The organism is Enterobacter sichuanensis, assembly GCF_002939185.1.
GTDB classification, from domain to species: domain Bacteria; phylum Pseudomonadota; class Gammaproteobacteria; order Enterobacterales; family Enterobacteriaceae; genus Enterobacter; species Enterobacter sichuanensis.
Genome location: NZ_POVL01000030.1, coordinates 1 through 57671, shown reverse-complemented (window position 1 = coordinate 57671; position 57671 = coordinate 1). Strand labels below are relative to the sequence as shown.

Below are 57671 nucleotides of genomic sequence, written 5' to 3'. Positions count from 1 at the left end.
AGCCAGCGGCGCGGCGTAACGCCGTTGGTAACGTTGCAGAAGCGCGTCGGGAAAATCTTCGCGAAGTCCGCAAACAGCGACTGCACCATCAGGTTTGAGTGCAGCTCAGATACCCCGTTCACCTTGTGGCTGATCACCACCGCCAGCCAGGCCATGCGCACGCGGCGGCCGTTGGATTCATCAATGATGGATGCCCGGCTCAGCAGGCCAGTATCGTTCGGGTACTGCTCCTGCAGGGTCTTGAGGAAGTAGTCGTTAATCTCAAAGATAATCTGCAGATGGCGCGGCAGGATCTTGCCCAGCATATCCACCGGCCAGGTCTCCAGCGCTTCGCTCATCAGCGTGTGGTTGGTGTACGAGAACACCTGGCAGGTCACCTCAAAGGCGTCGTCCCAGCTGAACTTATGCTCGTCAATGAGCAGGCGCATCAGTTCCGGAATGGAGAGCACCGGGTGGGTGTCGTTGAGGTGAATCGCCGTTTTCTCCGCCAGATTGGCGTAGGTTCTGTGCAGCTGATGGTGGCGGCTGAGGATATCCTGAATCGTCGCGGAGACGAGGAAATATTCCTGACGCAGGCGCAGCTCGCGACCGGAATAGGTCGAGTCGTCCGGGTACAGCACGCGGGACACATTCTCGGAGTGGTTTTTATCCTCCACCGCCGCGAAGTAGTCACCCTGGTTAAATTTACCGAGGTTGATTTCGCTACTGGCCTGCGCGCTCCACAGGCGCAGCGTGTTGGTGGCATCGGTGTCGTAGCCGGGGATAATCTGGTCGTAGGCCACGGCCAGGATCTCTTCGGTTTCCACCCAGCGGGATTTTTTCCCTTCCTGCTGAATACGCCCGCCAAAACGCACCTTATAACGCGTATTGTGGCGTTTGAACTCCCACGGGTTACCGTACTCCAGCCAGTAGTCCGGTGACTCTTTCTGGCGCCCGTCGACGATATTCTGTTTGAACATGCCGTAGTCGTAGCGAATACCGTAGCCGCGGCCCGGCAGCGCCAGCGTCGCCAGCGAGTCGAGGAAGCAGGCGGCAAGACGCCCCAGACCGCCGTTACCGAGGCCCGGGTCGTTCTCTTCGTCGATCAGTTCTTCTAGATCTAACCCCATCTCTTCCAGTGCGGTTTTGACGTCGTCATAAATACCGAGCGACAACAGCGCATTGGACAGCGTGCGGCCAATCAAAAATTCCATCGACAGGTAGTAAACCTGTCGCGTTTCCTGCGAGAGCTGGGCGCGGTTTGAGCGCAGCCAGCGTTCCACTAAGCGGTCGCGCACCGCAAACAGGGTGGCGTTCAGCCACTCGTGCTTGTTGGCGATAACCGGATCTTTCCCGATGGTGAACATCAGCTTGTAGGCGATGGAGTGCTTTAACGCCTCAACGCTGAGCGTGGGTGAAGAGTAGCTAAAGGGAGCGTTCATATCAGTAACTTCGCCTCGTTACATCAAGCGTTGATAAAGATCGCGGTACGACTGCGCCGCGACATGCCAGCTAAAGTCCATGGACATCGCCTGACGTTGGACGTAACGCCACAGCGATGGACGGGACCACAAGACGAAAGCACGCCGAATCGCCCGTAGCAGCGACCAGGCATTACTGTCCTCAAAGACAAACCCGCTGGCGATACCGTCCGCCAGGTTTTCCAGAGAGCTATCGGATACCGTATCCGCCAGCCCGCCCGTGCGGCGTACCAGCGGCAGGGTGCCGTATTTCAGACCGTAGAGCTGCGTCAGGCCACAGGGTTCGAAACGGCTTGGCACCAGGATGACGTCTGCGCCGCCCATAATGCGGTGCGAAAACGCCTCGTGATAACCAATCTGCACGCCCACCTGCCCCGGATGTTCCGCGGCGGCGGCCAGGAAACCTTCCTGCAGCACCGGGTCGCCTGCCCCGAGCAGGGCCAGCTGTCCCCCCTGCTCCAGTAAACCGGGCAGCGCCTCCAGCACCAGATCCAGCCCTTTCTGGCTGGTCAGGCGGCTCACTACAGCGAACAGCGGCACTTTGTCGTTAACCTTCAGGCCCATCGCAATCTGCAGCTGGCGTTTGTTTTCCGCTTTGTCTTCCACCGAATCACGGCCATAGCGCGACGCCAGCAGGAGATCGGTTTCCGGGCTCCAGATCTGTTCGTCGACGCCGTTCAGAATGCCCGACAGGCGCCCTTCACGATGGCGCTGGCGCAACAGCCCCTCCAGACCGTAGCCAAACTCAGGCTGGGTAATTTCGCGGGCGTAGGTTGGGCTCACGGCGGTAATATGATCGGCGTAATAGAGCCCGGCTTTCAGGAACGAAATCTGCCCGTTAAATTCCAGCCCATGCATGTTATAGAACGATAATGGCAGATCGATTTCACTCATGTGATGGGCATAGTACATCCCCTGATAGGCCAGGTTATGCACGGTGAAGACCGATTTCGCCGGGTGGCCGCGCGCGGCCAGGTATGCCGGGGCCAGCCCGGCGTGCCAGTCGTGCGCATGCACGACATCCGGGCGCCAGAACGGATCCAGCCCCGTCGCCATTTCTGCACCGACCCAGCCAAGCAGCGCAAAGCGCAACACGTTGTCGGTATAGGCGAACAGGTTCGTATCGTGATACGGGCTGCCCGGTCGGTCGTATAAGTGTGGCGCGTCGATCAGGTAGATCCCTACACCGTTGTAATGCCCAAACAGCAGGGTAATGCGTCCGGCAAACGTGTCACGGCGGGTCACCACTTTCGCATCAGGTATACCGCGCCGGATATCCGGGAAGGCGGGCAGCAGGACTCGGGTATCCACGCCTCCGGCGATTTGCGCCGCCGGTAATGCACCAAGTACATCTGCCAGACCGCCCGTCTTTAATAACGGGAACATCTCAGAACATACGTGTAAAACCTGCATCATCGCTCCTGTTTGATTTGCAGCTTCCGCAACATTTCCCGTGTGACTAACACGATCCCCTCTTCCGAACGGTAGAAACGACGCGCGTCTTCTTCCGCATTCTCCCCAATGACCATCCCTTCAGGGATGACGCAGGCACGGTCGATTACGCAACGACGCAGACGACACGAACGCCCTACCCAGACATCCGGCAGCAAGACTGCCGAATCGATATTACAGAATGAATTTATCCGCACGCGGGGGAACAGTACCGACTGCACCACCACCGAGCCTGAAATGATGCACCCGCCGGACACCAGCGAGTTCAGCGTCATACCGTGGCTACCGGAGCGGTCCTGAACGAATTTGGCCGGCGGCAGCGATTCCATATGCGTACGAATCGGCCAGTTTTGATCGTACATATCCAGCTCAGGCGTGACGGAGGCTAAGTCGAGGTTCGCTTTCCAGTACGCTTCCAGCGTTCCCACATCGCGCCAGTAAGGTTCCGCATTCGGGTCTGACTGCACGCAGGACAACGGGAATGGATGTGCATACGCCATGCCAGCTTTGGTGATTTTCGGAATGATGTCTTTACCGAAGTCGTGGCTAGAATTTTCGTCTTTGTCGTCTTCTTCCAGCAGCTCATAAAGATAATCGGCATCAAAGACATAGATCCCCATGCTGGCGAGGGATTTGGTGTCATCTCCCGGCATGGTTGGCGGGTTCGCCGGTTTTTCAACGAAGTCGATGATTTTGTCATCCGCATCCACGTGCATCACGCCAAACGCCGTCGCTTCAGCAACGGGCACCGGCAGACACGCCACGGTGCAGCGCGCCCCTTTTTCGACGTGGTCGATGAGCATGTGGGAGTAATCTTGCTTGTAGATGTGGTCCCCGGCGAGGATCACGATGTATTCCGCGTTATAGCGGCGAATGATGTCGAGGTTCTGCGTCACTGCATCCGCCGTACCGCGGTACCAGTTTTCCCCGTGAACGCGCTGCTGAGCAGGAAGCAGATCGACAAACTCGTTCATCTCTTCGCTGAAGAATGACCAGCCGCGCTGGATATGCTGAACCAGCGTGTGCGACTGATACTGCGTAATGACGCCAATGCGGCGAATGCCAGAGTTCAGGCAGTTGGAGAGCGCAAAGTCGATAATGCGGAACTTACCACCAAAGTGCACAGCCGGTTTGGCGCGCTTGATGGTCAAATCTTTCAGACGGGTACCACGCCCACCCGCAAGGATCAGGGCAACCGTTTTTAATGGTAGCTGGCGTGCCAACATTAAGGGATCGTTCTTCTCTAATCTAACCATGACTAACTCCTTTTTTATCATCTTTGGAATACGCACACTCCGTGCGCAGGCCCGTGCCAGACAGCCATTACTACCGGATTATCCGCTCCGGCAAAGGGGGGAACGGCGCGCCATTCCCCGTCAGGTAAAACAATCTCTGCGACGTCATCCGTCGCGTTCAGCGTGACCAGCCAGCGATCCGACAACAGGATCTGCAGGCGGGGTACGCCGTGTTGCCACTCTTGCGCGCTTAACGGTTGCGCGTCTTTATTCAGCCAGCGAACGTTTCCGTCACCCTCTTCCCACCAGCGGTCGGCGGTCAGTGCGGGAATGTGCTGGCGAAGATGGATCAGCGCCGCGGTGAAGTGGATCAAACCGCTGTTCGCTTCTCCCCAGTCGAGCCAGGTTAAGGTGTTGTCCTGGCAATACGCATTGTTGTTACCGTGCTGACTGTGGCCATGCTCATCGCCTGCCAGCAACATCGGCGTGCCCTGCGACAATAAAAGCGTTGTCAGCAGCGCATGTACGCTGGCGCGTCGCCGCTCGATAACATCCAGACTTCCGCCTAATCCTTCTATACCATGATTAAAGCTATGGTTATTGTTAGTGCCATCGCGATTCTCTTCGCCGTTTGCCTCATTGTGTTTCTGATTGAAACAAACGCAGTCCCTGAGGGTAAAACCGTCATGCGCCGTTAACAGATTGATGGTGGCTGACGGGTGTTTACCGTCACGCTTAAAGAGATCGCTGGATGCGGCAAAGCGTCCGGCAAATTCCCCCAGCGACAGATTCCGCTCCAGCCAGAAGCGGCGCACGGCATCGCGATAATGATCGTTCCACTCGGCAAACAGCGGCGGGAAATTCCCGACCTGATAGCCGCCTTCACCGATGTCCCACGGCTCCGCGATGAGCTTCACCTGCGAGAGCACCGGACAATTTTTTATCGCCTCAAACAGCGGCGCCTGCTGGCTGAACGCCGGCCTGCGCCCCATGACGGGCGCGAGGTCGAAACGAAAACCGTCGACGTGGAACGTGTCTACCCAGTATTTCAGGCATTCATACGCAAAATGCGTGACCGCCGGATGGCTGAGATTGAGGGTGTTACCGCAGCCGGTCCAGTTCTCATAATCGCCATCCTGCCTGATCCAATAATAGCTACGGTTATCAATTCCGCGCATGGAGAGCGTCGGGCCATCGAGATCGCTTTCCGCACTGTGGTTCAGCACCACGTCCAGAATGACCTCAATACCCGCCGCATGGAGCGCCTTCACCGCGTCGCGAAACTCGTCCCGCGCCTTGTCAGGATGGACGGCATAACGCGGCTCAAGCGCGAACATCGCCAGCGGGTTGTAGCCCCAGTAGTTGCTCAGCCCCAGCCGCTGCAGGCGAGGCTCGCTGGCGAAATGGGCGACGGGCAGCAGTTCCAGGGCGGTAATGCCAAGGTGTTTCAGGTAGGCGACCATCGTCGGATGCCCAAGCGCCTTGTAGGTGCCGCGCATCTCTTTGGGGATCGACGGGTGCAGGTAGGTCAGCCCTTTGACGTGGGCTTCATAAATGACGGTATTGCCCCACGGCGTGTGCGGCGGGGCATCGTCTTCCCAGTCATAGAGATCGTTCACCACCACGCTTTTTGGCGCGACGGGCGCGCTGTCGCGGTGGTCGGGCTCGCCGTAGCCCACGTGGAACAGCGGGTCGTCTTTAAATTCACCGTCCACGCGGTGCGCACACGGGTCAATCAACAGCTTCGCAGGGTTAAACCAGTGTCCCTGCGCGGGTTCCCACGGACCGTGCACGCGAAAGCCATAGTGCAACCCTGGCCGCCCTCCGGCCAGGTAACCGTGCCAGGTATCCCCGGTGCGGGCAGGTAAATCGTAACGGTGCTCGTTACCTTCACCGTCAAACACGCACAGTTCTACTCGCTCAGCATGGGCGGAAAAGAGGGTGAAATTAACCCCCTTTCCGTCAAAACTCGCCCCGAGCGGTTCGGGTTTACCTGCCGTAAGCTGCGTCATTCGCCCTCCCGCACCAGCCAGATAGTGCTAAGCGGCGGCAGCGTCAGGCTCAGGGAGTTTGGCCGACCGTGGCTTTCGATGGCATCGCTCTGTACCAGCCCGCCGTTACCGGCGTTGCTGCCGTGATAATGCATTGAATCGGTGTTGAGAATTTCACGCCATTTACCCGCCTGATTAATCCCGAAGCGGTAATGGTGGCGCGGAACGGGCGTGAAGTTGCTGGCGACGATAATCTCGTTACCCGCCTTGTCACGACGCACAAAGACAAACACCGAGCGCGCATGGTCATCCACCACCAGCCACTCAAAGCCGTAAGGATCAAAGTCCAGCTCGTGCAGTGCCTTGTGGTGGCGATAGGTATGGTTCAGATCGCGCACCAGACGCTGCACCCCGTGATGCCAGTTGTCGCCCCCTTCCAGCAGATGCCAGTCGAGGCTGGCGTCGTGGTTCCACTCCCGCCCCTGGGCAAACTCGTTGCCCATAAACAGCAGCTTTTTACCGGGGAAGGCAAACAGCCAGCCGTAGTAGGCGCGCAGGTTGGCGAACTTCTGCCAGGCATCGCCAGGCATCCGGTCAAGAATCGATTTTTTGCCGTGAACCACTTCATCGTGTGACAGCGGCAACACGAAGTTTTCGGTGTAGTTGTAGAGCATCCCGAAGGTCATCTTGTCGTGATGATAACGACGATAAACCGGATCGAGTTTCATGTAGTCGAGCGTGTCGTGCATCCAGCCGAGGTTCCACTTGTACCAGAAGCCCAGACCGCCCATTGACGGTGGACGGGAGACGCCGGCAAAGTCAGTCGACTCTTCCGCCATCGTCACCGCGCCCTCAACCTGCTCGCCGATAATGCGGTTGGTGTTACGCAGGAACTCAATCGCTTCCAGGTTTTCGCGGCCGCCAAATTCGTTCGGGATCCACTCGCCCTCTTTGCGGCTGTAGTCGCGGTAGATCATCGACGCCACCGCATCCACGCGCAGGGCGTCAATGCCGAAGCGCTCGATCCAGTACAGCGCGTTCCCGACAAGGTAGTTGCTGACTTCACGACGCCCGTAGTTATAGATCAGCGTATTCCAGTCCTGGTGATAGCCTTCACGCGGATCGCTGTGCTCGTACAGCTTTGTGCCGTCAAACTCGGCCAGCGCGAAATCGTCCGCCGGGAAATGGCCCGGCACCCAGTCGAGGATGACGTTCAGCCCGGCGGCGTGCGCGGCATCGATGAAATAGCGGAAGTCATCACGCGTGCCGAAGCGGCGGGTCGGCGCGTACAGCCCGGTGGGCTGATAGCCCCAGCTGCCGTCGAACGGGTGTTCGTTTACCGGCAGCAGCTCAAGGTGGGTAAAGCCCATCCATTTGGCGTACGGCACCAGCTGGTCCGCCAGCTCGCGGTAGCTCAGCCAGAAGTTGTTATCCGTGTGGCGACGCCAGGAGCCGAGATGCACCTCATAGACGGAGATCGGCGCATCGAATCGGTTGGCCTGTTTGCGCTCCTCGGTCTGCACAACTTTCTCCGGCAGGCCGCAGATCAGCGAGGCGGTGTCCGGGCGCATCTGCGCTTCAAAGGCGTAAGGGTCGGATTTAATGCGCAGCTTGCCGTTGGCATCGATCATCTCGAACTTATAGAGCTGCCCGTTGTGCGCCCCGGGGATAAACAGCTCCCAGATGCCGGTTTCCCGGCGCAGGCGCATCGGGTGACGTCGCCCGTCCCAGTAGTTGAACTGCCCCACCACGGAGACCCGCTGGGCATTGGGCGCCCACACGGCAAACCGCGTGCCGGTGATCCCATCCATCGTATCCGCATGGGCACCCAGCGTTTCATAAGGACGCAGATGGGTCCCTTCGGACAGCAGCCAGGCGTCCATCTCTTTTAAGAGCGGGCCAAAGCTATAGGGGTCGTCAATCAGGTTTTGCTGGCCGTGCCAAATGACGGCGAGCTGGTAACGAAAGGGGTTTTTACGACGAGGCATGACGCCTGAGAAGAAGCCACGCGAATCGAGGCATTCCAGATTACCCACCTTGCGGCCGGTTTTGGGTTCAATCACCCAGACTTCCGTCGCATCCGGTAACAACGCACGGACTTCGAGCCCGGCCTCAGTACGGTGCATCCCTAGCACAGAAAAGGGGTCGGCAAAATGACCCGCAATAAGCGCATTAATCACGTCTCTCGAAATACGATCGGACATGGTATTCATCCTGTTTTTTTATGTCGTCCTTTTTAGCGCCCGGGACGACTTTAATGTGACCTGAACGAGCATCCTGTCAGCCCGTCCTAACCTCAGGTAAGAAATGACTCTTCCTTAAAGCATAGCCAACGCTCTACATGACTCCTGATAAAAAATAAGACATCTGCGTTTTACTCCCTGTAGTACGCAAAAAAAGGGGGTGAAAATCACCCCCGGTAGTTAACAAATTATTACGCCAGCTGGCGCAGCATGCGGCGCAGCGGCTCGGCGGCCCCCCACAGCAGCTGGTCACCCACGGTGAACGCGGAGAGATACTCCGGCCCCATGTTCAGCTTACGCAGACGGCCAACCGGCGTGGTTAGCGTGCCGGTTACGGCTGCTGGGGTCAGTTCACGCATGGTGATATCGCGATCGTTTGGCACCACTTTCGCCCACGGGTTGTGCGCGGCCAGCAGCTCTTCCACGGTCGGAATAGACACATCTTTTTTCAGTTTAATGGTGAAGGCCTGGCTGTGGCAGCGCAGCGCGCCGATACGCACGCACAGACCGTCAACCGGAATGGTGTTCGCGGTATTGAGGATTTTGTTGGTCTCGGCCTGGCCCTTCCACTCTTCGCGGGTCTGGCCGTTATCCAGCTGTTTGTCAATCCACGGGATCAGGCCACCGGCCAGCGGTACGCCAAAGTTATCCACCGGCAGCTCGCCGCTGCGGGTCAGCTGGGTGACTTTACGCTCGATATCAAGGATCGCAGACGCCGGGTTGGCCAGCTCGGTCGCGACGCTGTTATGCAACTGGCCCATCTGGGTCAGAAGCTCACGCATATGACGCGCGCCGCCGCCGGACGCCGCCTGGTAGGTCGCCACGGAGACCCACTCTACCAGGTCCTGCGCGAACAGGCCGCCGAGGGACATCAGCATCAGGCTGACGGTACAGTTGCCGCCGACAAAGGTTTTCACGCCCTTGTTCAGACCCTCGGTGATCACGCCCTGGTTAACCGGGTCGAGGATGATAATGGCATCGTCTTTCATGCGAAGCGACGAGGCTGCGTCGATCCAGTAGCCCTGCCAGCCGCTTTCACGCAGCTTCGGATAAATTTCGTTGGTATAATCGCCGCCCTGGCACGTCACAATAATGTCGAGTGCCTTCAGCGCTTCCAGATCGTAAGCATCCTGCAACGTACCGGTGGAACCACCAAAGGACGGCGCAGCCTGGCCAAGCTGGGAAGTGGAGAAGAAGACCGGGCGGATGGCGTCGAAATCGCGCTCTTCAACCATGCGTTGCATGAGTACAGAGCCGACCATACCGCGCCAGCCGATAAAACCAACGTTTTTCATAGCATTTTTTTCCTGCAAGGGGTGTGTGCTGATTGTGCAAGCCAGTATTGAACTGGGATATGCTTCACATTACAAAATGCTGCCAAAGTCGCAAGCGAAATTAATCGATGATTGCCCGGCTATCAGAAAAAGAGCTAATCATCATAATAACCATAGAGAGTTTCAGGGATAATTTACATGAGTGAAATCATTTCCGCCGCGGTTTTATTGATCCTGATAATGGATCCGCTGGGAAACCTGCCGATCTTCATGTCGGTGCTAAAGCATACCGAGCCGAAGCGCCGCCGCGCGATCATGATCCGCGAGCTGCTCATCGCCCTGCTGGTGATGTTTATCTTCCTGTTTGCCGGTGAAAAGATCCTCGCGTTCCTGAACCTGCGCGCCGAAACCGTTTCGATTTCCGGCGGGATTATTCTGTTCCTGATTGCCATTAAGATGATTTTCCCGAGCGCGGAAGGCAGCAGCAGCGGCCTGCCCGCCGGTGAAGAGCCGTTTATTGTGCCGCTGGCGATCCCCCTCGTTGCCGGACCGACCATTCTGGCCACGCTGATGCTGCTGTCGCATCAGTATCCCAATCAGATGAGCCATCTGGTGATTGCTTTACTGATCGCCTGGGGCGGGACATTTATTATCCTGCTGCAGTCGTCGCTGTTCCTGCGCCTGCTGGGCGAGAAAGGGGTGAACGCGCTGGAGCGTCTGATGGGGTTGATTCTGGTGATGATGGCAACGCAGATGTTCCTGGACGGGATCCGGACGTGGATGAAAGGATGACGTTCTCCCTCTCCCTGTGGGAGAGGGCCGGGGTGAGGGCATCAGGCCGCAGAGGGCAGCCCACTTAACCCTTACGAATCAAATACCGATACGGCAGCGCGTCAGTCTGCTGTGCCACCAGCTCATGCTCCATAAAGGTACAAAACCCGGGGATATCGCGGGTCGTTGCCGGATCGTCGGCGATGATCAGCAGCGTTTCTCCGGTCTGCATGTTGCGCACGGTTTTACGTACCATCATTACCGGTTCCGGGCAGCGAAGGCCCTGGGCGTCAAGGGTGTGGTCTGGGCTGGAAAACAGGTCGGTCATGATCTTCTCGGTCAGGTAAAAACGGCTGTAGTTTACGCCCCGTGGCAGTCAATGCAAACCAGGTTAACGATTGCGTAAAAACTAACCATTGCAATGTCCTGCCAAAGCAGTATCATTCTGCGGTTTTTATTGGGTTCCCTCACCCCAACGTATAAAAAGGTCACAATATGACGCAGTTTTCTGAATCACAGCGCGTAAAAGCGTTGTTCTGGCTTTCACTTTTCCATTTGCTGGTGATCACCTCCAGCAACTATCTGGTGCAGCTCCCGATCGCCATTTTTGGTTTTCATACAACCTGGGGCGCGTTCAGTTTTCCGTTTATCTTCCTCGCCACGGATTTAACCGTACGTATCTTTGGCGCACCGCTGGCCCGACGCATTATTTTTGCCGTCATGCTTCCGGCGCTGTTCATCTCGTACGTGATTTCTTCCCTGTTCTATATGGGAAGCTGGCAGGGCTTTGAGGCGTTGACCCACTTCAACCTGTTTGTCGCCCGTATCGCCACCGCAAGCTTTATGGCTTATGCGCTGGGGCAGATCCTCGACGTGCATGTGTTTAATCGCCTGCGTCAGAATCATCGCTGGTGGATGGCCCCCACAGCCTCGACGCTGTTCGGCAACGTCAGCGATACGCTGGCGTTCTTCTTCATCGCCTTCTGGCACAGTCCGGATGCGTTTATGGCCGAACACTGGATGGAGATCGCCCTGGTGGACTACTGCTTCAAGGTGCTCATCAGCATTGTCTTCTTCCTGCCCATGTACGGCGTCCTGTTGAATATGCTGCTGAAAAGGCTGGCAGATAAATCTGAAATCACAGCATTACAGGCTGGTTAAAGGTTCGCTTTATCAGTTGTGATAAGATGAGCGAATGAGCCGTTATGGCCGTTTATCGAAAGGAAGAAGTCAATGCGCAATCTGGTTAAATATGTCGGGATTGGCCTGCTGGTTGTGGGTCTTGCAGCCTGTGATAACAGCGACACGAAAACGCCTGCTCAGGGTGCATCCGCTGAGAGCAACGCAACCGGTCAGCCGGTGAATCTGATGGATGGCAAACTCAGTTTCTCTCTGCCAGCCGATATGACTGACCAGAGCGGCAAGCTGGGTACGCAGGCGAACAATATGCACGTTTACTCCGACGCAACCGGTCAGAAAGCGGTCATTGTGATTGTTGGCGACGACACCAGCGAAGACCTGGCCGTCCTGTCCAAACGCCTGGAAGATCAGCAGCGCAGCCGCGATCCGCAGCTGCAGGTGGTCACCAACAAGTCCATCGAACTGAAAGGCCACACGCTGCAGCAGCTGGACAGCATCATCTCTGCAAAAGGCCAGACCGCTTACTCTTCTGTTGTGCTGGGCAAGGTCGATAACAAACTGCTGACCCTGCAGATCACCCTGCCAGCGGAAGATCAGCAGAAAGCGCAAACGGCTGCGGAAAACATCATTAACACCATCGTGATCCAGTAACGCTTCACGATGATGACGTGGCCTCCGGTGCCTGCACCGGGGGCCATTTTTTTAGCCGCCATGTCAGCATCAAGGCAATCACCACCAGACCCGCCGCGGCCAGATAGATAACCGGTACGCCTGCCCAGGCCATCACCAGACCCGCCAGCGGGCCGGTAATGCCTAATGACATATCCATAAATACCGTATAGGTCGCCAGCGCCGCCCCCTGATTCTGCGGCGGCACGGCTTTAACTGCCACCACACCCAGTGCCGGGAAGACCAGTGAAAAGCCCGCCCCCGCGAGGAAGACGCCCACTTTCGCGACCCATGGTGCCATGGCTATGCCGGTCAACAGCAGGCCAACCATCTCCACCGCAAAGCAGATCATCGCCACGTTCAGCCCGCCCAGACGGTTGATACCGTTAGGGAAAAGTAACCGCGCGCCCACAAACGCACAGCTGAACAGGGTTAACGCAAAGGCGGCGCCGTCCCAGCCTTTGGCATCGTAAAACAGGGTAATGAAGGTGGCGATGACCCCGAAGCCGGTGGTCGCCAGCGCCAGCGCCATCCCGTATGGCCAGACCCGTCCGAGCACCGCCCGGAACGGCAGTGGTTTACCTTTGCTGGCTTTGACTTTCGGGCGCGGCAGGGCAAAGAGGATCGCCACCAGCGCGACCAGCATGATGGTGCCCGCCAGCCCGTAGAGACCGCCATACGCATAACACATCACCCCAAGCGGGGCGCCCAGCGCCATTGCGCCGTAGGTGACAATGCCGTTCCAGGAGATCACCCGTCCAATGTGCGGCGCACCGACCACCCCCACGCCCCACAGCGTTGACCCGGTTCCCGCCAGGCTTTGCCCAATGCCGAGGATGACGCGGCCCAGGCAGAGCAACACCAGACTGACCAGCGGCCAGTGGCTGGTTGTGGCAGCCAGCAGGTAGCTCAGCCCACTCAGGAAACAGCCGCACAACCCGACAACCACGATGCTTTTTGGACCGAACAGGTCCGCGTAGCGCCCGGCATGCGGGCGGCTCAGGAGCGTGGCGAAATACTGCAGGCTAATCACCAGCCCCGCCCAGAATGCGCTGAAGCCCATAACGTCATGGACATAGCCCGGCAAGACCGCCAGCGGCAGGCCGATGGTCAAATAGCTGGCAAAGTTGAAAATCACGACGGACACGATGCGCAGATTGAGGCGCAGTCCGCTCAGCGCCGGTTCAGCGGCAGGTTCGGGCATGGGGTTTTACCTGGAATTTTGCAACAGTGTTTCACTATTACCACGACGCCAACAGAAAATCAGCAGCGACTTTTCAGATTAACGGTGCCAGACGAGGCGGATCCCGCGCACTACACTTAACGGGCAACCACATTAAGGAACACGCATGACCCCTAATCCGTCCGACAAAGCTGGGCTCCATATCTTATTAAAACTCGCCTGTCTGGTGGTTATCCTTGCGGGTATCCATGCCGCCGCCGACATTATTGTCCAGCTCCTGCTGGCGCTCTTTTTTGCCATCGTGCTTAACCCGCTGGTGACCTGGTTTTTACGCCGGGGCGTCAGCCGCCCGGTGGCTATTACCATCGTGGTTATTGTGATGCTGATTGCCCTGACGGCGCTTTTCGGCGTGCTGGCGGCCTCCCTGAGCGAGTTCTCCACGATGCTGCCGCAGTACAACAAAGAGCTGACGCGGAAGATCGTGGCGCTGCAGGAGATGGTCCCCTTTCTGAATCTGCATATCTCACCCGAACGGATGCTGCGCAGGATGGATTCAGAGAAAGTCATGACCTACGCCACCACGTTGATGACGGGCCTCTCCGGGGCGATGGCGAGCATTCTGCTGCTGGTCATGACGGTGGTGTTTATGCTGTTCGAAGTGCGCCACGTTCCCTATAAGCTGCGCTTTGCGCTGAATAATCCCCAGATCCACATTGCCGGCTTACACCGGGCGCTGAAGGGCGTCTCCAAATATCTGGCGCTGAAAACGCTGCTGAGCGTATGGACCGGGATCATTGTCTGGCTGGGGCTGATGCTGATGGACGTGCAGTTCGCGCTGATGTGGGGCGTGCTGGCCTTTCTGCTCAACTACGTGCCCAATATTGGCGCGGTACTCTCTGCCGTACCGCCGATGATTCAGGCGTTTCTGTTTAATGGCTTCTACGAGTGCATGCTGGTGGGGGCGCTGTTCCTCGTGGTGCACATGGTGCTGGGGAATATTCTTGAGCCGCGCATGATGGGCCACCGGCTGGGCATGTCGACGCTGGTGGTGTTCTTATCTTTACTGATTTGGGGATGGCTGCTGGGTCCGGTCGGGATGCTGCTGTCGGTCCCGCTCACCAGCGTGTGTAAGATCTGGATGGAGACCACCAAAGGCGGCAGCAAGCTGGCCATTCTGCTTGGGCCGGGACGACCGAAAAGCCGGTTGCCCGGGTAAGCGCTCTCGTCTGGTTAGCCATTCCTGGGGTCAATGGATTATAGTAATGGTTTCGCCGCGCAACTTTGCGGCTCTCTCTGTTTTGACTGAAGGCCAGACGTTATATGTACCAGGTTTTTCTGGGAAAGATCTCTTCGCTGAGCACCGATCGCTGGGCTGAAGCACTCTGTGAACACGCGCCCGAAGGCGCCCGGCGCGCGCGCTGGCTGGCGGGTCGCGGGCTGCTTTCGCGTCTGCTGGCTCCGAAGCCGCTCCCGGAGATTATCCACAACGAACAGGGGAAGCCCCTTTTTGCGGACGACTACCCGCTGTGGTTCAGCTTTAGCCACTCTCAGGACGATATTGCGTTAATTATCAGCGATGAAGGCAGCGTGGGATGTTCGCTGGAACATATTCGCCCGCAGGACAACTGGCGCACGCTCGCCAATGCCCTCTTCAGTAACGCCGAGCACGATGAACTGGAAAAGGAGACGCCAGCGAGCCAGCTTACGGCATTCTGGCGCATCTGGACGCGAAAAGAAGCGATTGTTAAACAGCGCGGCGGTCACGCCTGGCAAATGGTCAGCATTGACAGTACCGCCAGCGCGTTCCACTCGGTGAGCCACTGCCGGATAGACTCGCTCAGTCTCGCGGTCTGCACCGCAACGCCCTTTGAGCTCAGGGCCGGTTTGATCCACGATGCGCTGGCAGAAATATCACCAGCACGCCCAGTATAATCAACCCGACACCCGCCAGCCCACGCCAGGAAAAATGTTCGTCCCAGCCGGGCAACAGGATCGCCGCGCCCCACACCAGGATATAGCTGAGGCTCAGTAAGGCATACGCTTTGCTGAGCGCCATACGGTGCAGCGCCATATACCAGCAGCCCATAGAGGCGACATACCCCGTTAACCCCAGCAGCAGCGCACCGGTACCGGACGAGAAATGCCAGAGGGCCTGGAGAAATGCGAACGCCTCGCCTACAGAGGGAAGCGCCTGCATGGCGCTTCGCAGCAGCAGCTGCGCGGCGCTGACTAACAGCACGCTGCATAACGCCCACAATGCCCCTTTCACAGGCTCCCTCCCAGGATAATAATCCCCATGATGATGAACCCCACCCCCAGCCAGTGGTGTGACGCGACGTGCTCACGCCAGACGATCTTCGCCGCCAGCGTCACCCAGACAAAATTGAGGCTCAGCATCGGGTAGGCAATGCCGACGGGCAGGCGTTGCAGCACCACCAGCCAGACCAGCATCCCGCAGCCCAGCATCAGCATTGCCAGACCAAGCCACAGCGCGATATGCGCCCCACGCCGCCCGGCTTTCGCCGGACGAGTGGCTTGCTTCTGACACAACTGCCCCGCACAGCTGAGCACGCTTGCCAGTATCAGCCAGATCCAGATCATCATTTCGGCAGATACTGCAGGTAGGCCAGACGGCCCTGGATATAGAGGCTGTCAGGCTCGGGCAGATTCGCCCGGGCAAGGTCATCGCGTTTTGACAGCAGGATAACCAGCGATACGCGTCCCTGCTGACGATGCGCCGCCAGCCACTGCGCGAAGTCATCTTTGCCGACAAAACGATCGTTAACATCGGGATAATCCAGCCCGTAGCGCAGCTCGCCACTCTGACCAAACAGGGTGATGTCATTACGTTTCAGCTCCCACGCCAGGCCGGCGGCCACGCCAACATTGTTGGCCAGCACAAACCGGCTGTTCTGCAGCGGCTCGCGCACGGTATCAACCAGCGACTGCGGCTGTTTGGAATCCACCACCAGGTTAGGAATGGCAAAACCAATCAGCAAAGCCAGTCCCGCAGGACACAAGGCAGCCAGCCACCAGCGCTGCGGGCTCTGTCGGAAGGTAAACCAGCCTACCGCAGCCCAGATGAGGAATGCCACCACCGCACAGAAGACTTTATACAGCTCAACGGATGTCCAGACAGGATGCTTAGCCAGCCCCCACGGCGAGACCACCAGCGCCGCCGCCACGCCGATGACGCCAAACGCCAGGTTAATCCCGCCGTTAATGCGCAGCGCTCTGGCACCTTTTTCCGCCGCGAGGCAGGCATAGCGCGCCATCAGGATCGCCAGCGGGGCAAAACAGGGCAGGATATAGGTCGGCAGCTTGCCTTTGGCAATGCTGAAGAACAGCAGCGGCATCACCACCCAACCCAGCAGATAGAACCCGCCACCCGCGTTTTGTCTGTCATGCCAGCCGAAACGAAACGCGCCGGGCAGCAGCGCCAGCCACGGCAGGCTGCCCGCAATCAGGAACGGCAGGTAATACCAGAATGGTGCTTTGTGCTGCGCGTCGCTCTGAGCAAAACGCTGAATATGCTCCACCCAGAAGAAGTAACGCCAGAAATCAGGCTCACGCTGCGCAATGGCCAGCGCCCACGGCAGAACAATCAGCACGCAGCTCAGGATCGCGAGCCAGCCAAATATCAGCACCTCTTTCCAGCGCTTCTGCGCTATCACCCACGGCAGCACGCCAATCACCGGTACCGCCAGCGCCAGGAAGCCTTTGGTCATCACCCCCATCCCGCACGCCAGCCCAAGCAGCACATAGCCACCGGCTTTTCCGGCCACGGTTTGGGCCTGTGAGGCCAGCCAGAAGCTGCACATCGCCGCCACCAGCCACAGGGTGATAATGGGATCCAGCACCGCATACGTACCAATGCCATAGACAAGGAACAGGGTCAGGAAAATAAGGCCGGAGAAAAGGGCTGTTCGCTTATCCCGCCAGAGACGCCAGGCCATCCAGATAACCAGCAGCGCCGTCAGTCCAGTGGAGAAGATCGCCCCGGCGCGCACGGCAAGGTTCGAGTGCCCGAACAATACTTGCCCGAGACTGTTGATCCAGTAGCCAGCAATCGGTTTTTCAAAGTAACGCAGCCCCAGAAAATGGGGGACCACCCAGTCACCGGAGGCCAGCATTTCGCGGCTGATTTCCGCATAGCGCGTTTCATCAGGCTGCCACAGCAGGCGGATATCGACCGGGATGAGGTAGTAAACGATAAACAGTGCGAGAAGCGCTAAGCCATAACGGGCTGTTTTCATGGGACCGAACTCACGGTTTGTTGAAAGCCAAGCCAGCCTTCCCGGCCAGCCAGTTCATTACGGACAACTTTGCCCACGGGCAGGGTGCTGAGATCGTCAGGCAGCAACTCGCTTAACGGGCAGAAGGTGATCCCCTCCTGCGCGGCCAGGGTCAGCAGCGCATCGAAATCCTGCTGGAAGGCAATCCCTTCCACTTCGGCATGGATGGTATACACCGGCGTACCGGCGTCGCGATGGATGCAGTCCAGAATATAGCGGTTGAACCCGTCGGCGGTCACCTCGCGCCCCACCACTTCATCCCAGGTGGGAAGCGTGACGGGAATTTGCACCGTACCGTAGCGATTTTCGCCCAACAGTGGCAAAAAGGGTCCGGTTCCGCGGCAGTCGCTGTTGTAGCGAAACGCGAAGGGCTCTTTGGCTTTCACCACACGCTGATCCGCGCGCCAGCCTGCCACAGCGGAGCAGCGCACCGGCTGACCGGTAATCGCCTCCAGTTCCAGCATCCCGCGCTCGACTTCGCGGGTCAGGCGGGGGATGTCCCAGACGCCAGCCCAGGCTTGCCAGGCATGGTGATCCCAGGCGTGCAGGCCCACCTCATGATGCTGCGCCGCCTCCCGGATAACCGCTTCATTACCCGCGCCGATGCGCCTGCCGGGCCAGGCGGTGCCGGCCAGCAAAATATCCCAGCCGTAGAGGGATGCGGCGCGCGAGCGCAGCATTTTGAACAGAAACGCCGGTTTAACCAGACGCCATAAATGGCGTCCCATGTTGTCAGGCCCCACGCTGAAGAAAATGCTGGAACGCACACCGTGCCTGCCCAGCAGTTCCAGCAGTTTGGGTACTCCGTCACGCGTCCCCCTGAAGGTGTCGACATCAATGCGTAAACCGACTTTTTTCATGAGGCCTGTTCCGAGAGCTCCACGGTGCGCAGGAAGAAATCGAGCGTTTCATCGATGGTCTGCTCCATCTTCACCGTCGGCGTCCAGTTCAGGCAGCGCTTCGCATTGCGAATGCTGGGCTTACGGTGCTCGACATCCTGGTAGCCTTTGCCATAGTAGCTGCTGCTTTCCACTTCGCGGAAACCGGCAAACGGCGGGAATTTATCGCGCAGCGGATGGCGCTCAAAGCTTGCCAGCAGCATTTCGGCCAGCTCGCGAATGCTCGCTTCGTTATCCGGGTTGCCGATGTTGATGATTTCACCATTGCAGCGGTTATCTTTGTTTTCGATGATGCGGAACAGGGCTTCGATCCCGTCGCTGATATCCGTAAAGCAGCGTTTCTGTTTACCGCCTTCGATAAGCTTAATAGGTGAGCCTTCCACCAGGTTCAGGATCAGCTGGGTGATCGCGCGGGAGCTACCGATACGCGCCGCGTTCAGGTTATCCAGACGGGGTCCCATCCAGTTAAACGGACGGAACAGGGTAAAGCGCAGCCCTTCTTTCTCGCCGTAGGCCCAAATCACGCGGTCCAGCAGCTGTTTAGAGACAGAGTAGATCCAGCGCTGTTTGTTGATCGGCCCGACCACCAGGTTAGAGGTGTCTTCATCGAAGTTCTTATCGGTGCACATGCCGTACACTTCAGAGGTGGACGGGAAGATGATGCGCTTGTCGTATTTCACGCAGTCGCGGATGATCTTCAGGTTCTCTTCGAAATCCAGCTCGAACACGCGCAGCGGGTTACGGGTGTACTCGATTGGCGTGGCAATGGCGACCAGCGGCAGCACCACGTCACATTTTTTAATGTGGTACTCGATCCACTCAGAGTGGATGCTGATGTCCCCTTCCACAAAGTGGAAACGCGGGTTATTGAGAAACCGGCTGATGGCATCCGCGCCAATATCCAGGCCATAAATTTCATAGTTATCGTCTTTGAGCAGGCGTTCGGTCAGGTGGTTACCGATAAAGCCGTTCACGCCGAGGATCAGCACGCGGGTGCGGCGTTTGAGAGCCACCACCGGTGCGCTGGTGATCAGTGCCCCGGCCACCAGCCCCAGAGACTGCGCCAGCTGGGTGCCCTGCACGTACAGGCCGTTGTCGGTTTGCCCGGTGACGATCTCCAGCGCTTGCTCACCACAGCTCACAATCAGCGGGGAGACGGAGACAACAGTGCCCGGTCTGGCGGCCGGAATGTCGTCACGCACGCGAGATTTCCAGACGATAAACTTGCTGACGCCCGCAAAGCTGTATGCGCCCGGCCACGGGTCGGTCACGGCGCGCACCAGGTTGTGCAGCTGGCGGGCCGGCTTGCTCCAGTCCAGACGGCCATCTTCCGGCGTACGGCGGCCAAAGCAGCTTGCATTGCTCTCATCCTGCGCGGTCTCGCTGAAGGTGCCGTTCAGGATGGTCGGCAGCACATCGTGCAGCAACGTCTGCGCCGTCGCATTCAGTTTGTGATGCAGTTGCAGCGCGGTGTCGTCAGCGTCGATAGCGACTTTCTGCTGTGCCACGATGGCGCCCGCATCCGCACGGCGCACCATGCGGTGCAGCGTCACGCCGGTTTCCGTCTCACCGTTCACCAGCACCCAGTTCAGTGGGGCGCGGCCACGGTAGGCAGGCAGCAGAGAGCCGTGAAGATTAAAGGCCCCTTTTGCGGCCAGGCCCAAGATCTCATCGCAGAGCAGGTTGCGGTAGTAGAACGAGAAGATCATATCCGGGGCGAGCGCGCGGATGCGCTCCACCCACAGCGGGTGGTTAACGTCGTCCGGCGCATAAACCGGGATCCCATGCTCGGCGGCGATACGCGCCACAGAGCCGAAAAAGGTATTCTCTCCGGCGGTGTCCGGATGGGTAAAAATTGCAGCAATATCATAGCCCGCGTCCAGCAGGGCCTGCGTGCCCGTGCACCCCATATCGTGATAGGCAAAGACAACAGCTTTCATGGGTGGTTTTCCTCTTGAGATGCTTTGTGTTCCTGACGGACAACACGTTGGATAAAGTAGCGCGGACGCGCGCGAACATCGTTATAGATACGGCCAATGTACTCACCGAGCAGCCCCATCCCGACAAACTGGGCGCCGATGAACATAAACAGCACGGCAAAGAGCATGAAGACCCCTTCCGCCGCCCACTGCGGACCAAAGACCAGGCGCAGGACAACCAGCAGAACGGACAGCGCAAATCCGGCGACGGCGATAATGCTGCCGAAAACGCTCAGCAGGCGCAGCGGCGTGGTGGTCAGGCAGGTGATGAGGTCGTACATCAGGTTGATGAGACGCATAAAGCTGTACTTCGACTCCCCGTGCTCGCGCTCGGCGTGCAGAACCGGGATCTCCGTCGCCTTACGGGCAAAGGTGTTGGCGAGGATCGGAATAAAGGTGCTGCGTTCATGGCAGTGCAGCATGGCGTCGACGATATGGCGGCGGTAAGCGCGCAGCATACAGCCGTAATCGCCCATCGCTTTACCGGTGGTACGCTGGATAAGACGGTTAATGGTGCGTGAAGCCAGCTTGCGGAACAGGCTGTCCTGACGGTTTTGCCGTACCGTGCCGACCACATCAAAGCCTTCATCAGCTTTGGCCACCAGACGCGGGATCTCTTCCGGCGGATTTTGCAGGTCCGCATCCAGGGTGATGACCAGATCGCCCGTAACGTGGCTAAACCCCGCCATAATCGCCGAGTGCTGGCCGTAGTTACGGTTGAGCAACACCGCAACAATGTGGCTGCCTTCAGCCTGCGCGGCTTCGGTCATCATCAGCGCGGAATTGTCGCTACTGCCGTCATCCACCAGCAGAATTTCGTAGGCTTTGCCCATCGTGTCGCAGGCAGCCGTGGTGCGGCGAATCAGTTCAGGCAGGCTCTCCTGCTCGTTATAAACCGGGATAACCACGGAAACTTTTTGTACGGGCGGTGCACTGAACATATCAATGTCCTGCAAGCTGATGGAGCGCGGTAATGACGCGGGTTGTGTCGTCATGAGTCATGTCCGGGAAAAGTGGGAGAGAACAAATACGCGCGCTATTCCATTCAGAATTCGGGAGCGATACTTCAGGAAAACGCTCGCGGTAGTATTTTTGCGTGTGTGCCGCGCGGAAATGGAGGCCGGTGCCAATGCCCTTCTCTTTCAGCGCAGCCATCAGGCTGTCGCGGGAGATCCCGCAGCGCGCTTCATCCACGCGAATAATAAACAGGTGCCAGGCGTGAATGTGCGGCCATGACGGGATAGTCAGCGGCTGGAACGGCGTATCGGCGAGCTCGCGCAGGTAACGTTCAGCGATCGCCTGGCGGCGTTGGTTGGCCTCTTTCAGCTTGCCCAGCTGCACCAGGGCCAGCGCGGCATTGATATCCGCGAGGTTGTATTTGTAGCCCGGCGCGATCACCTCCGCCTGCGGCGCACGGCCGTGCGTCTGGCGGTCATAGGCATCCACCCCCAGGCCATGGAATTTCAGGCTGCGGATCCGCGCAGCAAGCCCGACATTATCCGTAACGACTAAGCCGCCTTCTGCACAGGTCATATTTTTAATGGCGTGAAAGGAGAAAATCGCCGTTCCTTTCCAGCCGACATGACGGTTTTTGTGGTACGTTCCGGCGGCATGGGCCGCGTCTTCAATCACCGGAATACCGTGACGTTCACCGATGGCGTGAATAGCGTCGATATCACAGGGCGCGCCGGCATAATGCACGGGAATAATGGCTTTGGTACGCGGGGTAATTGCCGCTTCAACGGCGTCGGGCGTCACCATCAACGTCTCTTTATCCACGTCAATCATCACCGGCGTGGCGCCCAACAAAACGATCATATTCAGCGTGGAGACCCAGGTCTGGGAGGGGGTAATGACTTCATCACCCGGGCCAATATCCAGCGCCATCAGCGTGACGTGCATTCCTGCAGTGGCTGAACAGACCGCAATCGCGTGCTGATTGCCGGTAAGCTGGCAAAATGCCTCTTCCAGCGCCTGATTTTTCGGCCCGGTCGTGATCCAGCCGGAGGCTAATACCTCCTGCAACGCCGCTAATTCCTCATTGCCCATAGACGGGCGGGAAAAAGGCAAAAAATCACTCATCATTAAATTCCTTGCAATAAGAATGGCATGCTTTTGATATTAACCATTTGCCAGTTCGTTTATTTCAACGAACCATAAACTCATATCAAGGTAGCGCTCATTTCTTAGGGAAAAATTAAGACGAGTATTTAAACCGAAATAAACAACATGAAAATCAGTTTATAATCAACAGATTGCACTTTTATGAATTATTTATTTTGTGATCGTATTCAACCTTTTCAAAATGTAACGTTTAAACCAAACCTCAACAAACAAAAAAAATCCCGGTTCTTCCGAAATAATATGGAGTAACCGGGAACTTTTCTTTTTAGTTAATTGTCGCGCTTATTTTAAGTTATCTGGAAAGTTTTCTGGTAGCTCGCTGGCCGCACACGCAATAACGCTGTCATCGTTTGCACCGCAATCGTGCACAAAGGTAATAGTGGCAAATTCATCAATCACTTCCGTTGGATACGCAGGGCCAGCATCGCGATAGCTGTTCATCAGCGGAATGTGATCGTTCTGGAAGCAGACGGTTTTTTCCGGGTTGTTCATGACCCAGCGCGGGAAGAAGATGGTGCCATGGAACAGTTTATCGCCCAGGTTCACGATCAGGCTGACGTCGGTGCCGGTTGGCTCGGTCCATGAGATTTTGCAGATGCTCTCACCCACGCGAGCGATATACACCCGCTGATCTTTTACCCAACGATTCCCTACCAGACCGCTGTGAATACGGTAGTCGATGGTCGTGTCATTTTTGATATAAATCTCATAGTTCCAGCCATTATCGTAGGTATAAACCAGATGTTTGCCGACGAAGCCGCTTAAATCATGTTTGTCGAAGGTGTTCATAAGATGTCTCCTTTGTTTTGATGAGACGATCGTACCCCTTCAAAAAATGAATGAATAACGCTATGTTCGAATCAAATTCATCCAAATTTTAGATTGATTATGCACAAGACGACGCTTGAGCAATGGTCTTTACTGGCGAAAGTGATTGAGGCGGGCAGCTTTGCCAGAGCCGCAGAAGAGACTCACCGCAGCCAGTCTTCCGTCAGCTATAACCTGTCGCTTTTGCAGGAACGGCTGGGAGTGGCGCTTCTGGTTCAGGAAGGCCGCCGGGCGGTGTTGACCCCCGCCGGGGAACTGCTTCTCAACCAGGTCAAACCGCTATTAAAAGCCTTCGCGTATGTTGAAACCCGCGCGGCGACCCTGCGCAACGGCATGCGCACGCGGCTGGATCTGGTGGTGGATAATATCTTCCCCCGCCGTCGTCTGTTCGCCATCCTGCGTCAGTTCCAGCAACAGTACCCGCAAACGCAGGTGCGCCTCACCGAAGTGCTGGAAAACACCCGCGCCGAGGCGATTAACGATGAAGCCGATGTGATGGTGCTCACCCGCCGCCAGGATATTACCGGGCTGGGCGAATGGCTGATGAACATCGACTTTGTTGCCGTGGCGCATCACCAGCATCCCCTCTTTACGCTCGACGCACCGCTTAGCGATGAGATGCTCCGCCCGTGGCCGCTCATCCAGATTGCGGATAACCAGTCTTCGGCACGCACGGCCGGAGGCTCCTGGACCTTCTCCACCATTGACGCCGCCATTGAAGCGGTGATATCGCAGGTGGGTTACGGCTGGCTGCCGGAGGAGCGCATACAGGCTCAGCTCGAGCAAGGGGTGCTGAAGCTGCTGCCGCTCAGTCACGGCGTGCGCCGGGCCACGCCGCTGCACCTGATCGTTAAGCGCTCCCTCGCCCCGCTTGATGAGCAGGTCGAGACGCTGTTGCGCCTTTTTAGCCAGGAGCCGTCATCATCACCTGCTACGCTTTAAGGTCCGAACGTTAAAACGATAAGGAGCCTGATGATGAAGATCGACCTGACGGGAAAAGTGGCGCTGGTGACCGCCTCAACGGGCGGAATTGGTTTCGCCATTGCCAGAGGGCTGGCTGAAAGCGGCGCGGAAGTGATCGTCAATGGGCGCAGCACCGACTCGGTGAACAAGGGTATTCAACAGCTACAGCAGGTGGTGCCTGGCGTTCAGGTGCGTGCCGCGATCGCCGATCTCGGTTCACATGAAGGGGTGGAGTCGCTGCTGAAGGTCGCGAGCAATGTCGACATTCTGGTCAATAACGCCGGGATTTACGGCCCGCAGGATTTCTATGCCACCGACGATGACACCTGGGAGCGTTACTGGCAGACCAACGTGATGTCCGGCGTGCGCCTCTCCCGCGCTCTGCTTCCCGGTATGGTACAGAAAGGCTGGGGACGGGTGGTGTTTATCTCCTCCGAGTCGGCCTGCAATATTCCGGCGGACATGATCCACTACGGTGTGACCAAAACGGCGCAACTCTCGCTGGCGCGCGGGCTGGCGAAGTTCGTGGCGGGCAGCGGTGTGACGGTCAACAGCGTCTTGCCGGGCCCGACGATGTCGGACGGTTTCGCGGAGATGATGAAAGACGAGATCGAGAAAACCGGAAAATCGCTGGAGCAGCTGGCAAAAGAGTTTGTGATGGCCAATCGCCCCAGCTCGGTGATCCAGCGCGCAGCCACGGTTGAAGAGGTCGCCAACATGGTGGTTTATGTCTGTTCGCCTCAGGCCTCCGCCACCTCGGGCGCGGCGTTGCGCGTCGACGGTGGCGTCGTGGATGACATTATCTGAGCCGATCAGGCCGCACTGCCTGCAACCCGGCGGGCAGTAATATAGTGCGCTTGCCAGTAGCTATCGTTCAGGGTGGACACCGTCACGCCCTGGCTGCTTGAGGCATGAATAAACTGGCTGTCGCCAATGTATACGCCGACGTGCTTCCGGTTCGGGCCGGTCTGGAAGAACACCAGATCCCCGACCTGAAGGCGGTATTGCGCCACCTGCACGCCGCGATGGATCTGCTCACCTGTCGTGCGCGGCAGGTCGAGATGTACGGCATCGCTGAACAGATGCTGCATCAGCGCGGAGCAATCCACCCCGCGATGCGTGGTGCCGCCCCACTGATACTGCGTGCCTTTCCACTTCTGGTATTGATCGAGAATACGTGAGCGCAGCGGACCCGTTTCCGGGTGAAGCAGCGCCGATTTCGCAGGCGCTGCCGCAAGCTCGTTGTTCATCGATAGCATTGATGCCGGCAGTTGAAAACTGAAGGCGGAAAACGAGGCAAAACTTAACGAGAGTATTGAAATAAGCGATCTTAAGGTCATATCAGAGAGCGTATGTGAGTGAATTTTTCCTTACCTGCGGAGGCCAAGGGTCCCCCTAAAAATCGTGATGTGGCGATAATATAGGCAGCTCACTTTTTCACCAACGCTTATCGAGACCAAAATTGGACTCACTTTCAGTTCGCAAGATCGAGAAAAAAATGGTGGTGATCTAAGGACTCCCAGGGTAAAGCAGGTAAACTGATCCGAAGAATGTGTATTTCAGCTAAGACGTATTTATGACCAATATGATTGCCGACGAGACGGTGGCGAAATCCAGCGTGCTCTCTGTCTTTGACTTTGACGGGACATTAACGCACCACGACAGCTTTATCCCTTTCCTGCGGTTTGCCTTCGGGAAACGTTACTTCGCAGGCCGCCTGGTGCGTATGGCGCTGCCAACGCTCCACTGCGTGCGCCGTAAGCTGACGCGCGATGAGCTAAAAGAAGTGCTGATTAAAACGTTCCTGACGGGCGTGGATGAACACTGGTTACGCCAGCAGGCGGAAGCGTTTTGCGAAAAATACTGGGACAAGCTGATGCGCCCCGAAGGGGTTCTGGCGGTTGCGGCTGAGGTGAATTCTGGTGCGGAGGTGACCATCTGCTCCGCGTCGCCGGCGCTGGTGCTCCAGCCCTGGGCCGACAAACTGGGCATTAAGCTGATTGGTACCCAGCTGGAAGTGAAAGACGGTAAGCTGACGGGGCGCATTACCGGACATAACTGCCGCTGCGCTCAGAAAGTGGCCAGGCTGGAAAAAGTGTACGGCGATTTGAACGCCTATCACCTGCGCGCCTGGGGAGACACCCGCGGCGACCACGAACTGCTGGCAGCCGCGCAGGATCCACACTGGCGGCATTTCCATCCCCCGCGCAAGCGCCGGAATTCACCCATCAAGTAGCCTTTTGCCGGGTGGCGGCTGCGCCTTACCCGGCCTACATTCGAACCGTAGGCCCGGTAAGCGAAGCGCCACCGGGCGGTACATCAAGCCTCACGTTTCCCCGGGAACATCACGCTCGCAATAATCCCCAGCGCCAGCACGCCGAGCACGACAAACAGGCTTGCCGTGGCGCCAATGTTGTAACCGTGATGCCAGAAGTGATCGGTGGCATTTAATCCCAGCTTGAACGCCACGAAGAACAGCAGCAACACGACGGCTTTTTCGAGGTGCACCAGATACTGCTTCAGCGCTTCCAGCACGAAGTAGAGCGTACGCAGGCCCAGAATGGCGAACATCATGGCGCTGTAAATAATCAGCGGTTCGCGGCTCACGGCAATAATGGCTGGCACGGAGTCAAAGGCGAACATCACATCGGAGAGTTCGACAACCGCCACGCAAAGCAGCAGCGGCGTCGCATAGCGCTTCGCCTTCTTAACGCGTCCCACCATCACGTCCTGGTTTTCCGGTTTTTCAAGCTCCGCATCCACCTCTTTCTGGGTCAGAATAAAGGCATTGCTGCTGATTTTCGGCCAGACAGGATAGAAGCGTTTCACCAGGCGATACGCGAGATGCCCGGAGTAATCCTCCACCTCGTCGCTCTCTTCATTGCGCTTGAGCATCATCACCGCCGTCCAGCCGACGACCAGCGCGAAAATCACTTCCACGTACGGCCCCAGGCTCAGCAGGCTGGTGCCGATCGCCACGAAAATACCGCGGAAGATAATCGCCCCCAGCACGCCCCAGTAAAGGACGCGGTGACGATACTTATCCGGCACGCCGAACCAGGCGAAGATCGCCATCATCACAAACAGGTTATCGACAGAGAGCACCTCTTCCAGCGCGTAACCGGTAAGGAACAGGCTCGCCATTTCGGCACCATGATGAACATACAGGAACCCGGCGAACGCCATCGCCATCATGACCCAGAAGAGGGACCACATGGCGGCACTTTTCAGCGAGATCGGTTTATCGTGACGGTGCATAAAGAGGTCGATAAACATCGCCCCAACGGCCATCACCACAAAGACAACAACGGTTTCCGTCGGGAAACCGAGATGAGCAGTAGACATACAAAACCCTTTTGGCAGACAAAACACAACACCATGCAAACTGGCGTAAACCAGGAAAAGAAAGGCGTGGGCTGTTACTCAGCCTCTTCACCCTCAAAGCCGTAGCCCTGTCGGCTACGCAAGAAGGGGGTACTTTACCTTACCAGGCGGGGCATGCGCATCTGTCGTTTAGGCGGTCATGCCACGCAAACGCTGCAGCACCGCCACCAGCACCGCCACAGACCAGCCGACCATCAGGGCGCCGATAAGCCCCTCTACGCCGCCGATGAGCCGCCAGTGCTGGGGTAACGTGACATCGCCGTACCCCACGGTGGCGTAACTGACCAGCGAAAAATAGAAGCTGGTATTCCAGTCCTTAAATGCGTCAATGACAAAATAAAACGCAGCAAACAGCCCGGCTTCAAGGAGATGCGCGAAGATCATGGAGATAACGATGCCAACATTGCGTAAGACAATGCGTACCGCTGAATCCACTTCTAGTTTTATGAATTTTAAAACGCCAAACATCCACAGCGAATGGATCACCACGGTAAGGGAAAGCAAAATGATAATACTGAGTAGCTGCATGACGAATGCTCTGACCAAAAGGAATATGGCCCCGCGAACGCAGCGGGGCACCTGGTCGAAGCTTAGTTGAAAGAGCGGGAAAAGTTGGTGCAATAATTGCGTTGCGTGATTATTTCTCTGCCAGCGCCTGTGCGCAGGCCCAGGCACTGGCCCATGCCCACTGGAAGTTATACCCGCCGAGCCAGCCGGTCACATCCATCACTTCACCAATAAAATAGAGCCCCGGCACGTTGCGCGCTTCCATGGTGCGGGAAGAGAGTTCATGCGTATCCACGCCACCCAGCGTCACTTCCGCCGTGCGGTAGCCTTCGGTGCCGTTTGGCTGCACGCGCCAGTTCGTCAGGGTCTCGACCAGCGTCTCCTGCTCGCGGCTGTTAAGCTGGCGGAGCGACACGTCCGGGATCTGGCCTAAAACCTGTAAACACTCCACCAGACGTTTCGGCAGTTGCATGGCCAGGGTATTTTTCAGGCTCTGATTCGGGTGCGCGGCACGCTGCGCGTTGAGGAACGCGTCCAGATCGCAATCGGGAAGCAGGTTAACCGTGACAAACTCCCCCGGCTGCCAGTAGCTGGAGATTTGCAGTACCGCCGGGCCGGAGAGGCCGCGATGGGTAAAGAGCAGATTTTCGCGGAACACCGTCCCGTCTTCAGCGGTAATAACGGACGGAACGGAGACCCCGGAGAGCGTCTGAAGCTGTTCCAGCAGCGGTTTATGCAGCGTAAACGGCACCAGACCGGCGCGGGTCGGTAGCACCTTCAGGCCAAACTGCTCGGCAATTTTGTAGCCGAACGGCGAGGCACCCAGCCCCGGCATCGACAGACCGCCGCTCGCAATCACCAGGTTATCGGCACTGACGGTGTCACCGTTGAGCTGAAGCGTATAGCCCTGTTCGTCACGTGTGACCGCCAGCACCTCCGTGCGCAGGCGCATGACCACACCGCCCTTTTCGCACTCGGCCACCAGCATATCGACAATCTGTTGCGCGGAGTCGTCGCAGAACAGCTGGCCCAGCGTCTTCTCATGCCAGGCGATGCCGTGTTTACCCACCAGATCGATAAAGTCCCACTGGGTGTAACGCGCCAGCGCAGATTTACAAAAATGCCGGTTCTGGCTGAGATACGCCGCAGGTTCAACATAGAGGTTGGTAAAGTTGCAGCGCCCGCCGCCGGACATCAGGATTTTACGGCCTGGCTTTTTACCGTTATCCAGCAGCAGTACGCGACGACCCGCCTGTCCGGCCATCGCCGCACAAAACATACCCGCCGCACCGGCGCCAATTACCACGGCATCAAACCTTTCCACGTCAAAATCCTCATTATTCACTGCCGCGGATTGTAAAGTTTCCTCTGTGGTCACACCAGCGTAAAAAGATATTACAAAGCCATTCCATTGAAATTTAAAGAATATCCTTTCTGGCGCTTTTCCCATTTCAGGTGGTATGTCAAAAAAAGTCTATATTTCACTTTGCCCGTTGCGCATTTGTCCTGGATAATGCGCCGCGTTCATGTCCTCAAAATGGCGTAACGTCCTATGCTACATTTGTTTGCCGGCCTGGATTTACATACCGGGCTTTTACTTTTGCTTGCTCTGGTTTTTGTACTGTTTTACGAAGCGATCAACGGCTTCCATGACACTGCAAACGCAGTAGCAACGGTTATCTACACTCGCGCAATGCGATCGCAGCTTGCGGTTGTTATGGCGGCGGTATTTAACTTTTTTGGTGTCCTCCTGGGCGGACTGAGCGTTGCGTATGCCATTGTGCATATGCTGCCAACGGATCTGCTGCTTAACGTTAGTTCTGGCCATGGCCTCGCTATGGTGTTCTCAATGCTGCTTGCTGCAATTATCTGGAACCTCGGTACCTGGTATTTCGGCCTGCCTGCATCCAGTTCTCACACTCTCATCGGCGCGATTATCGGTATCGGGTTAACCAATGCCCTGATGACCGGTACATCAGTTGTTGATGCGCTGAACCTTCCAAAAGTACTCGGGATTTTCGGCTCTCTGATCATCTCCCCTATCGTGGGTCTGGTGGTTGCGGGTGGATTGATCTTCATCCTGCGTCGCTACTGGAGCAACACGAAGAAACGTGCGCGTATCCACCTGACGCCAGCAGAGCGTGAGAAGAAAGACGGCAAGAAAAAGCCGCCATTCTGGACGCGTATCGCCCTGATCATTTCCGCTATCGGCGTGGCCTTCTCTCATGGCGCGAACGACGGGCAGAAAGGTATTGGTCTGGTGATGCTGGTGCTGATTGGCGTTGCGCCGGCAGGCTTCGTGGTCAACATGAACGCCTCTGGTTACGAAATAACGCGTACCCGTGATGCGGTCAACAACGTTGAAACCTATTTCCAGCAGCATCCTGACCTGCTGAAAAAAGCGACCGGCGTTGACCAGTTAATCCCTTCTCCGGAAGCGGGCGCCACCACGGCACCAGGCGAGTTCCACTGCCATCCGGCAAACGCGATTAACGCGCTGGAACGTGCGAAAGGCATGCTGGGCAACATCGAAAGCTATGACAAACTGGCCGTTGAACAGCGTGGTCAACTGCGTCGTATTATGCTCTGCATCTCTGACGTGACCGATAAAGTCGCGAAGCTGCCAGAGGTGAACGGTGACGACAAGCGTCTGCTGAAGAAACTGAAAAGCGACATGCTCAACACCATTGAGTACGCGCCAATCTGGATCATCATGGCTGTCGCGCTGGCACTGGGTATCGGCACAATGATTGGCTGGCGTCGTGTGGCGACCACCATCGGCGAGAAGATCGGTAAGAAAGGCATGACCTATGCGCAGGGGATGTCCGCGCAGATGACGGCGGCGGTGTCTATCGGTCTGGCAAGCTATACCGGTATGCCAGTCTCCACGACCCACGTTCTCTCCTCGTCCGTGGCAGGTACCATGATTGTTGATGGTGGCGGTCTGCAGCGCAAAACCGTGACCAACATTCTGATGGCCTGGGTGTTCACCCTTCCGGCATCTATCCTGCTCTCTGGCGGGTTGTACTGGATTTCGCTGAAGCTGATTTAATCGGCTGAGGGCGACAAAAAAGCGGGTCAGGAAACTGACCCGCTTTTTTTATGTTTTCTGCTCAGTGCCAAATCATCAATGCAATCATACTGACCACGACCAGCCCACACAGGGCGCTGGTCAAAATGAACTGACGACGCAGACGCTCGCAGCGACGAATAAACTCTTCATCGTGATGATCGCGGTAGCGCTGGTAGTAGATATATCCCACCAGACGCATCTGCTTGCTGGGCTGTCCATGCGAGGTGAAGAAACCTCCACCGTCCACATACTGATAAAGCAACGGATCGCAACCACGAAGTACCACTAATAGCGCACGTAACGATGAGAAGTAGCGCGCCATATTCACTATGCAAACTACGCATAACGCCCAAAACAATGCGACGGTGCTAATCATACATCCTCCCCGGCGTCCGCCCACGAAGCAAGGCTCCTGAGCTACCGCACCCCAATGCCCTGACAGACAGTTCAGTGAAAGAATGACCAAAAGTCGATCCGGTTCGCGTTTTCATATCCGAACGGCTCATTAAATAGTGTAGGAGATCCGTTAATTTTTTTGCCACAAGGTTAATCGTTATCAACACCAAAGCTTGAAAAATATGTTTTACTGGGCCGTAATGAAAGTATCAGACGACGGCTTTCACATTTAGTCATCGATAACTTAAGGAAGGAGTAACACTATGGCTTACAAACACATTCTCATCGCGGTAGACCTCTCTCCGGAGAGCAAAGTGCTGGTTGATAAAGCGGTATCCATGGCACGTCCCTACAACGCGAAAGTTTCCCTGATTCACGTTGATGTGAATTACTCCGACCTTTACACCGGTCTGATCGACGTCAATCTCGGCGACATGCAAAAACGCATCTCTGAAGAGACGCACCACGCCCTGAGCGAGCTCTCCACCAACGCAGGCTACCCGATTACCGAAACCCTGAGCGGCAGCGGCGACCTGGGCCAGGTACTGGTGGATGCGATCAAGAAATATGACATGGACCTGGTGGTTTGCGGTCACCATCAGGACTTCTGGAGCAAGCTGATGTCTTCCGCGCGTCAGCTGATTAATACCGTTCACGTGGATATGCTGATTGTTCCACTGCGTGACGAAGAAGACGAGTAAATACAAAAAAGCCCGGTGGCGCTAACGCTTACCGGGCCTACAAGGTAAAAGCAAAACGGCAACATGGTTGCCGTTTTTAATGTTTGTTCCCTCTCCCTGTGGGAGAGGGTTAGGGTGAGGGCATCAGCCCGCACTCTTCCGGCGTCCCCGGATAAATATCAAACCGGTGCCCTTTGGTGGTCACCGCGTTGGTCGTGGCAACGTCCGCCAGCGGCGGCGCATAGTCAGGACGCTTCACCACCACTCGCTTCGTCGCTAACTGACGAGCGGGCTCCAGCAACCCATCGGCGTCCAGATCCGGCCCCACCAGCGACTGAAACACCCGCATCTCTTTCTTCACCAGCGCGCTTTTCTGCTTATGCGGGAACATCGGGTCGAGATAGACCACCTGCGGGCGCGGGGTGATATCCGTCAGCGCCGTCAGGCTGGAGGCGTGGATCAGCTGCAATCGTTCCTGTAACCACGGGCCGATTTCCGGATCAGCATAGCCCCGCGTCAGACCGTCATCGAGCAGTGCTGCCACCACCGGATTGCGCTCCAGCATCCGCACGCGACAGCCGACCGACGCCAGCACAAACGCATCGCGCCCTAACCCTGCCGTGGCATCCACCACGTCCGGAAGATAGCTTCCCTTGATGCCGACCGCTTTGGCCACCGCCTCACCGCGGCCGCCGCCGAACTTGCGCCGGTGCGCCATCGCGCCGCCGACAAAGTCGACAAAAATCCCGCCGAGTTTCGGCTCGTCGCGTTTACGGAGTTCAAGATGCGCTGACGTCATCACCAGCGCCATCAGGTTCTCTTCATCGTGCTCCAGCCCCCAGCGGGCGGCCAGAACAGATAAGGCGCCGTCTCCGGCGCCTGTTTCATCCACTAAGCAGATCTTCACGTAACAATCAGCCTTTGATCCCGTAATGCTCAAGCATCGCATCCAGCTGCGGCTCGCGGCCACGGAAGCGTTTGAACAGCACCATCGGCTCTTCGGAACCGCCGCGCGTCAGGATGTTATCGAGGAACGACTGGCCGGTTTCGCGGTTGAAGATCCCCTCTTCTTCGAAGCGAGAGAAGGCATCCGCCGCCAGCACGTCGGCCCACAGGTAGCTGTAATAGCCTGCCGCATAGCCGCCCGCGAAGATGTGGCTGAACGCATGCGGGAAGCGGCCCCAGGTTGGCCCTGGAATAACAGCAACCTGCTTTTTAATCTCGGCCAGGGTTTCGAGGATTTTCGCCCCTTGTTCCGGGCTGAACTCGGCGTGCAGGCGGAAGTCGAACAGGCCGAACTCCAGCTGACGCAGGATAAACATCGCCGCCTGGTAGTTCTTCGCCGCCAGCATTTTATCCAGCAGCTCTTTCGGCAGCGGTTCGCCGGTCTCGTAGTGGCCGGAGATAAACGCCAGCGCGTCCGGCTCCCAGCACCAGTTTTCCATAAACTGGCTTGGCAGCTCGACCGCATCCCACGGCACACCGCTGATCCCGGCCACGCCTGCGGTTTCAATGCGCGTCAGCATGTGATGCAGACCGTGCCCGAACTCGTGGAACAGGGTGATCACTTCGTCGTGGGTGAACAGCGCAGGCTTGCCGTTTACCGGGCGGTTGAAGTTACAGGTCAGGTACGCGACCGGCTTTTGCAGAGAACCATCGGCTTTACGCATCTGGCCCACGCAGTCATCCATCCACGCCCCGCCGCGCTTGTTCTCACGGGCGTAGAGATCGAGGTAAAAGCTGCCGCGCAGCTCGTTTTTCTCGTCATACAGCTCGAAGAAGCGCACGTCCGGGTGCCAGACGTCGATGTCGGTGCGCTCTTTGGCGGTGATGCCGTAAATCCGTTTCACCACTTCAAACAGGCCATTGACGGCTTTGTTTTCCGGGAAGTACGGGCGCAGCTGCTCGTCGCTGATGCTGTAGAGATGCTGTTTCTGTTTTTCGCTGTAATAAGCGATGTCCCACGGCTGCAGCTCGTCCACGCCGAACTCCGCTTTGGCGAAGGCGCGCAGCTGGGCCAGCTCTTTTTCACCCTGTGGACGGGCACGTTTAGCCAGATCCGTCAGGAAATCGAGCACCTGCTGCGGGTTCTCGGCCATTTTGGTGGCGAGGGATTTATCCGCGTAGCTGTCAAAGCCCAGCAACTGGGCCAGCTCGTGACGCAGGGCGAGGATTTCCGCCATCACCGGACTGTTGTCCCACTTACCGGCGTTCGGCCCCTGATCGGAGGCGCGGGTGCTGTAGGCGCGGTACATCTCTTCACGCAACGCCTGGTTGTCGCAGTAGGTCATCACCGGCAGATAGCTTGGAATATCCAGGGTCAACAGGTAGCCTTCCTGCTCTTTCGCTTCGGCCTGCGCTTTAGCGGCCGCCAGCGCGCTTTCCGGCATGCCAGCGAGTTCCGCTTCGTCGGTAATCAGCTTCGTCCAGCCCATGGTGGCGTCGAGCACGTTGTTGCTGTACTGGTTGCCCAGCTCAGAGAGACGCGCGGCAATTTCACCGTAGCGGGTCTGCTTCTCTTTTGGCAGACCAATCCCGGACAGCTCAAAATCACGCAGGGCGTTATCGACCGATTTTTTCTGCGCCGTGTTCAGTTCAGCATAATGGTCGCCGTCACGCAGATCGCGATACGCTTTGTAGAGCCCTTCGTGCTGGCCGACCCAGGTGCTGTACTCCGAGAGCAGCGGCAGGGTCTGTTCGTAGGCTTCGCGCAGTTCCGGGCTGTTTTTTACCGAATTCAGGTGGCTCACCGGGGAGAAGATACGCCCCAGCACGTCATCCACTTCGGCCAGCGGCTGACACAGATTTTCCCAGGTGTACGGCGCGCCCTGCGCGACCACGCTTTCTACCGCCGCGCGGCAGTTGTCCAGCGCTTGCGTCACGGCTGGAACCACATGCTCAGGGAGGATTTTAGAAAACGGTGGCAACGAAAAAGGCGTCAGTAATGGATTGGTCATAAACGCTGTCCTGTTGAATAAGATGAATGAAGCGCGCATCCGGCGCTGTGCATATTGTCTGGTAATGGGGTTAAGTGTAGAGGATTTCAATGCCTGCGCTTCGCGGGCCGACGGGTAATCTGTGCCGTTCTGCTGTAAACTGTGGCAAATCGTCATTTCATCGGAATTTCATTACCCATGCTCAGTTATCGCCACAGCTTTCACGCAGGCAACCACGCCGACGTCCTCAAACACACCGTTCAGAGTCTGATTATTGAATCACTCAAAGAGAAAGAGAAGCCGTTTCTCTATCTGGACACGCACGCGGGCGCGGGCCGTTACCAGCTGAGCGGCGAACACGCCGAGCGTACCGGTGAATATCTGGAAGGGATTGCCCGCATCTGGCAGCAGGACGACCTGCCTGCCGAACTGGAGCCGTACATTGGCGTGGTGAATCACTTCAACCGCAACGGCCAGCTGCGCTACTACCCAGGCTCGCCATTGATTGCCCGCCAGCTGCTGCGCGAGCAGGACAGCATCCAGTTGACCGAGCTGCACCCGAGCGACTTCCCGCTGCTGCGTTCTGAATTCCAGAAAGACAACCGCGCCCGCGTGGAAAAAGCCGATGGCTACCAGCAGCTGAAAGCCAAACTGCCGCCGGTTTCCCGTCGCGGCCTGGTGCTGATCGACCCGCCGTACGAAATCAAAACCGACTATCAGGCGGTGGTCACCGGCATCCACGAAGGCTACAAACGCTTTGCCACCGGGACGTATGCCCTGTGGTACCCGGTGGTTCTGCGTGCGCAAATCAAGCGCATGATCAAAGACCTGGAAGCGACCGGCATCCGCAAAATTTTGCAGATTGAGCTGGCGGTACGTCCGGACAGCGACCAGCGCGGCATGACGGCCTCCGGCATGATCGTCATTAACCCGCCATGGAAACTCGAAGCGCAGATGAACAACGTCCTGCCGTGGCTGCACAAAACGCTGGTGCCAGCGGGAACAGGCCACACCAGCGTCAGCTGGATCGTGCCGGAGTAATCGCAGCCATCGGTGGAAACTATTGATTTCAGGTATACAATCGCGGCAATTCACGATTAAGGACAAAAGCTATGACTAAGCATTATGACTACATCGCAATCGGCGGCGGCAGCGGCGGCATCGCCTCCATCAACCGTGCGGCCATGTACGGCCAGAAATGTGCGCTGATTGAAGCCAAAGCGCTGGGCGGCACCTGCGTGAACGTGGGTTGTGTACCGAAGAAAGTGATGTGGCATGCGGCGCAAATCCGTGAAGCTATCCATATGTATGGCCCGGATTACGGCTTTGACATCACCATCAACCATTTCGACTGGGATAAGCTGATCGCCAGCCGTACCGCCTACATCGACCGTATTCACACCTCGTACGACAACGTGCTGGGTAAAAATAACGTCGACGTTATTCACGGCTTCGCCCGTTTTGTAGACGCGAAGACGATCGAAGTGAACGGTGAGACGATCACCGCCGATCACATCCTGATCGCCACCGGCGGTCGTCCGAGCCACCCGAACATCCCGGGCGCGGAGTATGGCATCGACTCCGACGGTTTCTTCGAACTGCCTGCCCTGCCAAAACGCGTTGCTGTGGTGGGCGCGGGCTACATCGCAGTGGAGCTGGCCGGCGTGATTAACGGTCTGGGTGCTGAAGCGCACCTGTTCGTGCGTAAACACGCGCCGCTGCGCAGCTTTGACCCGCTGATCGTGGATACGCTGGTCGAAGTGATGAACACCGAAGGCCCAACCCTGCACACCAATGCCGTGCCAAAAGCAGTGGTAAAAAACGCGGACGGCAGCCTGACGCTTGAGCTGGAAGATGGCCGCAGCCAGACCGTCGATTGCCTGATCTGGGCGATTGGCCGCGAACCTGCCAATGACAACTTCAACCTCGGCGTGACGGGGGTGAAAACCGACGAAAAAGGCTACATCGTCGTTGATAAATTCCAGAACACCAGCGTGCCGGGCATTTACGCCGTTGGGGATAACACCGGCGCGGTTGAGCTGACCCCGGTGGCCGTTGCGGCAGGGCGTCGTCTTTCGGAGCGTCTGTTCAACAACAAGCCGGACGAGCATCTGGACTACAGCAACATCCCGACCGTGGTCTTTAGCCACCCGCCAATCGGCACCGTCGGCTTAACCGAGCCGCAGGCGCGCGAGCAGTATGGCGACGATCAGGTGAAAGTGTATAAATCCGCGTTTACCGCGATGTATACCGCCGTCACCTCGCACCGTCAGCCGTGCCGCATGAAGCTGGTCTGCGTCGGCCCGGAAGAGAAGATCGTCGGTATCCACGGCATTGGCTTCGGCATGGATGAGATCCTGCAAGGCTTCGCGGTGGCACTGAAGATGGGCGCAACCAAAAAAGACTTCGACAACACCGTGGCGATCCACCCAACGGCGGCGGAAGAGTTTGTGACCATGCGCTAATCCTGATGCCCCTCCCCGGAGGGGTATTTTTTTAACATTCATAAATCGTTGCAAAACGAATGCTCCGAAAAGAGTGATCTACCGCACATATTCCTCCCCCTCTACCGAAGCGAATGTCTACGCTTATAGGACGCCCGGAAAAACCTGTCTTTCAGAACATACAACCGGAGGTCCTTATCACCATGTTCAACCAGAAACTACAGGCTAACGAGAACATCGAATTCGAGATTGCAGAAGAGCTGCGCTACGAGACCGATCCCTGCGAGTTAAAACTGGATGAGATGATCGAGGCGGAGCCGGAACCGGAAATGATTGAAGGGCTGCCCGCGTCGGATGCGCTGACGCCCGCAGACCGCTACCTTGAACTGTTTGAACACGTACAGTCGTCACGGCTGTTTGCGGACAGCAAAACCTTCCCTGACTGCGCGCCGAAGATGGACCCGCTGGATATCCTGATCCGCTACCGCAAGGTCAGACGCCACCGGGATTTTGACCTGCGCCAGTTCGTGGAGAACCACTTCTGGATGCCGGAAACGTTCGACTCAGAATATGTTTCCGACCCGGGTCTGTCCCTGAAAGAGCACATTGATAATCTGTGGCCGGTGCTGACGCGCGAGCCGCAGGACCATATTCCCTGGTCCTCCCTGCTGGCCCTGCCGCAGGCCTATATCGTTCCCGGCGGACGATTCAGCGAGACCTACTACTGGGATTCCTACTTCTCGATGCTGGGTCTGGCGGAAAGCGGGCGCAACGATCTGCTGAAGTGTATGGCGGATAACTTCGCGTGGCTGATTGAGCGCTACGGCCATATCCCTAACGGCAACCGTACCTATTACCTCAGCCGTTCTCAGCCGCCGGTCTTTGCCCTGATGGTGGAACTGTTTGAGGAGGATGGCGTGCGCGGTGCGAAACGATACCTTGAGCACCTCAAAATGGAGCACGCCTTCTGGATGGACGGGGCGGAGTCGCTGCTGCTTAACCAGGCTTACCGCAGCGCCGTGCGCATGCCGGATGGCTCGTTGCTGAACCGCTACTGGGATGACCGTGACACCCCGCGCGACGAATCCTGGATTGAGGACGTGGAAACCGCCCGTCACTCCGGGCGTCCACCGAACGAAGTGTATCGCGACCTGCGCGCGGGTGCGGCTTCCGGCTGGGACTACTCGTCCCGCTGGCTGCGCGAGCCGGGTCGGCTTGCCAGTATCCGCACAACGCAGTTTATCCCCATCGATTTGAACGCCTTCCTGTTCAAGCTGGAAAGTGCGATCGCCAATATCTCGGCATCGAAAGGGGATAAAGAGACGGCCGACCTGTTCCGCCAGAAAGCCAGCGATCGCCGGGCCGCGGTGAATCGCTATCTGTGGGATGAAGAGAACGGCTGCTACCGGGATTATGACTGGCGACGCGAAGTGATGGCGCTGTTTTCTGCCGCCAGCATTGTGCCGCTGTATGTCGGTATGGCGACCCATGAGCAGGCTGAACGGCTGTCTGATGCGGTTAAAGCGCGTCTGCTCACGCCGGGGGGGATTCTGGCGACCGAGTACGAAACCGGCGAACAGTGGGATAAACCCAACGGCTGGGCGCCGCTGCAGTGGATGGCCATTCAGGGGTTCAAGCAGTATGGCAACGACTCCCTCGGAGATGAAATCGCCTGGAGCTGGCTGCATACGGTGAACCATTTTTATAAGACCCATCATAAGCTGATTGAGAAGTACCATATCGCCAGCAGTACCCCGCGCGAAGGGGGCGGGGGTGAGTATCCGCTGCAGGATGGCTTCGGCTGGACTAATGGCGTGGTGCGCCGGCTGATTGGGTTGTATGGGGAGCCTTAAGGAGGGTGCGGTCTGATGCCCTCACCTCGGCCCTCTTCCACAGGGAGAGGGAGTAGAGATCAGCGGATCACCTCATAAATGGCCGTCTGGATGGACTGCCATTTTTTGTTGCTGGCATCCGGCTGCGACTGGGCCCGGCGCGTCGCCATGTCGAGATCGTGCTGCTGGCGTTTCACCACCGCAGGCACGGTGCAAAACGCTTTCAGATACTCTTTCCTTACGGAAGTCAGCGACTCGCCGTTCGCCATGGCGTGGCTGAGCGTGTTAATAAAGCGACGACACGGCTTCTCTTCCACCATATTCTGCCGGTAGCGCAGCATCACCTCCAGCACGTCGTCATAACCTGCCGACATCGCCTCTTCGGTCCAGGAGAGCTTCCAGTCCATTCCGCCCTGCAAAAAGAGCTGCGCCACGCGGGTATCGTTGCGGTTGATGGCCGAACGGAAATTATTCTCGTCCCAGGTGACGCCCATCCGCGTGAGTGTTTCACGCGAGGAAGGTGTCTCGCGCATTTCCTGTGGCGGTGCCGCTTCGGCGGCTTTGGCAACGGCAGGCTGCGGTTTACTGCTGGTCACCAGCCAGAAGCCCCCCGCCACAATAGCAATCACCATGACGCCAACCGCCCCCCATAACACACCGGAAATGAGCTGTTCGCGTTGTTCCGGGGTACGCGGCGCGCGCTGCGTCGGCTTTTCAATGGTGTCTCGGACTTCAAACAGATCCCCGCCGGTGACCCGATCCATTTTCTGGGCCTTTTCCCAGAACGTATGTAATTCGCTGGCATCCACCGCCATGAATCCGGCCGGATTGACGCGGGTTCTCCCCTCCTCAAACGCCCGTTGAACCGGCCGCGAGATCTGCGTGTAGTAGCTATCCAGCAGCTGAATTTGCGCCGAACTTAACGCTTTCTGTACGGTGAGGTGGTTGCGGATTTGCCGAATGTCGTCGAGGAAGGTTTGTAGGGTTTTTCGCGGCTCCACCAGAAGCGTGAGCATGGTAGGGTCGTTAAACAGTGAGGCGTAGTAGCGGCTGAACTCTTTTTTATCCACCAGCATCTGCGCCAGTTCACTGAACATCATACCGCTCAGGACATCGTTGATCTCACCCAGTTTCAGCCAGCGTCTGACGCGGTCAGCGTTAAACAGCGTCTTGAGATGGTTGTTGAGGCGCACCGGATCGGGCCAGGCCTGCTGGATAAGCCCTTTTAACATCAGCTCTAGCGCACGCACCTGCTTTTGCGCCTGCTGCTGCTGAAGTTCGCTGCCCGGTGCCAGCTCCGTGCTGTAGGTCAACAGCGGCTGCTGCAGGCGGAGATGTTCCAGCGCGGTCACAAACCGCATCGCCGCAATCAGCTGGTTTTCACTCACATCCTGCCCGCTTTCATACTGCGGCACCCGCTGCTGTAACAGGCGCAGCTGGAGGGTAAATTCCGACATCTCGGCATCATTCAGGTTGAGCTTCTTCGCCACGGCACCCCAGCCGCCCTGGGCTAAGCGCGCGCTGTCGAGCTGCTCCAGAAACCAGCGTGGATCTTTACCCTCCGAAGCATGTACATTCAGAAGAAGTAAAATTTCCACCGACGCATGGCGAATGACTGCCAGACAGTGTTCGAACTGTTCGCGAATATGATGTGATGTGCTGAGAGTCATTATTTTCCTTAAGTGACAACGAAGACATCCGAATGGGCACGTGAAGGCCGTTTTTCTTTTTATTTATACGAGGTTAACCATACCTGACTTTCTGTTTAAATAAAGTGACAACCCTAAAATCATTTAAAAATGTCAGGAGAATCTGAATGCCGGTTTTAATTACCCCTCGCCTTCACTGTTCGCCCCTGCAGGAACAGGACTGGCCCTTTTTTCTGGCGTTACAGCAACATCCCGACGTTATGCGCTTTGTGGCGGAAGACCGCCCCGTCGCGGACATCCGCGCCGCGTTTGAGGCCCGCCTGACGCCCTGGACGCCGGGCAGCGCGCACTGGCTGTGTCTCGTCGTCCGTGATGCCCTCACCCGGGTTCCGCTGGGCGTCACCGGCTATATTCATCGGGAGGAGGATTGCGCAGAAGTCGGTTTTCTTTTCGCACCCGAGGCGCAGGGAAAAGGCTACGGCTTCGAATCCCTGCAGGCGCTCTGCCGCTATGCCTTTGAAGAGGGCGGCATACGCCGACTCACCGCCACCGTTACCGCCGGGAATGTCGCCTCAAGACGTCTGCTGGAAAAAGCCCGGTTTCGCCTCGAAGGCGAATTACGCGAGAGCTATTACCTCGCGGGGCGCTGGCAGAATGACTGGTTATTTGGTTTATTACGGCAGGAATATCTGAACAACAATTCCTGATCAACAGCCATTTGGCGGATATTTATCGTAAATCGTTTCCTCTACAGTGTCGCCTCTTGAGAGGAAACGAATATGAACGGTCTTACGCTGGAAATATCTTCTGCCGCCATTGAATTAATAAAAAAGCATCAGGGGCTTTCTCTGGAGAAATATCGTGACGAACACGGATTATGGGTTATCGGCTACGGCCACGTTATCCGCGATCGGGAGCAGTTTCACGGTCCTGTCACTCCGCTGGAGGCGGACGCGCTGCTTCAGGAGGACATTCGCTTGTGCGAGGCGCTGCTGCGGGAAAATGTGACACGTCCATTAACCCAACAGCAGCATGACACGCTGGTGATGATGATGTTCAGCTTCGGAGAGATACCTTCGCTGCCGGAAGCGATTTTTCAGGCCGTCGCCCGGGTGTAGTACATCGCAGCCTGAGTTCTGTTTTTAACGTCCAGCCGCCGGAAAAGCGCCTCCAGATGCGCTTTTACCGTGGCCGCACTGATGTTGAGGTTGCGCCCAATCTCTTTATTTGACTCCCCCGCCGCCAGCAGTTTCAGCACTTCGCGCTGGCGTTCACTTAATGCCAGTAACGCCTGTGGCGACGACGGCTTTCGAACCCACTCTCCGGGAAAGCAGACCATCCCTCTGGACACCGAGTCCAGAACGGCGGAAAAGCGCTCGGGGCTGGCAGTGCGGGGAATAATGGCCATGATGTTTCGCTGGCGCAATTGTTCAACCCATCTGGCCTCTTTTTTCGCCAGAACCATGATCACGCGTATCGTCGGCAAGCGATGCAGGATGTCATCCAGCACACCACATCCCTCATCCTGAATTAAATTACCGTCAATCAGAACAATAGCAGACGGCGACGCGGACATCTGCGCCCATAAATCTTCTGCCTGACAGGTTCCAGTGATATTTATTTCCGGAATTAACGTCCGCAGACTGTGTATCGCTCCATGAATAAATAGTGACTGCCTGTCAAACATGATTACTCGCATCGTTTTTCTCCCTCTGAGAATAGCGAAGGGGGATTCTACATAGGGGAGATTTGAGAAAAAACTCAATGAACGGAGCGGTTACAAAATCGCCAGAGGTATTTATATCTGCCGTATCCTGACACACTTTACTTAAGGATTTCCTTAAGGGGGTCCGTCCCCTTAAGGTAGCGTATTACAGGAACATCCCGCCAGACACTTCAATACGTTGCGCATTCATCCAGCCCAGTTTATCGCTCAGCAGCGCCGCAATGGCATCGCCAATATCATCTGGCAGGCCAACCCGACCCAGCGCCGTTTGCGAAGCCAGCGTCTGATTCAGCTGGGCGTTGTCGCGCACACTTCCGCCACCAAAATCCGTCTCGATCGCCCCTGGCGCAATAATATTGACGGAGATCCCCCGCGCCCCCAACTCTTTCGCCTGATAGCGAGTGAGCACTTCCATCGCCCCTTTCATCGCCGCATAGGTTCCGGCCCCTGGCTGAGTAAAACGAGCCAGCCCGCTGGAGACGTTGAGGATCCGCCCGCCATCGTTCAGCAAGGGCAGAAGACGCTGGGTCAGGAAAAACGGTCCTTTAAAGTGGATATTCAACGCCTCATCGAACTGGGCTTCCGTCGTCTCGGCATACGGCGTGAATAAACCCGTTCCGGCATTGTTTAATAAATAATCAAAACGTTCACGCTGCCAGACAGACTTAAGGATTTCCTGTAACTGCAGGGCAAAAGTATCGAAACTGGCGATATCCCCGACGTTGAGCTGCAATGCCGCCGCGTTGACCCCTTTTTCCTGAATTTCGCGCACAACATCCAGTGCGTCCTGCTGATTGCGATGGTAAGTCAGGATAATTCCTGTTCCGTCTGCCGCCAGCTTCAGGGCGGCGTTTTTACCCAGACCGCGGCTACCACCAGTCACTAATGCGATACGTTCAGTCATCATAAACCTCGTTTTGGCTGTTAGGGAGATTGAGAAAGAGCTTATTAGGTGATAGAAGATCAATAAAGACAGCAAAGAACGCTTCACTGTTTCATATGCAACAACAATGAGCGGCAGCTATGGATAAAATTCACGCAATGCAGTTGTTTGTTCGCGTCGCGGAGCTGGAGAGTTTTTCCCGCGCGGCGGAAACATTAACGCTGCCGAAAGGCAGCGTTTCACGACAAATTCAGGCCCTGGAGAACCGGCTTGGCACCCAGCTTTTACACCGCACCACGCGCCGCGTCAGCCTGACGCAGGACGGCATGGTCTATTACGAACGGGCAAAAGATCTGCTGGCGAACCTCGATGAACTGGACGGTATGTTTCAGCACGATCCCTCCAGCATCAGCGGACGGCTGCGCGTGGATATGCCCGTCGGCGTTGCACGAAATTTAGTCATCCCTAAACTGCCGACATTTCTGCAGCAGTACCCGGGTATCGAACTGGAGCTCAGCAGCAGCGATCGGCTGGTGGATGTGATCCGTGAAGGGTTTGACTGCGTGGTACGCGTCGGCACGCTGAAGGATTCGGGGCTGATCGCCCGTCCGCTGGGCAAGCTGTCGGTGATTAACTGCGCCAGCCCGGATTATCTGGCGCGTTTCGGCTATCCGGAAACGCTGGATGATTTAGGCTCCCATGCGGTGATTCACTACGCTGCGATGCTGGGAACCCGCCCGCAGGGCTTTGAGTTTTATAACGGCAGTAGCACCCAGTGGATTAAAACGGGCGGGGTATTAACCGTTAACAGTACAGAAACCTACCAGGCAGCCTGTCTGGCCGGGCTGGGGATTATTCAGGTCCCGCGCGTCGGGGTGCGTGATTCTCTGCGGGCGAAGAAGCTTATCGAGATCCTCCCGCAGTACAGGGCTGAACCGATGCCGGTCTCGCTGATTTATCCCCACCGCCGCAACCTCTCCCGCCGTGTACATCTGTTTATGGAGTGGCTTACTGAACTCACAAAAGCTTACGTAGATTAGTCGCAAGCTATAATTCAATAACATCCAGCCAAACGAAAAGGAAAAGACGCGTGACGCCGGAAAACAACCCGCAACGACCCACCCAACAATTAGAGTATGATCCCATCAGGAAGATGGAAACCGGGCCAGAAGAGGCCAAAGCACCTGGCACCGTCAGCAAGGCGCTGGGAACCGTCACCGGCATCGCCGCAAGAATCCAGCAGTTTCCCATGGTGGCGCATCTGATACGCGCAACTGAGCGTTTTAATGACCGCATGGGGAACCAGTTTGGTGCCGCCATCACCTATTTTTCCTTCCTGTCGATGATTCCGATCCTGATGGTGTCGTTTGCGGCGGCCGGGTTTGTGCTCGCCTCACACCCCACGCTGCTGCAGGATATCTTCACGAAGATCCTGAATAACGTCAGTGACCCGACCCTGGCCAGCACGCTTAAAAGCACCATCAATACCGCTGTTCAGCAGCGTACCACGGTCGGCATCGTCGGTTTGCTGATCGCCCTTTACTCCGGCGTAAACTGGATGGGCAACCTGCGCGAGGCCATTCGCGCCCAGTCGCGCGATGTCTGGGAGCGTAAGCCGCAGGATCAGGAGAAGATTTGGGTGAAGTATCTCCGCGACTTTGTTTCGCTGATTGGCCTGCTGGTCGCACTCATCGTGACGCTTTCCATTACCTCGGTGGCGGGCTCGGCGCAGCAGATGATTATCTCCGCGCTCTATCTTGATTATATCGAATGGCTGAAACCCGCCTGGCGTGGCATTGGGCTGGCCATCTCCATCTTCGCCAACTACCTGCTGTTCTTCTGGATCTTCTGGCGTTTGCCGCGCCATCGCCCGCGTAAGAAGGCGCTGATCCGCGGCACGTTGATTGCGGCGATCGGCTTTGAAGTCATCAAAATTGTGATGACTTACACCCTGCCATCGCTGGTGAAATCCCCGTCTGGCGCGGCGTTTGGCTCGGTGCTGGGCCTGATGGCGTTCTTCTATTTCTTCGCCCGTCTGACCTTGTTCTGCGCAGCGTGGATTGCCACCGCCGAGTATAAAGATGACCCGCGGATGCCGGGCAAAACGCACCGCTAGCCCTCCTTCCGGGCTGAAATTTCAGCCCGATTCATCATTTCAGCATATAAATCCAGACCGTAACTTTTATTTAACCGAAAACCAGTGTTATTGACTGATATTTAAAATCTGTGAAGCATTTCATAGACGTGATTTGGCTGGTCTGAAAATTATCCGCTTTTTGTTGCTTTTATCACCGGCTCGCGGCTTTGTTACAGATTGAAATGTCGCTTTTGCTGTGCGTAATATGGCCTTTCGTTCGACAAAAATAAGAAAATATTATGCAAGCAACAGCCACCACACTCGACTCAGGAACGGATAACGTTCCGGTAAACTCGCGCAATAAAGTCGTCGTCGCCTCGCTGATTGGCACCGCCATTGAGTTCTTCGACTTCTATATTTACGCCACCGCCGCGGTTATCGTCTTCCCGCATATTTTCTTCCCGCAGGGAGACCCGACGGCGGCCACGCTACAGTCTCTGGCGACCTTTGCCATCGCGTTTGTGGCGCGTCCGATTGGCTCGGCGCTGTTTGGACACTTTGGCGATCGCATTGGACGTAAAGTGACGCTGGTGGCCTCGCTGCTGACGATGGGGATCTCCACTGTCGCCATCGGCCTGCTGCCTACCTATGAGACCATCGGCATTCTGGCGCCGGTCCTGCTGGCGCTGGCGCGTTTTGGCCAGGGTCTGGGCCTGGGCGGTGAATGGGGTGGTGCGGCGCTGCTGGCGACCGAGAACGCTCCGGCGCGTAAACGCGCGCTGTATGGCTCCTTCCCGCAGCTTGGCGCACCGATTGGCTTCTTCTTTGCGAACGGGACGTTCCTGCTGCTCTCCTGGCTGCTGACGGATGAACAGTTCATGAGCTGGGGCTGGCGTATCCCGTTTGTGTTCTCCGCCGTACTGGTGCTGATTGGCCTGTATGTCCGTGTCTCTCTGCACGAAACGCCGGTGTTCGCGAAAGTCGCCGCGGCGAAAAAACAGGTGAAAGTGCCGCTGGGTACACTGCTGACTAAACACGTCCGCGTGACCGTGCTGGGCACGTTTATCATGCTGGCCACCTACACGCTGTTCTACATCATGACGGTTTACTCCATGACCTTCAGTACCGCCGCCGCGCCGGTTGGGCTGGGGCTGCCGCGTAACGAAGTGCTGTGGATGCTGATGATGGCGGTCATTGGGTTTGGCGTGATGGTACCGATTGCGGGTCTGCTGGCGGATAAGTTTGGTCGCCGTGCGAGCATGATTACGATCACCACGCTCATTATTCTGTTTGCCCTGTTTGTCTTCCCGCCGCTGCTGGGCTCAGGTAGTCCGGCGCTGGTGATGGCCTACCTGCTAATTGGCCTGAGCCTGATGGGGTTGACCTTCGGTCCGATGGGCGCGCTGCTGCCGGAGCTGTTCCCGACGGAAGTGCGTTATACCGGCGCGTCGTTCTCCTATAACGTCTCGTCTATTCTGGGCGCGTCCGTTGCGCCATATATCGCCACCTGGCTGCAGGCGAATTATGGCCTGTTCTATGTGGGCGTCTATCTGGCGGCCATGGCGGCGCTGACGCTGATTGCGCTGCTGCTGACGCACGAGACTAAGCATCAGGCTTTGTAAGCTAATGCCGGGTGGCGGCTATGCCTTACCCGGCCTACGATTCAAATGTAGGCCGGGTAAGCGCAGCGCCACCCGGCAATAACAGACCGCACCTTACTTCTTCATCTGCGACAAAATATTCCGGCACTGATTCGCTTCCCCTTCTGACGGTGAAATCAACGCCAGCAGCGCTGCGGCTGGGGTGACCAGCGTCGCGAGAGCTGCGGCCACCGCGCCGCGTGCAATCAGCGGGCCAGGCTTCACCCCCGCCTGCGGTTTTTTGAAAGTGCCGCGCACATACAGCGGCGAACGCAAGGTGATGATACGGATCCCCTTACTTTCCGGGTCAATGGTCAAATCAAGCTGCTCCGAGGCCATGCTGGCGGTGCCGGTCACGTTGATCACCGCGTTTTCCGTGTCAAAGGCAAAAATCTGCGGACGCGCCACACCGTTCACCAGGTCCAGGTTGGCCGCCGCACAGTTCACCCGCACCTCATCGTCACCGAAGATTTGCCCGATGATATAGTTCCCGACGTTCAGCCCGAGGATCTCCATCAGGTTGCGGCTCACCAGCCCGTCGTTCATCAGCAGCTTGAGGTTACCGTTACTGCTTCCCAGCAGCGCCGCCACGGAGTTCCCCACGCCGCGTATGTCGGCATCGCCGTTCATTTCACCGAGGGTTTTCTGCATCAGCTCCACATCGGGCATCAGCTCTTTCAGCTTGAGCCTGCGGGCCTGAATATCGGCTCGCCCCTGCATCGGCTTTTTATCGCCTTCGAGGTGAATGTTCGACGAGATGGTCCCACCCGCCATACCAAACTTCAGCGGCTGCAGGCGCAGGTCGGCATTTATAAGGAGGATATGGGTCGAAAGATTGCTGATTGGCAGCGTGCTGCCGTGCTCAATTTTTCTGCCTTTGAAACGCACGTCCGCGTCCATCACATCCCACTTATCCGTCTCAAAGCGGTCATAGGGCAGTACTTTCCCGGCTGGCTGGAGATCTTTCTTCACCTCTTTTGACTTCGTCCCTTTGCCGGAATCGACACCAATCAGCGGACCCAGGTCGGCGAGTCGCAGCTGACGGGACTCGACGTCCCCCTCCAGTCTGGGGCGCGGTTTCCCGGTGGTGTAGGTCAGCGAACCGTGGATATCGCTGTCGCCGATGCGGCCGTTAAAATCCCGGTAGTTAAAAACAGAGGATTTTTCGCTGTCGATTTTGGCGACCAGGTGCCCGTCCGTTTCGAACGGCGGGGTATCCGGGAGCAGTACGCCGGTCAGTTCATACAGCTCACCCAGCGAATCACCGGCAAATTTGAGCTGAAGATCGACGCCGCCCATGTTCATCGGGTCGTTGACCGTCCCCACAAACGCCACACGGGTGTTCCCGGAGCGGAAATCCGCCTGCACCGGGAACGGCGTGCCTTCACTGCGGAGCGCCAGCATACCGCCCATTTTCCCTTTTCCGCTGAGCGGCTGGCCGTTGTAGCGCCCTTTTGCCGTCAGGCCGAAGACGTAATCCCCTACGCTTGCGGTGTCGCCTTTGGCTTTCGTGCCCGTCACCTCGCTAAACGGCAGCGGCTTGCCGAGCGGATCGACCAGGATCTCCACATCTGCTTTGCTGACTTTATCGTCGATGGAGATCCGTCCGCGATCGAAGAGAATATTGTCGAGACGGAATGACCAGGACGAGGGCCGGGCATGCGGATCTTTTTCGCCGTCGCTGGCAAGGTTAAAGGTCCAGTTGTTGTTTTTTTCAGAGAGACGGATCAGGCGCGCATCGGGCTGCTGCAGCTTGATCCACGGCAGATAGACCGTTTTGGTGAAGAGCGCGAGCGGAGCCAGCGTAGCTTCAACGCGAGGGAGGTGAACCATGGTCACTTCCGGGATATCGTGCGGGTTGCCGAGAATGATGTCATCGGCGTGGACATGTGGCCAGGGGATCCAGCTTCGCCAGCCGGGCTCCTCCTTCTGACGCTCCCACACTACCCCTAAATCACCGCGTATAGCGAAGGGGCGATTCAGCTCGGTTGAGACTTTCTGGTTGATGGTCGGCTTAAGGCGGTTCCAGTCAAACGTCGCAATAATGATGACGACGACCACAATCAACAACAAGAAAATCCCTGCGGTCCAGGAGATTACCCTGGTTGTTTTCGTCATTTTTATCCCCTTTCCTGATGACCTGTCCTGTAAAACTATAGTCCAGACAAAGGGAAGCGGGCTTATCAGAGGGTCGTTATCACGCTATCGAGGCGATCCATGGGTACCGGGCGAGAGAGGAAATAGCCTTGCGCCGCCGCGGCGGGAGAGTTTTGCACATCACGCCACTCTTCCAGGGTTTCCACACCTTCAACAATCACGCCCTGGCAATAGCGGTTCATCAGCTGTAATAACAGCGTAAACAGATTCCGCCCTTCCGGGGTCTGGCGCAGCATAATAAACAGATCGCGAGCCACTTTAATGTAGTCGTAGCGCACTTCACTCAGGGCGGAGAAGTTCGCCATGCCGGTGCCAAAATCATCCAGCCATAGCGGGCCAAATTCGCACATCGACGCAAACGAGGAGTCCTGCGGCAGGCGGACATGCTCCACCAGCTCAAAGCGCATCCACGGCAGGGTGGCGATCAGTTCCTGCAATTTCGCATTCTGACGCAGCGCCAGCAGAGTCGGGCCATCAACGTTGACCGAGGCGAGGATATCGTGCTGTTCGAAAAAGGTCTGCTTCGTCGCCAGCATACGGAGCTGCTCTTCCAGCACATCCAGACGCTGGCGAACGGCCACTTCGGCAAAGTAGCGATCCGGTGCAATACGCTGAGTAGGGTTTGAGGGGTGCGTCACCACGGTCAATATTTCAATGGCCATCAGTCGGCCATCCGTTCGGTAGATCGGCTGATAGGTGTACGCGCGCTCACATTGCAGCCAGTAGCGATGCTCCTGCAAGTTCTCAATACTTGCCTCAGGCGTAGTGCTCAGCCGCTGGATAACCTGCTCTGACTTCATTTCAGATGTCCTGTTGTTGGGATGGCCTTTCTGGACTCGTCACAGGATTATCGGCGCGGCAATTGAGAACTTTATGTTCAATTAACCCGGAAAATGAAATTAAGATGACAGCAATGAGCAGGAACACGCGCTGGCTCAAATAAAATAATGGAACGTTGTTTTAATATAGTTGACCTGTTAATTCACCCAGCGCACACTAGCGAAAATTACTCTGTTCAGGTTCACGACTATGTCTAAAAAAATTGCCGTGATTGGCGAATGCATGATTGAGCTGTCCCAAAAAGGCGCGGACGTCAGCCGCGGATTTGGTGGCGATACGTTAAACACCTCCGTTTATATTGCCCGTCAGGTTGCGCCTGAGGCGCTCACCGTGAACTACGTTACCGCCCTGGGGACGGACAGCTTCAGCCAGCAGATGCTTGAGGCCTGGCAGAGTGAACATATTGATACCTCACTGATCCAGCGTATGGAAAACCGCCTGCCGGGTTTGTATTACATTGAGACCGACGAGACCGGCGAGCGTACGTTCTACTACTGGCGTAACGAAGCCGCGGCGAAATACTGGCTGGAGAGCGACGACGCCGCCGCCCTTTGCGAAACGCTGGCGACGTTTGACTACCTCTATCTGAGCGGGATTAGCCTGGCTATTCTGAGCCCGTCCAGCCGCGAAAAACTGCTGTCGTTGCTGCGCGAGTGCCGCGCCAACGGCGGGAAGGTGATTTTCGATAACAACTACCGTCCACGCCTGTGGGCCAGCCGCGAAGAGACGCAGCAGGTCTATCAGCAGATGCTGCAATGCACCGACATCGCCTTCCTGACCCTCGACGATGAAGACGCCCTGTGGGGAGAAAAACCGGTAGAGGACGTGATTGCGCGCACGCAGGCGGCGGGCGTGAAAGAAGTGGTGATTAAGCGCGGCGCGGAGTCGTGTCTGGTGGCGATTACGGGGGAAGCGGTGGTTGACGTCCCGGCGGTGAAGCTTGCCAGAGAGAACGTGATTGATACCACGGCGGCGGGTGATTCATTCAGCGCGGGGTATCTGGCGGTGCGTCTGACGGGCGGCACGCCGGAAGCGGCAGCACAGCGTGGGCACCTGACGGCCAGCACCGTCATTCAGTATCGCGGGGCGATTATTCCGCGTGAGGCGATGCCTGTTTAAGTCAGGTGCGGGCTGTTGCCCTCACCCTAACCCTCTCCCACAGGGAGAGGGAATATTTAAGCATTACTGCCCCTGCGGAATATCCGTCGCATCCGGGTGTAAATCATCCGCCGTCGCGGCCTGCGCTGGCTGCGGCGCGGTAGCCATAATGGAATCCCAGGTTGTCTGCAGTTCCTTCATGTCATATTCCGGCTCGCCTTTCGGTTGCAGGAGGATCAACGCCATATCCTGCGACAGCTGCTGACGGAGGTCCTGATTGAGCATCTCGACGGTCAGACCGTTCAGGAAGTCCTGACGAAGCTTCTGGTACTGTTCCGGCGCAATGTCCACCACCTGGTTCTGCAGAGAGCGAATACGCTGGCTGATCAGAATGTCGGTATCGGCGCGAGCGTAAGTCGCAAACAGCTTCTGCAGCTCCAGTTTTTTCTGCGCCACGAGAGCATTGAACTCCTCTTCAGGAAGCCCCTCTTTACGCACTTTTGCGAGCTCTTTCGCGACCACGCCCAGATTTGCATTCAGCTTGTCGCCCGGTGATTCAACGTTAATGGCGCATTGCGCACGCTGGAACAGCACGCGGCAGTCAAAGCCAAGACCGATATTCTTCACGTTGTTCTTACTGAGCGTCTGCTGAACATGCCAGAACAGCGCTTCACGGGCCAGATCGGCACGCCAGTAGCGCAACAGCGCCGCGGACTCACGGATGGGCTGCCAGGCGTTATCCCACATCACGGAGAGTCGGTCCTGACGCACGGTGTCCGTCATGATGCTGACAGGCTCTGCACGCAGCGGAGAGAGAGTCGGCACCGGGGCCGGTGATTCACGCTTGCCTTTCAAATCGCCAAACGCTTTGTTGATCTGCTCAACCACTGCGCGGCTGTCCACGTTACCCACCACGATCAGCGTCATCGCGTCCGGGGTGTACCATTTCTGGTAGAAGGATTTAACTTGTTCGACGTCTACCGGCTGTTTCAGCGGTTCAGCCGGATCGTGCCCCAGTAATGCGGAACCTTTCAGGCGGTAACGCCACCAGTCCTCTTTGGTATCACCAGGCCAGGTCGCCACCATGTCGCTGTTGCTCAACGCATAGTTGACGGTGTCCGGCGTAATCGCCAGATTGCCAGAGGCATCGGAGAGATAAGTGAGGGCTTCTTTAAGCAGATCGTTACGGTTATTAGGCAGGCTCAGGTTAAACATGGTGTAGTCATACGAGACAACAGCCGGTGGGAGTGGGCGTTTCGGATCGATGGCCTGTTGCCAAAGCGAACGCACCTGAACAGCCTGCAAGCTGCCACTCTGAGTGAGCGCCAGCCGGGGAATAAAATGGCTAAAACCGGTTTGCTGAGTGCTTTCCGTAAGGGAACCGGTATTAATGGACAGACGGATTTCAATACGATCGCTGGGACGCTGCGGCGTGGCTAACACCTGCCACTGAAAACCGTTCGCTAATGTTCCTTGTTGCCAGGCCGGGTCTGGCTGGAGCGCATCTGCCTGCACATAACTGGCTGCTGCCATCATCAGCAAACCGCCGGTTAAGAGTCGAATTTTTGTGCCCTGCATGTGAACCTCTGATCAACATTCCTGGTTAAAAAAGAGTGCCTCGCGACGCGCCTCACTCTTAAAGATGACGATGAAAACACGTCGATTAGACCGCGCATTCGGCAAAACGTCACGGTCAGAAGTGAAATATACCCAAAAAAAATCTTGTCGAATTATGACAGGTACGAACAGTTATTATGCGCAGGAGCCCGCATCCCGACAAGGGAATACGGGCATTTGTGACAAGATTAAGAGGATAAACCAGGATTTTTGCTGTCGGATGAACGATTGTTCAGGGTATCGTCGAGCTTTTTGTGATCCAGCTCTTTGACCCATTTCGCCACGACCACCGTAGCCACGCCGTTACCCACCAGGTTGGTCAGGGCGCGCGCCTCTGACATGAAGCGGTCAATACCGAGAATCAACGCCAGACCCGCCACCGGCAGATGCCCCACCGCGGAAATCGTCGCCGCCAGCACGATAAAGCCACTGCCCGTCACGCCTGCCGCCCCTTTAGAAGAGAGCAGGAGCACCACCAGCAGGGTAATCTGATGGACAATATCCATATGGCTGTTGGTCGCCTGGGCGATAAACACCGCCGCCATCGTCAGGTAGATCGAGGTGCCATCCAGGTTGAAAGAGTAACCCGTCGGGATCACCAGCCCTACCACCGATTTACGGCATCCCAGTTTTTCCATCTTATCGAGCATACGCGGCAGCGCCGATTCTGAAGAGGAGGTCCCCAGAACAATCAGCAGCTCTTCGCGGATGTAACGGATAAATTTGAAGATGTTGAAACCTGTCGCACGGGCGATGGAGCCCAGGACCACCACCACGAAAAGGATACAGGTGATATAGAAGCAGATAATCAGCTGCCCCAGCTGCACCAGCGTACCGACGCCGTATTTACCGATGGTGAAGGCCATCGCACCGAAGGCCCCAATCGGCGCCAGGCGCATGATCATATTGATGATGCCGAAAATCACCTGCGAGAAACTTTCAATGACGTTAAAGATGAGCTGGCCTTTGCTGCCCAGACGGTGGAGGGCAAAACCAAACAGCACGGCGAAGAGCAGGACCTGCAGGATATTACCGCTGGCAAACGCGCCAATTACGCTGCCAGGAATGACGTCCAGCAGGAAGGCGACCACACCCTGATCCTTCGCCTGCTCGGCGTAAACCGCGACGGCTTTCGCATCCAGCGTCGACGGGTCGACGTTCATACCCGCGCCTGGCTGCACCACGTTGACGATGATCAGACCAATAATCAGCGCCAGCGTACTGACCACTTCAAAATAGAGCAGCGCCACGGCACCGGTACGGCCAACCGCCTTCATGCTTTCCATGCCCGCGATGCCCGTCACGACCGTACAGAAGATCACCGGGGCGATGACCATTTTGATGAGCTTAACGAACGCGTCGCCAAGCGGTTTCATTTGTGCGCCCAGTTCAGGGTAATAGTGACCCAGCAGAATACCGATGGCGATGGCTGTCAGGACCTGGAAATAAAGACTTTTGAAGAGTGAGGTTTTCATAAGGTGTCCTTGGGAAGAAAAACCACAGGTTTTGTAAGGTTATGCTTAACCTGCGGCTTTAAAATAACACCCACATAACAGGACAGAAATAAACTCAGTTCAAATTTGAAACACAAATGTTAAGAACTTTGAGCTGGCTCGCACAAGCCAGCAACAAAATTACACTTTTGCGTGATGGCCAGCGCCAGAAAGGTAACGTTCTTCAAAGACATCCGCGGGAACCGCCGGGGCAAAAAGGAAGCCCTGTCCACTCTCCACGCCCGCCTCAGCCAGCCAGCTTCGTTGCGCTTCGGTTTCAATCCCCTCCGCAATAAGATGCAGGTTGAGGCTGCGCGCCATATGGATAATCGCCTGCACCATGCTGCTGTCGCCCGGCAGACCGTCGACAAACGCTTTGTCAATTTTCAACACATCCACCGGCAGGGTTTTCATGTGCTGAAGCTGACGCAGCCCGGCGTAACCCATGCCAAAATCATCCAGCGCAATGCGAATGCCGGCATGGCGCAGCGGCTTCAGAATGGCGACGGCCTCATTAGGGTCGTCTATATGCCGACTCTCTGTCACTTCCAGGGTCAGGGTATCCGGTTTGATGCGGTAACGGTGGATAAGCTCCAGCATCTCTGACACCATGGTCGGGTGCTTCAGCTGCAGGGCGGACAAATTGACCGACAGCGGCAACGTCACGCCGCGCTCCTGCCAGGCGGCAAGCTGACGGCAGGTCTCTTCCAGCACCCAGTATCCGATAGTCACCATCAGACCGCAGGATTCAATGCGCTCAATCAGTCCTTCCGGCAACTCCCATGAACCATCCGGCTGTTTCATCCGCAATAGCGCCTCGGCGCTTTTCACGTCTCCCGTGTGCAAATCCACCTGCGGCTGGAGCCAGAGGGCAAACTGGCGGTTATCCAGCGCGGTCAGAATATCGCTCTCTTCCGTCAGGCGCTGCTGCGCCTTTTCCATCTGCTCCGGGTCGAAGAACTGGATCTGATTTTTGCCTTTGCGACGGGCGGTGAACGCCGCCGAAAAGGCGCGGCGATAAAGCTGTTCCGCGGTCAGATCGCCATAGTACATGGCAATCCCGATGCTGGCGCTCGGACGAAGCTGGATACCCTGAATGGGGAGCCGCTCATTAATGACAGTGAGTACTTGCTGACCTAATGTGATTGCATGCCACGGCTCTTTCACCCCGTTTGCAATCACCACCAGGTCATACCCGCTCACCTGGGTCAGCACCATGCGTGGCGCAAGCACAGATTTCACCTTTTCCACCAGGGTGAGCAGCAGCATCTCGCGCTGGCTCTCCTTGAGCACGCCCGCCGTGTCCTGCAGGGTTTCACAGGCGATGACCATCAACGCCGTAGTCTGCTGGCGAGCGACGGTCTGCTCCAGCATTGCCATCAGAAACGCTTTATTGGGGAGCTCCGACACCGGGAAGCGGGTGGCGCTACTGTTCAGCTCATCCTGCTGACGCTGGATGCGTTGCTGGTTAAGGTTGTAGCTACGCACCAGCATGCCGATCTCATCGTCATGATGAAGGCGCGGCAGTTCAAGCTGATGGCCCATCTGGTCCTGTGGAGAAAGGGTGTTCAGCTCCCGGGCGATACGCCGCAGCGGATGCACGATCAGCCGGTTAATGCACCAGGTCAGCGCCACGCTGAGGATCAGCGTCATAAGTAAGCAAGTGGTCACTAACGTGACAAACCAGCTCATGACGAATTTATACATGCGGTACGAGTCCGCCTGCAGGACGAGATAGGCTAGCGGCTGCGGGTTGGCAGGACGCTCAAGCGAGTAAATGGGGAGCGAGATTTGTACCGGCAGTTCAAACAGGCGCATCACCATCATCGGGACAGGACGCTCAGGGATAAAGCTCATCCGCAGCGCCTGGAACTGGTTAGGCAGCACCACGTCTGCGCGGCTGACTACGCCTGCAGGCTGGATGCGTTTTAAAATGGTTTCCGCTTCGGGAATATCACCTTTCAGGATCGAGGCTGAGAGCGGGCCGCGCACCGAGCGAGCAATACTTTCTAATTGCGAAGCCGTGTTATAGCGATTCTGCTGCACGGAATGAAACAGCAAAATTACGCAAAATAGCAGTACAAACAGCATTGTGACGGCAGACACCATCGCCATCTGTTTGATCGTTAAGGAACGGCTGACACGCAAAATGACTCTCCACAGAACTCGAAGCGCAGGGCGCACCAGGGTGTAAACCTGGCGCGCCTGAGTATACCCGATTGCTGCACTTTTAAGAGAGACTTACAAATGGATTAAGTAAAATCCGATTACCAGTCCGCGTAAGGAATGAGCGGCTGCGGCGGTAAGTCCATATCACCCTGCCAGCCTGCGGCAGAGTAGCGTACGTACAGCAGCGCATGGCTTGGGGTATAGTCTTTTGCTTCCTGAATATCCACGCCCAGGCCAACAAACCAGTTGGAGGTCACCCGACGTTCAATAATGGCCCGCGCGGTATAACCGGTGCCTGAAGAGCTGCTGCCGGTTTCCATCGCCCCCCGGTCGGTATAGCGGCCAGGTTCATCGGTTGGAATAAGACTCTGGTCCGGGTAGCGCAGCTCGTCATTGGTTTTGGAGTGCGACCAGGAGACAGATCCCCCCAGTTCCCAGGACCAGTTCTCCGTGCGTTTACGCCAGGTCACCGGCAGGGCGAAGGAGACATACTCCTGCGGGCTGTAATAACCGCCCTGGCCCAGAGTATAGCCACTCAGATCTTTGTCGTAGTGCCACAGCATG

Annotated in this window: 51 protein-coding genes (1 of these 51 running past the window's edge); 19 read left to right on the top strand and 32 right to left on the bottom strand. The window is 56.9% G+C overall.

Annotated features, from left to right (window positions below; genetic code table 11):
- The 6 genes from glgP to asd all read right to left on the bottom strand — a co-directional run.
- Positions 1-1421: the 5' portion of a glycogen phosphorylase gene (gene glgP, locus C5687_RS14435; protein WP_059386870.1), read on the bottom strand. The gene continues 1027 nt to the left of window position 1, outside the view; the window shows 1421 of its 2448 coding nt (coding positions 1-1421); it begins with the start codon at positions 1419-1421; its stop codon lies beyond the left edge, outside the window.
- A gap of 18 nt (positions 1422-1439) precedes the next feature.
- Complete coding sequence (gene glgA, locus C5687_RS14430) at positions 1440-2873, bottom strand: glycogen synthase GlgA (RefSeq protein ID WP_025759652.1); 1434 nt, start codon at positions 2871-2873, stop codon at positions 1440-1442.
- On the bottom strand, positions 2873-4168 hold the full coding sequence (gene glgC, locus C5687_RS14425) for a glucose-1-phosphate adenylyltransferase (protein ID WP_008503066.1): 1296 nt from the start codon (positions 4166-4168) through the stop codon (positions 2873-2875). The genes glgA and glgC overlap by 1 nt, the downstream gene beginning before the upstream one ends.
- 17 nt (positions 4169-4185) lie before the next feature.
- A complete protein-coding gene (glgX, locus tag C5687_RS14420) occupies positions 4186-6159 on the bottom strand; it encodes a glycogen debranching protein GlgX (protein WP_104557192.1) in 1974 nt (657 codons plus the stop codon).
- Positions 6156-8342, bottom strand: coding sequence for a 1,4-alpha-glucan branching enzyme (gene glgB / locus C5687_RS14415; RefSeq protein ID WP_104557191.1), 2187 nt, complete (start codon positions 8340-8342; stop codon positions 6156-6158). Before glgB ends, glgX begins: the two co-directional genes overlap by 4 nt.
- Positions 8343-8572: 230 nt before the next feature.
- Complete coding sequence (asd, locus tag C5687_RS14410) at positions 8573-9676, bottom strand: aspartate-semialdehyde dehydrogenase (protein WP_025759648.1); 1104 nt, start codon at positions 9674-9676, stop codon at positions 8573-8575.
- Positions 9677-9853: 177 nt separating this feature from the next.
- Here asd and yhgN point away from each other — a divergent pair, with 177 nt between their 5' ends.
- The gene (gene yhgN, locus C5687_RS14405) at positions 9854-10447 is read left to right on the top strand and encodes an NAAT family transporter YhgN (protein ID WP_025759646.1); all 594 of its coding nucleotides are present in this window, start codon (positions 9854-9856) and stop codon (positions 10445-10447) included.
- A gap of 64 nt (positions 10448-10511) precedes the next feature.
- Here yhgN and tusA read toward each other — a convergent pair whose 3' ends face one another.
- Positions 10512-10754 (bottom strand): sulfurtransferase TusA, encoded by a 243-nt coding sequence (tusA, locus tag C5687_RS14400; RefSeq protein ID WP_045286762.1) that lies wholly within the window; start codon positions 10752-10754, stop codon positions 10512-10514.
- A gap of 167 nt (positions 10755-10921) precedes the next feature.
- On the opposite strand from tusA, the gene C5687_RS14395 reads away from it, so the two are divergent.
- Both C5687_RS14395 and C5687_RS14390 read left to right on the top strand, forming a co-directional pair.
- The gene (locus tag C5687_RS14395; protein ID WP_045286763.1) at positions 10922-11587 is read left to right on the top strand and encodes a 7-cyano-7-deazaguanine/7-aminomethyl-7-deazaguanine transporter; all 666 of its coding nucleotides are present in this window, start codon (positions 10922-10924) and stop codon (positions 11585-11587) included.
- Between the two features lie 72 nt (positions 11588-11659).
- Entirely contained in the window at positions 11660-12217 is a 558-nt protein-coding gene (locus C5687_RS14390) for a DcrB family lipoprotein (RefSeq protein WP_025759642.1), read from the top strand.
- Between the two features lie 4 nt (positions 12218-12221).
- On the opposite strand, the gene C5687_RS14385 is transcribed toward C5687_RS14390, so the two are convergent.
- A complete protein-coding gene (locus C5687_RS14385; RefSeq protein WP_088244405.1) occupies positions 12222-13439 on the bottom strand; it encodes an MFS transporter in 1218 nt (405 codons plus the stop codon).
- 145 nt (positions 13440-13584) lie between these two features.
- Between C5687_RS14385 and C5687_RS14380 the strand changes: the two genes are divergently transcribed.
- Both C5687_RS14380 and acpT read left to right on the top strand, forming a co-directional pair.
- Positions 13585-14634 carry an AI-2E family transporter gene (locus tag C5687_RS14380; RefSeq protein WP_045286765.1) on the top strand — a complete coding sequence of 350 codons (1050 nt, stop codon included), beginning with the start codon at positions 13585-13587 and terminating at the stop codon, positions 14632-14634.
- Between the two features lie 104 nt (positions 14635-14738).
- The gene (gene acpT, locus C5687_RS14375) at positions 14739-15350 is read left to right on the top strand and encodes a 4'-phosphopantetheinyl transferase AcpT (RefSeq protein ID WP_104557190.1); all 612 of its coding nucleotides are present in this window, start codon (positions 14739-14741) and stop codon (positions 15348-15350) included.
- On the opposite strand, the gene arnF is transcribed toward acpT, so the two are convergent.
- From arnF to C5687_RS14335, 8 genes are all read right to left on the bottom strand, one after another.
- Positions 15292-15687, bottom strand: coding sequence for a 4-amino-4-deoxy-L-arabinose-phosphoundecaprenol flippase subunit ArnF (gene arnF / locus C5687_RS14370; RefSeq protein WP_104557189.1), 396 nt, complete (start codon positions 15685-15687; stop codon positions 15292-15294). The genes acpT and arnF overlap by 59 nt on opposite strands.
- Complete coding sequence (arnE, locus tag C5687_RS14365; protein ID WP_104557188.1) at positions 15684-16022, bottom strand: 4-amino-4-deoxy-L-arabinose-phosphoundecaprenol flippase subunit ArnE; 339 nt, start codon at positions 16020-16022, stop codon at positions 15684-15686. Before arnE ends, arnF begins: the two co-directional genes overlap by 4 nt.
- On the bottom strand, positions 16019-17674 hold the full coding sequence (gene arnT, locus C5687_RS14360) for a lipid IV(A) 4-amino-4-deoxy-L-arabinosyltransferase (RefSeq protein ID WP_104557187.1): 1656 nt from the start codon (positions 17672-17674) through the stop codon (positions 16019-16021). Before arnT ends, arnE begins: the two co-directional genes overlap by 4 nt.
- Positions 17671-18573: a 4-deoxy-4-formamido-L-arabinose-phosphoundecaprenol deformylase gene (gene arnD, locus C5687_RS14355; protein ID WP_047959646.1), complete on the bottom strand. Its 903-nt coding sequence runs from the start codon at positions 18571-18573 to the stop codon at positions 17671-17673. The genes arnT and arnD overlap by 4 nt, the downstream gene beginning before the upstream one ends.
- A complete protein-coding gene (arnA, locus tag C5687_RS14350) occupies positions 18570-20552 on the bottom strand; it encodes a bifunctional UDP-4-amino-4-deoxy-L-arabinose formyltransferase/UDP-glucuronic acid oxidase ArnA (protein WP_104557186.1) in 1983 nt (660 codons plus the stop codon). The genes arnD and arnA overlap by 4 nt, the downstream gene beginning before the upstream one ends.
- Positions 20549-21532 (bottom strand): undecaprenyl-phosphate 4-deoxy-4-formamido-L-arabinose transferase, encoded by a 984-nt coding sequence (arnC, locus tag C5687_RS14345; RefSeq protein WP_025759633.1) that lies wholly within the window; start codon positions 21530-21532, stop codon positions 20549-20551. The genes arnA and arnC overlap by 4 nt, the downstream gene beginning before the upstream one ends.
- Before the next feature lies 1 nt (position 21533).
- On the bottom strand, positions 21534-22673 hold the full coding sequence (gene arnB, locus C5687_RS14340) for a UDP-4-amino-4-deoxy-L-arabinose aminotransferase (RefSeq protein ID WP_104557185.1): 1140 nt from the start codon (positions 22671-22673) through the stop codon (positions 21534-21536).
- A gap of 324 nt (positions 22674-22997) precedes the next feature.
- Positions 22998-23504 (bottom strand): phenolic acid decarboxylase, encoded by a 507-nt coding sequence (locus C5687_RS14335; protein ID WP_104557184.1) that lies wholly within the window; start codon positions 23502-23504, stop codon positions 22998-23000.
- Between the two features lie 99 nt (positions 23505-23603).
- Here C5687_RS14335 and C5687_RS14330 point away from each other — a divergent pair, with 99 nt between their 5' ends.
- Together C5687_RS14330 and C5687_RS14325 are read left to right on the top strand one after the other, a co-directional pair.
- Positions 23604-24485, top strand: a complete 882-nt coding sequence (locus C5687_RS14330; RefSeq protein ID WP_104557183.1) for a LysR family transcriptional regulator — start codon at positions 23604-23606, stop codon at positions 24483-24485.
- Positions 24486-24518: 33 nt separating this feature from the next.
- Positions 24519-25313 carry an SDR family NAD(P)-dependent oxidoreductase gene (locus tag C5687_RS14325; protein WP_104557182.1) on the top strand — a complete coding sequence of 265 codons (795 nt, stop codon included), beginning with the start codon at positions 24519-24521 and terminating at the stop codon, positions 25311-25313.
- A gap of 5 nt (positions 25314-25318) precedes the next feature.
- Here C5687_RS14325 and C5687_RS14320 read toward each other — a convergent pair whose 3' ends face one another.
- Positions 25319-25846 carry an NlpC/P60 family protein gene (locus C5687_RS14320; protein ID WP_032672654.1) on the bottom strand — a complete coding sequence of 176 codons (528 nt, stop codon included), beginning with the start codon at positions 25844-25846 and terminating at the stop codon, positions 25319-25321.
- A gap of 236 nt (positions 25847-26082) precedes the next feature.
- Between C5687_RS14320 and C5687_RS14315 the strand changes: the two genes are divergently transcribed.
- Positions 26083-26742 (top strand): HAD family hydrolase, encoded by a 660-nt coding sequence (locus C5687_RS14315; protein WP_080337400.1) that lies wholly within the window; start codon positions 26083-26085, stop codon positions 26740-26742.
- An 83-nt stretch (positions 26743-26825) separates the two neighbouring features.
- On the opposite strand, the gene C5687_RS14310 is transcribed toward C5687_RS14315, so the two are convergent.
- The 3 genes from C5687_RS14310 to C5687_RS14300 form a co-directional block, all read right to left on the bottom strand.
- On the bottom strand, positions 26826-27851 hold the full coding sequence (locus C5687_RS14310) for a TerC/Alx family metal homeostasis membrane protein (protein ID WP_104557181.1): 1026 nt from the start codon (positions 27849-27851) through the stop codon (positions 26826-26828).
- Between the two features lie 168 nt (positions 27852-28019).
- On the bottom strand, positions 28020-28418 hold the full coding sequence (locus tag C5687_RS14305; RefSeq protein WP_104557180.1) for a potassium channel family protein: 399 nt from the start codon (positions 28416-28418) through the stop codon (positions 28020-28022).
- 109 nt (positions 28419-28527) lie between these two features.
- Positions 28528-29721, bottom strand: a complete 1194-nt coding sequence (locus C5687_RS14300; RefSeq protein ID WP_094919424.1) for a BaiN/RdsA family NAD(P)/FAD-dependent oxidoreductase — start codon at positions 29719-29721, stop codon at positions 28528-28530.
- Between the two features lie 228 nt (positions 29722-29949).
- Here C5687_RS14300 and pitA point away from each other — a divergent pair, with 228 nt between their 5' ends.
- Positions 29950-31449: an inorganic phosphate transporter PitA gene (gene pitA, locus C5687_RS14295; protein ID WP_025760141.1), complete on the top strand. Its 1500-nt coding sequence runs from the start codon at positions 29950-29952 to the stop codon at positions 31447-31449.
- Between the two features lie 61 nt (positions 31450-31510).
- On the opposite strand, the gene uspB is transcribed toward pitA, so the two are convergent.
- Positions 31511-31846 (bottom strand): universal stress protein UspB, encoded by a 336-nt coding sequence (uspB, locus tag C5687_RS14290; RefSeq protein WP_003861224.1) that lies wholly within the window; start codon positions 31844-31846, stop codon positions 31511-31513.
- A gap of 283 nt (positions 31847-32129) precedes the next feature.
- Here uspB and uspA point away from each other — a divergent pair, with 283 nt between their 5' ends.
- On the top strand, positions 32130-32567 hold the full coding sequence (gene uspA / locus C5687_RS14285; RefSeq protein ID WP_003861223.1) for a universal stress protein UspA: 438 nt from the start codon (positions 32130-32132) through the stop codon (positions 32565-32567).
- Positions 32568-32676: 109 nt separating this feature from the next.
- On the opposite strand, the gene rsmJ is transcribed toward uspA, so the two are convergent.
- The gene (gene rsmJ, locus C5687_RS14280; protein ID WP_094919626.1) at positions 32677-33453 is read right to left on the bottom strand and encodes a 16S rRNA (guanine(1516)-N(2))-methyltransferase RsmJ; all 777 of its coding nucleotides are present in this window, start codon (positions 33451-33453) and stop codon (positions 32677-32679) included.
- Between the two features lie 7 nt (positions 33454-33460).
- A complete protein-coding gene (gene prlC, locus C5687_RS14275; RefSeq protein ID WP_047959656.1) occupies positions 33461-35503 on the bottom strand; it encodes an oligopeptidase A in 2043 nt (680 codons plus the stop codon).
- A 177-nt stretch (positions 35504-35680) separates the two neighbouring features.
- On the opposite strand from prlC, the gene C5687_RS14270 reads away from it, so the two are divergent.
- From C5687_RS14270 to C5687_RS14260, 3 genes are all read left to right on the top strand, one after another.
- On the top strand, positions 35681-36523 hold the full coding sequence (locus tag C5687_RS14270; RefSeq protein WP_104557179.1) for a 23S rRNA (adenine(2030)-N(6))-methyltransferase RlmJ: 843 nt from the start codon (positions 35681-35683) through the stop codon (positions 36521-36523).
- A gap of 71 nt (positions 36524-36594) precedes the next feature.
- A complete protein-coding gene (gene gorA / locus C5687_RS14265) occupies positions 36595-37947 on the top strand; it encodes a glutathione-disulfide reductase (RefSeq protein WP_104557178.1) in 1353 nt (450 codons plus the stop codon).
- Between the two features lie 182 nt (positions 37948-38129).
- Entirely contained in the window at positions 38130-39779 is a 1650-nt protein-coding gene (locus C5687_RS14260) for an alpha,alpha-trehalase (RefSeq protein WP_059386135.1), read from the top strand.
- Between the two features lie 59 nt (positions 39780-39838).
- Here the strand turns inward: C5687_RS14260 and C5687_RS14255 are convergent, their stop codons facing one another.
- Complete coding sequence (locus tag C5687_RS14255) at positions 39839-41428, bottom strand: STY4199 family HEPN domain-containing protein (protein ID WP_104557177.1); 1590 nt, start codon at positions 41426-41428, stop codon at positions 39839-39841.
- Between the two features lie 146 nt (positions 41429-41574).
- On the opposite strand from C5687_RS14255, the gene C5687_RS14250 reads away from it, so the two are divergent.
- Positions 41575-42114: a GNAT family N-acetyltransferase gene (locus tag C5687_RS14250; protein WP_104557176.1), complete on the top strand. Its 540-nt coding sequence runs from the start codon at positions 41575-41577 to the stop codon at positions 42112-42114.
- 72 nt (positions 42115-42186) lie between these two features.
- Positions 42187-42525 carry a lysozyme gene (locus tag C5687_RS14245; RefSeq protein ID WP_104557175.1) on the top strand — a complete coding sequence of 113 codons (339 nt, stop codon included), beginning with the start codon at positions 42187-42189 and terminating at the stop codon, positions 42523-42525.
- Here the strand turns inward: C5687_RS14245 and C5687_RS14240 are convergent.
- Positions 42504-43106, bottom strand: coding sequence for a helix-turn-helix transcriptional regulator (locus C5687_RS14240; protein ID WP_025759436.1), 603 nt, complete (start codon positions 43104-43106; stop codon positions 42504-42506). The genes C5687_RS14245 and C5687_RS14240 overlap by 22 nt on opposite strands.
- 172 nt (positions 43107-43278) lie before the next feature.
- Positions 43279-44037 carry an SDR family NAD(P)-dependent oxidoreductase gene (locus C5687_RS14235; protein ID WP_095452500.1) on the bottom strand — a complete coding sequence of 253 codons (759 nt, stop codon included), beginning with the start codon at positions 44035-44037 and terminating at the stop codon, positions 43279-43281.
- 119 nt (positions 44038-44156) lie between these two features.
- On the opposite strand from C5687_RS14235, the gene C5687_RS14230 reads away from it, so the two are divergent.
- The 3 genes from C5687_RS14230 to C5687_RS14220 all read left to right on the top strand — a co-directional run bounded on the left by C5687_RS14230 (position 44157) and on the right by C5687_RS14220 (position 47715).
- Positions 44157-45056 carry a LysR family transcriptional regulator gene (locus C5687_RS14230; protein WP_095452501.1) on the top strand — a complete coding sequence of 300 codons (900 nt, stop codon included), beginning with the start codon at positions 44157-44159 and terminating at the stop codon, positions 45054-45056.
- A 50-nt stretch (positions 45057-45106) separates the two neighbouring features.
- Positions 45107-46132, top strand: coding sequence for an inner membrane protein YhjD (gene yhjD, locus C5687_RS14225; protein WP_025759440.1), 1026 nt, complete (start codon positions 45107-45109; stop codon positions 46130-46132).
- A gap of 260 nt (positions 46133-46392) precedes the next feature.
- Positions 46393-47715, top strand: a complete 1323-nt coding sequence (locus C5687_RS14220; protein ID WP_059386128.1) for an MFS transporter — start codon at positions 46393-46395, stop codon at positions 47713-47715.
- Positions 47716-47808: 93 nt separating this feature from the next.
- On the opposite strand, the gene C5687_RS14215 is transcribed toward C5687_RS14220, so the two are convergent.
- Both C5687_RS14215 and pdeH read right to left on the bottom strand, forming a co-directional pair.
- Positions 47809-49851, bottom strand: a complete 2043-nt coding sequence (locus C5687_RS14215; RefSeq protein WP_104557174.1) for an AsmA family protein — start codon at positions 49849-49851, stop codon at positions 47809-47811.
- Positions 49852-49916: 65 nt separating this feature from the next.
- Positions 49917-50690, bottom strand: coding sequence for a cyclic-guanylate-specific phosphodiesterase (gene pdeH, locus C5687_RS14210; protein ID WP_025759444.1), 774 nt, complete (start codon positions 50688-50690; stop codon positions 49917-49919).
- 229 nt (positions 50691-50919) lie between these two features.
- On the opposite strand from pdeH, the gene kdgK reads away from it, so the two are divergent.
- The gene (kdgK, locus tag C5687_RS14205; RefSeq protein ID WP_104557173.1) at positions 50920-51849 is read left to right on the top strand and encodes a 2-dehydro-3-deoxygluconokinase; all 930 of its coding nucleotides are present in this window, start codon (positions 50920-50922) and stop codon (positions 51847-51849) included.
- Positions 51850-51912: 63 nt separating this feature from the next.
- Here the strand turns inward: kdgK and C5687_RS14200 are convergent, their stop codons facing one another.
- From C5687_RS14200 to C5687_RS14185, 4 genes are all read right to left on the bottom strand, one after another.
- The gene (locus C5687_RS14200; RefSeq protein WP_104557172.1) at positions 51913-53406 is read right to left on the bottom strand and encodes a M16 family metallopeptidase; all 1494 of its coding nucleotides are present in this window, start codon (positions 53404-53406) and stop codon (positions 51913-51915) included.
- 227 nt (positions 53407-53633) lie between these two features.
- Positions 53634-54920, bottom strand: coding sequence for a dicarboxylate/amino acid:cation symporter (locus C5687_RS14195; RefSeq protein ID WP_025759448.1), 1287 nt, complete (start codon positions 54918-54920; stop codon positions 53634-53636).
- A 159-nt stretch (positions 54921-55079) separates the two neighbouring features.
- A complete protein-coding gene (hmsP, locus tag C5687_RS14190; RefSeq protein ID WP_025759449.1) occupies positions 55080-57086 on the bottom strand; it encodes a biofilm formation regulator HmsP in 2007 nt (668 codons plus the stop codon).
- A gap of 119 nt (positions 57087-57205) precedes the next feature.
- A partial coding sequence (locus C5687_RS14185; RefSeq protein WP_202911294.1) for a cellulose synthase subunit BcsC-related outer membrane protein occupies positions 57206-57671 on the bottom strand: 466 nt, incomplete at its 5' end.

Excerpts from the sequence above, each read along its gene's own strand:
- uspA (WP_003861223.1), top strand. The coding sequence starts at position 32,130 with ATGGCTTACAAACACATTCTCATCGCGGTAGACCTCTCTCCGGAGAGC.
- arnE (WP_104557188.1), bottom strand. The coding sequence starts at position 16,022 with ATGATGATCTGGATCTGGCTGATACTGGCAAGCGTGCTCAGCTGTGCG.
- C5687_RS14310 (WP_104557181.1), bottom strand. The coding sequence starts at position 27,851 with ATGTCTACTGCTCATCTCGGTTTCCCGACGGAAACCGTTGTTGTCTTT.
- C5687_RS14385 (WP_088244405.1), bottom strand. The coding sequence starts at position 13,439 with ATGCCCGAACCTGCCGCTGAACCGGCGCTGAGCGGACTGCGCCTCAAT.
- C5687_RS14195 (WP_025759448.1), bottom strand. The coding sequence starts at position 54,920 with ATGAAAACCTCACTCTTCAAAAGTCTTTATTTCCAGGTCCTGACAGCC.
- C5687_RS14395 (WP_045286763.1), top strand. The coding sequence starts at position 10,922 with ATGACGCAGTTTTCTGAATCACAGCGCGTAAAAGCGTTGTTCTGGCTT.
- glgB (WP_104557191.1), bottom strand. The coding sequence starts at position 8,342 with ATGTCCGATCGTATTTCGAGAGACGTGATTAATGCGCTTATTGCGGGT.
- C5687_RS14230 (WP_095452501.1), top strand. The coding sequence starts at position 44,157 with ATGGATAAAATTCACGCAATGCAGTTGTTTGTTCGCGTCGCGGAGCTG.
- C5687_RS14220 (WP_059386128.1), top strand. The coding sequence starts at position 46,393 with ATGCAAGCAACAGCCACCACACTCGACTCAGGAACGGATAACGTTCCG.
- C5687_RS14260 (WP_059386135.1), top strand. The coding sequence starts at position 38,130 with ATGTTCAACCAGAAACTACAGGCTAACGAGAACATCGAATTCGAGATT.
- C5687_RS14315 (WP_080337400.1), top strand. The coding sequence starts at position 26,083 with ATGACCAATATGATTGCCGACGAGACGGTGGCGAAATCCAGCGTGCTC.
- glgC (WP_008503066.1), bottom strand. The coding sequence starts at position 4,168 with ATGGTTAGATTAGAGAAGAACGATCCCTTAATGTTGGCACGCCAGCTA.
- arnB (WP_104557185.1), bottom strand. The coding sequence starts at position 22,673 with ATGAGTGATTTTTTGCCTTTTTCCCGCCCGTCTATGGGCAATGAGGAA.
- C5687_RS14200 (WP_104557172.1), bottom strand. The coding sequence starts at position 53,406 with ATGCAGGGCACAAAAATTCGACTCTTAACCGGCGGTTTGCTGATGATG.
- arnT (WP_104557187.1), bottom strand. The coding sequence starts at position 17,674 with ATGAAAACAGCCCGTTATGGCTTAGCGCTTCTCGCACTGTTTATCGTT.
- C5687_RS14390 (WP_025759642.1), top strand. The coding sequence starts at position 11,660 with ATGCGCAATCTGGTTAAATATGTCGGGATTGGCCTGCTGGTTGTGGGT.
- C5687_RS14335 (WP_104557184.1), bottom strand. The coding sequence starts at position 23,504 with ATGAACACCTTCGACAAACATGATTTAAGCGGCTTCGTCGGCAAACAT.
- C5687_RS14380 (WP_045286765.1), top strand. The coding sequence starts at position 13,585 with ATGACCCCTAATCCGTCCGACAAAGCTGGGCTCCATATCTTATTAAAA.
- acpT (WP_104557190.1), top strand. The coding sequence starts at position 14,739 with ATGTACCAGGTTTTTCTGGGAAAGATCTCTTCGCTGAGCACCGATCGC.
- pitA (WP_025760141.1), top strand. The coding sequence starts at position 29,950 with ATGCTACATTTGTTTGCCGGCCTGGATTTACATACCGGGCTTTTACTT.
- kdgK (WP_104557173.1), top strand. The coding sequence starts at position 50,920 with ATGTCTAAAAAAATTGCCGTGATTGGCGAATGCATGATTGAGCTGTCC.
- C5687_RS14215 (WP_104557174.1), bottom strand. The coding sequence starts at position 49,851 with ATGACGAAAACAACCAGGGTAATCTCCTGGACCGCAGGGATTTTCTTG.
- C5687_RS14330 (WP_104557183.1), top strand. The coding sequence starts at position 23,604 with ATGCACAAGACGACGCTTGAGCAATGGTCTTTACTGGCGAAAGTGATT.
- uspB (WP_003861224.1), bottom strand. The coding sequence starts at position 31,846 with ATGATTAGCACCGTCGCATTGTTTTGGGCGTTATGCGTAGTTTGCATA.
- arnC (WP_025759633.1), bottom strand. The coding sequence starts at position 21,532 with ATGTTCAGTGCACCGCCCGTACAAAAAGTTTCCGTGGTTATCCCGGTT.
- pdeH (WP_025759444.1), bottom strand. The coding sequence starts at position 50,690 with ATGAAGTCAGAGCAGGTTATCCAGCGGCTGAGCACTACGCCTGAGGCA.
- prlC (WP_047959656.1), bottom strand. The coding sequence starts at position 35,503 with ATGACCAATCCATTACTGACGCCTTTTTCGTTGCCACCGTTTTCTAAA.
- C5687_RS14245 (WP_104557175.1), top strand. The coding sequence starts at position 42,187 with ATGAACGGTCTTACGCTGGAAATATCTTCTGCCGCCATTGAATTAATA.
- gorA (WP_104557178.1), top strand. The coding sequence starts at position 36,595 with ATGACTAAGCATTATGACTACATCGCAATCGGCGGCGGCAGCGGCGGC.
- glgA (WP_025759652.1), bottom strand. The coding sequence starts at position 2,873 with ATGCAGGTTTTACACGTATGTTCTGAGATGTTCCCGTTATTAAAGACG.
- C5687_RS14320 (WP_032672654.1), bottom strand. The coding sequence starts at position 25,846 with ATGACCTTAAGATCGCTTATTTCAATACTCTCGTTAAGTTTTGCCTCG.
- C5687_RS14255 (WP_104557177.1), bottom strand. The coding sequence starts at position 41,428 with ATGACTCTCAGCACATCACATCATATTCGCGAACAGTTCGAACACTGT.
- glgX (WP_104557192.1), bottom strand. The coding sequence starts at position 6,159 with ATGACGCAGCTTACGGCAGGTAAACCCGAACCGCTCGGGGCGAGTTTT.
- arnD (WP_047959646.1), bottom strand. The coding sequence starts at position 18,573 with ATGAAAAAAGTCGGTTTACGCATTGATGTCGACACCTTCAGGGGGACG.
- C5687_RS14325 (WP_104557182.1), top strand. The coding sequence starts at position 24,519 with ATGAAGATCGACCTGACGGGAAAAGTGGCGCTGGTGACCGCCTCAACG.
- asd (WP_025759648.1), bottom strand. The coding sequence starts at position 9,676 with ATGAAAAACGTTGGTTTTATCGGCTGGCGCGGTATGGTCGGCTCTGTA.
- C5687_RS14240 (WP_025759436.1), bottom strand. The coding sequence starts at position 43,106 with ATGCGAGTAATCATGTTTGACAGGCAGTCACTATTTATTCATGGAGCG.
- C5687_RS14305 (WP_104557180.1), bottom strand. The coding sequence starts at position 28,418 with ATGCAGCTACTCAGTATTATCATTTTGCTTTCCCTTACCGTGGTGATC.
- yhgN (WP_025759646.1), top strand. The coding sequence starts at position 9,854 with ATGAGTGAAATCATTTCCGCCGCGGTTTTATTGATCCTGATAATGGAT.
- tusA (WP_045286762.1), bottom strand. The coding sequence starts at position 10,754 with ATGACCGACCTGTTTTCCAGCCCAGACCACACCCTTGACGCCCAGGGC.
- C5687_RS14270 (WP_104557179.1), top strand. The coding sequence starts at position 35,681 with ATGCTCAGTTATCGCCACAGCTTTCACGCAGGCAACCACGCCGACGTC.
- C5687_RS14235 (WP_095452500.1), bottom strand. The coding sequence starts at position 44,037 with ATGACTGAACGTATCGCATTAGTGACTGGTGGTAGCCGCGGTCTGGGT.
- arnA (WP_104557186.1), bottom strand. The coding sequence starts at position 20,552 with ATGAAAGCTGTTGTCTTTGCCTATCACGATATGGGGTGCACGGGCACG.
- C5687_RS14250 (WP_104557176.1), top strand. The coding sequence starts at position 41,575 with ATGCCGGTTTTAATTACCCCTCGCCTTCACTGTTCGCCCCTGCAGGAA.